The organism is Pseudomonas sp. MS15a(2019) (genome assembly GCF_013277805.1).
In the GTDB taxonomy this organism is placed as follows: Bacteria; Pseudomonadota; Gammaproteobacteria; order Pseudomonadales; family Pseudomonadaceae; genus Chryseomonas; species Chryseomonas benzopyrenica.
The window spans coordinates 224,734-280,663 of sequence record NZ_VBTN01000002.1 but is presented as its reverse complement, the minus strand read 5'-3'; the positions used below and the strand labels follow the sequence as shown (position 1 = coordinate 280,663).

The 55,930-nt window shown below is 66.5% G+C and carries 51 protein-coding genes and 1 riboswitch (2 of these 52 running past the window's edge); of the genes, 23 read left to right on the top strand and 28 right to left on the bottom strand.

All coding sequences use genetic code 11. The features are described from left to right. Positions 1-262, bottom strand: the 5' portion of a protein-coding gene (locus FEZ61_RS03515) for a DUF2796 domain-containing protein (protein WP_173147278.1). Its footprint begins 290 nt before the window's first position; 262 of the gene's 552 nt are visible here — the first part of the coding sequence; it begins with the start codon at positions 260-262; its stop codon lies beyond the left edge, outside the window. A gap of 122 nt (positions 263-384) precedes the next feature. Here FEZ61_RS03515 and FEZ61_RS03510 point away from each other — a divergent pair, with 122 nt between their 5' ends. Continuing rightward, positions 385-741: a hypothetical protein gene (locus FEZ61_RS03510; protein WP_173147276.1), complete on the top strand. Its 357-nt coding sequence runs from the start codon at positions 385-387 to the stop codon at positions 739-741. Positions 742-866: 125 nt separating this feature from the next. Here FEZ61_RS03510 and trxA read toward each other — a convergent pair whose 3' ends face one another. From trxA to FEZ61_RS03490, 4 genes are all read right to left on the bottom strand, one after another. After that, positions 867-1,736: a thioredoxin gene (gene trxA, locus FEZ61_RS03505; protein ID WP_160921979.1), complete on the bottom strand. Its 870-nt coding sequence runs from the start codon at positions 1,734-1,736 to the stop codon at positions 867-869. A 148-nt stretch (positions 1,737-1,884) separates the two neighbouring features. Continuing rightward, entirely contained in the window at positions 1,885-3,618 is a 1,734-nt protein-coding gene (ltrA, locus tag FEZ61_RS03500; RefSeq protein ID WP_145151761.1) for a group II intron reverse transcriptase/maturase, read from the bottom strand. A 1,119-nt stretch (positions 3,619-4,737) separates the two neighbouring features. Then, positions 4,738-5,385, bottom strand: coding sequence for a 50S ribosomal protein L11 methyltransferase (locus tag FEZ61_RS03495; protein ID WP_173147274.1), 648 nt, complete (start codon positions 5,383-5,385; stop codon positions 4,738-4,740). After that, on the bottom strand, positions 5,382-5,846 hold the full coding sequence (locus FEZ61_RS03490; RefSeq protein ID WP_173147272.1) for a YbaY family lipoprotein: 465 nt from the start codon (positions 5,844-5,846) through the stop codon (positions 5,382-5,384). Before FEZ61_RS03490 ends, FEZ61_RS03495 begins: the two co-directional genes overlap by 4 nt. 181 nt (positions 5,847-6,027) lie before the next feature. Here FEZ61_RS03490 and nrdR point away from each other — a divergent pair, with 181 nt between their 5' ends. The 10 genes from nrdR to ribA all read left to right on the top strand — a co-directional run bounded on the left by nrdR (position 6,028) and on the right by ribA (position 13,868). After that, entirely contained in the window at positions 6,028-6,498 is a 471-nt protein-coding gene (gene nrdR / locus FEZ61_RS03485; protein ID WP_007161213.1) for a transcriptional regulator NrdR, read from the top strand. Then, positions 6,495-7,619: a bifunctional diaminohydroxyphosphoribosylaminopyrimidine deaminase/5-amino-6-(5-phosphoribosylamino)uracil reductase RibD gene (gene ribD / locus FEZ61_RS03480; RefSeq protein WP_173147271.1), complete on the top strand. Its 1,125-nt coding sequence runs from the start codon at positions 6,495-6,497 to the stop codon at positions 7,617-7,619. The genes nrdR and ribD overlap by 4 nt, the downstream gene beginning before the upstream one ends. 56 nt (positions 7,620-7,675) lie before the next feature. Next, a riboswitch (FMN riboswitch) is annotated at positions 7,676-7,834 on the top strand. A 142-nt stretch (positions 7,835-7,976) separates the two neighbouring features. Beyond that, the gene (locus FEZ61_RS03475) at positions 7,977-8,639 is read left to right on the top strand and encodes a riboflavin synthase (RefSeq protein ID WP_173147269.1); all 663 of its coding nucleotides are present in this window, start codon (positions 7,977-7,979) and stop codon (positions 8,637-8,639) included. 10 nt (positions 8,640-8,649) lie between these two features. Then, positions 8,650-9,738 (top strand): bifunctional 3,4-dihydroxy-2-butanone-4-phosphate synthase/GTP cyclohydrolase II, encoded by a 1,089-nt coding sequence (gene ribBA, locus FEZ61_RS03470; RefSeq protein WP_160921975.1) that lies wholly within the window; start codon positions 8,650-8,652, stop codon positions 9,736-9,738. A gap of 109 nt (positions 9,739-9,847) precedes the next feature. Beyond that, complete coding sequence (gene ribE, locus FEZ61_RS03465) at positions 9,848-10,324, top strand: 6,7-dimethyl-8-ribityllumazine synthase (protein WP_007161209.1); 477 nt, start codon at positions 9,848-9,850, stop codon at positions 10,322-10,324. An 8-nt stretch (positions 10,325-10,332) separates the two neighbouring features. Beyond that, complete coding sequence (gene nusB / locus FEZ61_RS03460) at positions 10,333-10,812, top strand: transcription antitermination factor NusB (RefSeq protein ID WP_026083666.1); 480 nt, start codon at positions 10,333-10,335, stop codon at positions 10,810-10,812. Positions 10,813-10,826: 14 nt separating this feature from the next. Continuing rightward, positions 10,827-11,783: a thiamine-phosphate kinase gene (gene thiL / locus FEZ61_RS03455; RefSeq protein WP_173147267.1), complete on the top strand. Its 957-nt coding sequence runs from the start codon at positions 10,827-10,829 to the stop codon at positions 11,781-11,783. 23 nt (positions 11,784-11,806) lie between these two features. Further along, positions 11,807-12,316, top strand: a complete 510-nt coding sequence (locus tag FEZ61_RS03450) for a phosphatidylglycerophosphatase A (RefSeq protein WP_017639513.1) — start codon at positions 11,807-11,809, stop codon at positions 12,314-12,316. A 27-nt stretch (positions 12,317-12,343) separates the two neighbouring features. Next, entirely contained in the window at positions 12,344-12,976 is a 633-nt protein-coding gene (locus FEZ61_RS03445; RefSeq protein WP_017639514.1) for a TIGR02281 family clan AA aspartic protease, read from the top strand. A 268-nt stretch (positions 12,977-13,244) separates the two neighbouring features. After that, on the top strand, positions 13,245-13,868 hold the full coding sequence (gene ribA, locus FEZ61_RS03440; protein ID WP_017639515.1) for a GTP cyclohydrolase II: 624 nt from the start codon (positions 13,245-13,247) through the stop codon (positions 13,866-13,868). A 33-nt stretch (positions 13,869-13,901) separates the two neighbouring features. Here the strand turns inward: ribA and dxs are convergent, their stop codons facing one another. From dxs to FEZ61_RS03425, 3 genes are all read right to left on the bottom strand, one after another. Continuing rightward, complete coding sequence (gene dxs / locus FEZ61_RS03435; RefSeq protein WP_173147265.1) at positions 13,902-15,833, bottom strand: 1-deoxy-D-xylulose-5-phosphate synthase; 1,932 nt, start codon at positions 15,831-15,833, stop codon at positions 13,902-13,904. 150 nt (positions 15,834-15,983) lie between these two features. After that, a complete protein-coding gene (locus tag FEZ61_RS03430; protein WP_064308489.1) occupies positions 15,984-16,862 on the bottom strand; it encodes a farnesyl diphosphate synthase in 879 nt (292 codons plus the stop codon). After that, complete coding sequence (locus FEZ61_RS03425; protein ID WP_064308488.1) at positions 16,859-17,101, bottom strand: exodeoxyribonuclease VII small subunit; 243 nt, start codon at positions 17,099-17,101, stop codon at positions 16,859-16,861. Before FEZ61_RS03425 ends, FEZ61_RS03430 begins: the two co-directional genes overlap by 4 nt. Before the next feature lie 263 nt (positions 17,102-17,364). On the opposite strand from FEZ61_RS03425, the gene ilvA reads away from it, so the two are divergent. Continuing rightward, the gene (ilvA, locus tag FEZ61_RS03420; protein ID WP_173147263.1) at positions 17,365-18,906 is read left to right on the top strand and encodes a threonine ammonia-lyase, biosynthetic; all 1,542 of its coding nucleotides are present in this window, start codon (positions 17,365-17,367) and stop codon (positions 18,904-18,906) included. Between the two features lie 311 nt (positions 18,907-19,217). Here the strand turns inward: ilvA and FEZ61_RS03415 are convergent, their stop codons facing one another. From FEZ61_RS03415 to FEZ61_RS03385, 7 genes are all read right to left on the bottom strand, one after another. After that, on the bottom strand, positions 19,218-20,279 hold the full coding sequence (locus FEZ61_RS03415) for a DUF748 domain-containing protein (protein WP_173147261.1): 1,062 nt from the start codon (positions 20,277-20,279) through the stop codon (positions 19,218-19,220). Between the two features lie 334 nt (positions 20,280-20,613). After that, on the bottom strand, positions 20,614-22,803 hold the full coding sequence (locus tag FEZ61_RS03410) for a TonB-dependent receptor (protein ID WP_173147259.1): 2,190 nt from the start codon (positions 22,801-22,803) through the stop codon (positions 20,614-20,616). Positions 22,804-23,046: 243 nt separating this feature from the next. Further along, complete coding sequence (gene ppa / locus FEZ61_RS03405; RefSeq protein WP_007161198.1) at positions 23,047-23,574, bottom strand: inorganic diphosphatase; 528 nt, start codon at positions 23,572-23,574, stop codon at positions 23,047-23,049. Positions 23,575-23,625: 51 nt separating this feature from the next. Then, a complete protein-coding gene (locus FEZ61_RS03400; protein ID WP_173147257.1) occupies positions 23,626-24,462 on the bottom strand; it encodes a M90 family metallopeptidase in 837 nt (278 codons plus the stop codon). Positions 24,463-24,466: 4 nt separating this feature from the next. Further along, positions 24,467-25,114, bottom strand: coding sequence for a DedA family protein (locus tag FEZ61_RS03395; RefSeq protein ID WP_017642870.1), 648 nt, complete (start codon positions 25,112-25,114; stop codon positions 24,467-24,469). 175 nt (positions 25,115-25,289) lie between these two features. Beyond that, complete coding sequence (gene adhP / locus FEZ61_RS03390; protein WP_173147255.1) at positions 25,290-26,321, bottom strand: alcohol dehydrogenase AdhP; 1,032 nt, start codon at positions 26,319-26,321, stop codon at positions 25,290-25,292. Between the two features lie 321 nt (positions 26,322-26,642). Beyond that, positions 26,643-28,163, bottom strand: coding sequence for an aldehyde dehydrogenase family protein (locus tag FEZ61_RS03385; RefSeq protein WP_173147253.1), 1,521 nt, complete (start codon positions 28,161-28,163; stop codon positions 26,643-26,645). Positions 28,164-28,410: 247 nt separating this feature from the next. On the opposite strand from FEZ61_RS03385, the gene FEZ61_RS03380 reads away from it, so the two are divergent. Then, a complete protein-coding gene (locus FEZ61_RS03380; protein ID WP_064307609.1) occupies positions 28,411-30,303 on the top strand; it encodes a sigma-54-dependent Fis family transcriptional regulator in 1,893 nt (630 codons plus the stop codon). Here FEZ61_RS03380 and FEZ61_RS03375 read toward each other — a convergent pair. Then, complete coding sequence (locus FEZ61_RS03375) at positions 30,300-31,466, bottom strand: C4-dicarboxylate ABC transporter (protein WP_173147251.1); 1,167 nt, start codon at positions 31,464-31,466, stop codon at positions 30,300-30,302. The genes FEZ61_RS03380 and FEZ61_RS03375 overlap by 4 nt on opposite strands. A gap of 290 nt (positions 31,467-31,756) precedes the next feature. Here FEZ61_RS03375 and mpl point away from each other — a divergent pair, with 290 nt between their 5' ends. The 3 genes from mpl to FEZ61_RS03360 are packed head-to-tail and all read left to right on the top strand — an operon-like array spanning position 31,757 to position 34,033. Next, positions 31,757-33,112 (top strand): UDP-N-acetylmuramate:L-alanyl-gamma-D-glutamyl-meso-diaminopimelate ligase, encoded by a 1,356-nt coding sequence (gene mpl / locus FEZ61_RS03370; RefSeq protein ID WP_173147249.1) that lies wholly within the window; start codon positions 31,757-31,759, stop codon positions 33,110-33,112. Further along, a complete protein-coding gene (ubiX, locus tag FEZ61_RS03365; protein ID WP_026084064.1) occupies positions 33,112-33,744 on the top strand; it encodes a flavin prenyltransferase UbiX in 633 nt (210 codons plus the stop codon). Before mpl ends, ubiX begins: the two co-directional genes overlap by 1 nt. Beyond that, positions 33,737-34,033: a YceK/YidQ family lipoprotein gene (locus FEZ61_RS03360; RefSeq protein ID WP_173147247.1), complete on the top strand. Its 297-nt coding sequence runs from the start codon at positions 33,737-33,739 to the stop codon at positions 34,031-34,033. Before ubiX ends, FEZ61_RS03360 begins: the two co-directional genes overlap by 8 nt. Here the strand turns inward: FEZ61_RS03360 and FEZ61_RS03355 are convergent. Continuing rightward, the gene (locus FEZ61_RS03355) at positions 34,030-35,433 is read right to left on the bottom strand and encodes a PLP-dependent aminotransferase family protein (protein WP_173147245.1); all 1,404 of its coding nucleotides are present in this window, start codon (positions 35,431-35,433) and stop codon (positions 34,030-34,032) included. The genes FEZ61_RS03360 and FEZ61_RS03355 overlap by 4 nt on opposite strands. A gap of 145 nt (positions 35,434-35,578) precedes the next feature. Between FEZ61_RS03355 and FEZ61_RS24570 the strand changes: the two genes are divergently transcribed. Then, positions 35,579-35,707 carry a hypothetical protein gene (locus tag FEZ61_RS24570; RefSeq protein WP_017642879.1) on the top strand — a complete coding sequence of 43 codons (129 nt, stop codon included), beginning with the start codon at positions 35,579-35,581 and terminating at the stop codon, positions 35,705-35,707. On the opposite strand, the gene FEZ61_RS03350 is transcribed toward FEZ61_RS24570, so the two are convergent. Then, positions 35,695-36,171: a YbaK/EbsC family protein gene (locus FEZ61_RS03350; protein WP_017642880.1), complete on the bottom strand. Its 477-nt coding sequence runs from the start codon at positions 36,169-36,171 to the stop codon at positions 35,695-35,697. The genes FEZ61_RS24570 and FEZ61_RS03350 overlap by 13 nt on opposite strands. A gap of 63 nt (positions 36,172-36,234) precedes the next feature. After that, positions 36,235-37,611 (bottom strand): L-serine ammonia-lyase, encoded by a 1,377-nt coding sequence (locus tag FEZ61_RS03345; protein WP_017642881.1) that lies wholly within the window; start codon positions 37,609-37,611, stop codon positions 36,235-36,237. 126 nt (positions 37,612-37,737) lie between these two features. On the opposite strand from FEZ61_RS03345, the gene FEZ61_RS03340 reads away from it, so the two are divergent. Then, entirely contained in the window at positions 37,738-38,673 is a 936-nt protein-coding gene (locus FEZ61_RS03340) for a LysR substrate-binding domain-containing protein (protein ID WP_017642882.1), read from the top strand. Positions 38,674-38,896: 223 nt separating this feature from the next. Here FEZ61_RS03340 and FEZ61_RS03335 read toward each other — a convergent pair whose 3' ends face one another. The 3 genes from FEZ61_RS03335 to FEZ61_RS03325 form a co-directional block, all read right to left on the bottom strand. Next, positions 38,897-39,538 carry an oxidoreductase gene (locus tag FEZ61_RS03335; protein ID WP_017642883.1) on the bottom strand — a complete coding sequence of 214 codons (642 nt, stop codon included), beginning with the start codon at positions 39,536-39,538 and terminating at the stop codon, positions 38,897-38,899. An 88-nt stretch (positions 39,539-39,626) separates the two neighbouring features. Beyond that, on the bottom strand, positions 39,627-41,165 hold the full coding sequence (locus FEZ61_RS03330) for a C13 family peptidase (RefSeq protein ID WP_173147243.1): 1,539 nt from the start codon (positions 41,163-41,165) through the stop codon (positions 39,627-39,629). A 21-nt stretch (positions 41,166-41,186) separates the two neighbouring features. Then, complete coding sequence (locus FEZ61_RS03325) at positions 41,187-42,683, bottom strand: AhpA/YtjB family protein (RefSeq protein WP_173147241.1); 1,497 nt, start codon at positions 42,681-42,683, stop codon at positions 41,187-41,189. Between the two features lie 189 nt (positions 42,684-42,872). Here FEZ61_RS03325 and serB point away from each other — a divergent pair, with 189 nt between their 5' ends. Beyond that, the gene (serB, locus tag FEZ61_RS03320; protein WP_173147239.1) at positions 42,873-44,027 is read left to right on the top strand and encodes a phosphoserine phosphatase SerB; all 1,155 of its coding nucleotides are present in this window, start codon (positions 42,873-42,875) and stop codon (positions 44,025-44,027) included. Positions 44,028-44,182: 155 nt separating this feature from the next. Here serB and FEZ61_RS03315 read toward each other — a convergent pair whose 3' ends face one another. The 5 genes from FEZ61_RS03315 to FEZ61_RS03295 all read right to left on the bottom strand — a co-directional run bounded on the left by FEZ61_RS03315 (position 44,183) and on the right by FEZ61_RS03295 (position 51,436). After that, positions 44,183-46,258, bottom strand: a complete 2,076-nt coding sequence (locus tag FEZ61_RS03315) for a GGDEF and EAL domain-containing protein (RefSeq protein ID WP_160921952.1) — start codon at positions 46,256-46,258, stop codon at positions 44,183-44,185. A gap of 40 nt (positions 46,259-46,298) precedes the next feature. Next, positions 46,299-48,059 (bottom strand): hypothetical protein, encoded by a 1,761-nt coding sequence (locus FEZ61_RS03310; RefSeq protein WP_064307617.1) that lies wholly within the window; start codon positions 48,057-48,059, stop codon positions 46,299-46,301. A gap of 67 nt (positions 48,060-48,126) precedes the next feature. Then, positions 48,127-49,035, bottom strand: a complete 909-nt coding sequence (gene asd, locus FEZ61_RS03305; protein WP_017642889.1) for an archaetidylserine decarboxylase — start codon at positions 49,033-49,035, stop codon at positions 48,127-48,129. 16 nt (positions 49,036-49,051) lie between these two features. Continuing rightward, complete coding sequence (locus tag FEZ61_RS03300; protein WP_173147237.1) at positions 49,052-49,861, bottom strand: rhodanese-like domain-containing protein; 810 nt, start codon at positions 49,859-49,861, stop codon at positions 49,052-49,054. A gap of 57 nt (positions 49,862-49,918) precedes the next feature. Continuing rightward, a complete protein-coding gene (locus tag FEZ61_RS03295) occupies positions 49,919-51,436 on the bottom strand; it encodes an HDOD domain-containing protein (protein WP_173147235.1) in 1,518 nt (505 codons plus the stop codon). Between the two features lie 117 nt (positions 51,437-51,553). Between FEZ61_RS03295 and motA the strand changes: the two genes are divergently transcribed. The 3 genes from motA (at position 51,554) to FEZ61_RS03280 (ending at position 54,328) form a co-directional block, all read left to right on the top strand. Beyond that, positions 51,554-52,405: a flagellar motor stator protein MotA gene (gene motA / locus FEZ61_RS03290; protein ID WP_017642892.1), complete on the top strand. Its 852-nt coding sequence runs from the start codon at positions 51,554-51,556 to the stop codon at positions 52,403-52,405. Continuing rightward, positions 52,405-53,565 carry a flagellar motor protein MotB gene (locus tag FEZ61_RS03285; RefSeq protein WP_017642893.1) on the top strand — a complete coding sequence of 387 codons (1,161 nt, stop codon included), beginning with the start codon at positions 52,405-52,407 and terminating at the stop codon, positions 53,563-53,565. Before motA ends, FEZ61_RS03285 begins: the two co-directional genes overlap by 1 nt. Positions 53,566-53,728: 163 nt before the next feature. Further along, positions 53,729-54,328: a nitroreductase family protein gene (locus FEZ61_RS03280; protein WP_017642894.1), complete on the top strand. Its 600-nt coding sequence runs from the start codon at positions 53,729-53,731 to the stop codon at positions 54,326-54,328. A gap of 44 nt (positions 54,329-54,372) precedes the next feature. Here FEZ61_RS03280 and rsgA read toward each other — a convergent pair whose 3' ends face one another. Beyond that, complete coding sequence (gene rsgA / locus FEZ61_RS03275; protein ID WP_173147233.1) at positions 54,373-55,395, bottom strand: small ribosomal subunit biogenesis GTPase RsgA; 1,023 nt, start codon at positions 55,393-55,395, stop codon at positions 54,373-54,375. Positions 55,396-55,489: 94 nt separating this feature from the next. On the opposite strand from rsgA, the gene FEZ61_RS03270 reads away from it, so the two are divergent. Continuing rightward, on the top strand, positions 55,490-55,930 hold the 5' portion of the coding sequence (locus tag FEZ61_RS03270; protein WP_173147231.1) for a class I SAM-dependent methyltransferase. It continues 330 nt past the right edge of the window; 441 of the gene's 771 nt are visible here — the first part of the coding sequence; the start codon lies at positions 55,490-55,492; its stop codon lies beyond the right edge, outside the window.

Here is a 55,930-nt window from a genome sequence, read left to right as displayed (position 1 = left end):
GGCTCTGTCGCAGCGCGGCGACGGCAGCCTGTTCCTGCTGATTACGCGCTGCATGTTCGAAGCCCAGCAGATCGGCCGCCGGACTGCGCCACTGCAATTCCAGGCCGGTATCGGTCTGCGCCAGGTCGAGGTGGGATTCACCGTGCACATGGGCACCCAGGGCGCCATGCGCGTGTTCGTCATGGTCGTCGTGGGTGCCATGGGCAAAGGCCGGTTGGGCGAGCGCGGCAGCAAGGCAAAGGGTCAGCAGAGGCAGGCGCATGGTGGGCTTCCAGTGGGCGGAGGGGCGCTATGTTATGTTGTTGCTTTTCCGCGCTGCAACCTTGGTTTGGCGTCGGCCGGTGGCTGTGGGAGCATGGGCCTCTGCACGACGAGGAGAACACCATGGTACGCATTCGCGGAACCATCGGCAGCCAGCCCGTGGATCTCACGGTGGAACTGGACGAGGCCGACTGGCAGCGCCTGGCCGCAGCCCTGTGGCCGACGGCGGCGTCCCTGCCTGCGGCGGCGGTGGCCGCCGCCCCCGGCGGGCCTAAGTCGGGCGGTGACATGCTCTGGGACCAGGTGGTGAAACTGCTCAGCTCCGCCGGGCGGCTCAGCGGACCGGACATCCTCGTGGCCCTGGAAAAGCTGACCGGCAATCTGGGCGTGGCCAAGCAGCTGCTGGTTCGGCTGAGGCACAGCCCCCAGGTGCGCATGGAGCGGGTGGGCGAGGCGCAGTTCTATATCTGGCAGGGGTGAGGCTGGGGCAGGTTGGTGGAAAACGTTGGGCGGTTTTCCACGCTACAGGCCGTCCACAGCATCACGATGGCGCTGGCTGTGGATAAGGCTGCATTAGGCGTGATGCAGCCTGGGCCGACAGGCGCCTAGTACAGCGCCTGGTACAGGCGGCGGCGATAGGTGGCGACCAGCGGGTGGTCGTTGCCCAGCAGATCGAAGACCTGCACCAGGGTCTTGCGCGGCAGGTCGTCGCCATAGCCGCGGTTGCGGCGGAACAGGTCCAGCAGGCCATCCAGAGCCGGTTCATATTGCTGGCGGGCCAGTTGCTGCACGGCCAACTGGTAGGCGGCTTCGTCGTCGCCGGCATCGCGCGCCAAGCGGCTCTTGAGGTCGGCGACCTCGGGCAGGCTGGCGGCCTGGCGCAGGAAGGTCAGCTGGGCACGGGCGCCGGCCAGGGCCTGCTTGTGTTCGTCACCCTTGACCGCGTCCAGCACCGCCTGGGCATCGTCCAGTTCACCGCGCTCGGCCAGGCAGCGGGCATAGAGGATCAGCGCCAGGGCGTCGCTGTTGTCTTCTTCCAGCAGGGCCTTGAGCAGGGCTTCGGCCTCGGCGAAACGCCCCTCGGCGAACAGCGCCTGGGCGGCGTCCAGCGGATCTTCCTCGGCTGGTGGCAGGGCCTGGACATGGGGTTCGAGCAGGGCGCGAATGGCCGACTCCGGCTGGGCGCCGGCGAAGCCGTCCACCGGTTGGCCATCCTTGAACAGCACCACGGTGGGCAGGCTGCGGATGCCGAATCTCATCACCAGTTCCTGCTCGATGTCGCAGTTGACCTTGGCCAGGTGCAGGGCGCCGCCATAGGACTCGGTGATCTTGGCCAGCAGCGGCATCAGCACCTTGCAGGGCGCGCACCACTCGGCCCAGAAGTCCACCAGCACCGGGGTGCTGAAGGAGGCGTCGATGACCTGTTGCTGGAAGGTGTCGAGGGTAGCGTCGAAAATGTAGGGGACCTGGCTCATGGCGGACTCGGCAGAGGCGGGTGGCCCCAGATCATTCCTGATCCGGAGCCCCCTAAGAACCGTGCTTGCGACTTTCACAGCACACGGCTCAAGCTTACGAAAAGTCAGCCCAGAGGCTGACCGGCAACGTTGACTAACGATCCTATCATTACAGACCGCTGTGTCGCAGAGTCACTTGTTTACGCTGGCTGTGAATCAGCGAGTGACAGTTGGGATGGAGAAGTACGCGATTTTTCAGAGTGTCCTTGCCGCCGTCCACCCGTCGAATGACATGGTGGTCGTCCCAGCCCGTTTCCCTGGTAATCGCGTGACCGCACAGAGCGCAGTTCCCTTTCTGGCGCCGGTAAAGGCTTAGGATTTGTTTCCTGAAACGCAGCTTGTGCTGCATCCTTTGGACCCTTAGCTTTTCCCATTTCTGCTCAAGCGCAGCGTCGTACGGGTGGTACCCGCCTGATAGACGCTTTTGGCGCTTGATTACGGTCTTCGCTAGCTCATAAAGCTCACGATACTTTCGCTCTCCCTTCTTGCCTCTATAGGGATGCGCGAACACCTGTTTCCGCCCGCCGATGGAATGGAAGTATTTGTTCCAGCTCCACGTAGCTAGCTTCTTCGGATGTCGGCGCTTCGCCCACCTTCGCAGCAACCAGAAAATCAAGTTATCTAGTTTCTTGAAGGTAGCTTTAGCAACAGCCTGAGAATGGTATTGAGCCCACCCTCGTAGTACCGGGTTCAGACGGCTGATCAACTCTTCCTGAGTTAGAGCCCCACTGGATCTCACTATGTCCCTTACCTTTCGATAGAACGTCGAGATGTTCTTCTTCGAGGGTTTGGTAAACAGCTTGGTCCGTCGGTAAGGCGATTTCGGCACGTATTTCCTGAAATTCCACCCTAGGAAATCAAAGCCCTGAAGGATGTGGGTTATCTGCGTTTTCTCTTGGGACAAGCTCACCCCTCGTATTGACAGGAATTGCTCGACCCAAGGTATGACCTCGTCAGTCAACAGCTCTTTGGTAGCCGCTGTGATGATGAAGTCGTCCGCGTATCGCACCACATGCACTCTGGGCGTATCGGCGTTGGTACCCGCTAGCTTTCTGGCCAGATGGCCTTTGAGCTGCTTCTCCAAACCGTTAAGGGTGGCGTTAGCCAAACACGGCGAAATAATCCCACCTTGTGGCGTCCCGGCCTCCGTAGCCATGAAGTGTCGCCGGTCAATTACCCCGGCCTTCAACCACAGCCGCAGTACCTTTTTGTCCATAGGGACGTTCTGGCACAGCCACTCGTGATTGATGTTGTCGAAGAACCCCTTGATGTCACCTTCCAGAACCCACATAGGTGAGTCGTCTTGCGACATTAACTGAAAGATTTCAACCATCGCATCAGCGGTCGAGCGATCCGGCCGGAAGCCGAAACTTTTCGGGTCGCTGGTGCTTTCGATGACGGGTTCCAAGGCGGACAGGTAGAGCGCTTGCATGGCCCGATCAAACATCGTCGGTATGCCTAGCGGGCGCTTTTCCTTCTTCCCTGGCTTCGGTATCCAAACCCTTTTTAGCGGTTTGGGCCGATAGCCTCGTTTCTCCGATAGACGCTTCGCGGCGTGGAGCTTGGCTGGAGGCGTCCCCCAGGTTTCTCCATCGACGCCCGGAGTCTTGCGACCCCGGTTTTCCGTCACCCGTCTTACAGCCATACAGCGGCCATAAAACGAATGGGTCAGTAACCGTTGTAGGCGTTTAACCCTACGCCAGTCACCGGCCATTGTTGCCTGCGCAATCTTCAACTGCGTTTTCCGAACGGAGATCTGGATCTTGGCCCAATCGAGATCGTGCCAGCCCTTCACGCCGTCAGGAGACGCAGACGAAACCGATGTTGCTGGTTGCGTATTCATACAGTCCTCCTCAGGTCAGTAACCTTCGGGACGGACTTCTCCCCCTAGGGGTTGAAGTCACCCCTAGGGTCGTTTCGCTGGAAATCAGCACTAGATCATGCGCCCGTAAACCAGGTGCACGTCAGCCAGGGTTGCCCCTGTCGATGATGTTTCAACCGATATGCCGCCCATTACAGACAGCCATTCGCTTTTTGCACCCTCCCATTCCCCACACCCAACAGCTTTCCTTGCGGATTGCCTGCCTTCCGATGTTGCTGGTTAGGCGGGTGGTCGGGATTGCCACGTTCCCCGCTGTGCATCGATTCCCCGGTTAGGTTCCATCTTTCCCCCGGCAGTCGTAGTGGTACCGCGTCGCTTCTTTCGACAGCGAGCGCCGATCTGCTTTGCCGATTTTGGCCAGGGCCCATAAATTGCCGTAGGCCCAGTAGTGCTTACGAGGGTTCGAACGATGATTCACATGAGTTAACCATGCGGGTTGGGTCACTAGCCCCTTGCCTCCGTGCAATTCGGAAGCGTCACGCTGCTGTTGCCAGACCTGCGTGTCCCGTGAGGGATAGGACGTTGTCCATCGGGCTTCACACCTCAGGGTTGGCCCCCGACGCATGCCGATGTAGTGAACTGGCAGGTACATGCCAGGCTCGGTACCCCCTGTATTAGCAAGGTTGAGCAATGCACAAGCGGAGCGGTTGCTCCGTGCTTGGACGAGATACCCTAGCGTCTCACGACGTTGGCATGGGCCAAATGAGACCAAGGCATCCCAGAGATGGATTGACCCCTTGCGGGGTCAAATCACCCACAGGGAGTCTTGTTACATTTAGATACAATTTCGTTGGCGGAAATTGCTCTCTGTTACGTCTGATTGATCAATTTATAGCCAAAAATGGCCAAATTTGAGACGTACTTACCCTGGCAAGCAGGGATCGCATTGTCCCCACAAGTGGGTCGAATCAGGCGCGGCAGAGCCGGCTCTCGTGCTTTATTTAGGCTTCAAACCCCTGTAGAACAAGGGTTTCGGCGCCAAGACTAAGCTGGTCGACCAAGCACAACACGAGCATTCGTGTCGCACCGAAAGATGCACTATAGGTGGGGGCGCTGGGCTTGGAAACAAGGAGGCTCGGCTCAGCCCCGGTAGAGCGTCACGCGGCGGAATTCCTCCGGCTCGGCCAGATCCGGCAGCGTGCAGGCCTGGAGGTCGGCGAGGCGGGTGAAGCCGGGATGGGCCAGGTCGCGCACCCGCGAGTCGGCCAGCAGGATCCGTTCTGCGCGAGCCTGCAAGAGGTCCAGTAGCGACAGGTTGGCATGATCGTAGAGCACATCGGCGGCCAGGATGAGATCGAAGCGCTCGGTGCTGGTACAGAAATCGTCCAGCGTCTCGATCTGCACGGCATTGGCCTGGGCATTGGCACGGCAGGCTTTCAATGCCAGCGGATCTAGGTCGCAGCAGACCACTCGTGCCGCGCCAGCCCGGGCGGCGGCGAGTCCGGCGATGCCCGAGCCGCTGCCGAAATCCAACACCTGGCGCCCGGCGACGTGCTCGGGATGGGCGGCGATCCAGCGCGCCAGGGCCAGACCGCTGGCCCAGCAGAAGGCCCAGTAGGGCGGTGCCTCCAGCAGGCGCTGGGTTTCCGCCGGGGAAAAGGCGCGCGCCATGTTGGCTGGATCGATCAGCCATAGCGATAGGTCGCTATTTGGCAATGCCTGCAAGGTGAGGCGGGCGTCGCCCAGCAGGGCCGCCAGGGCGACGGCGAGATCGGCAGGGGGTGTCACGGGGTCTGGTTCAGCACCAGTTCACCGAGATTCTGCGTGGTCGGCCCGCTCACACCGACCGGTGGCAGGTAGCTGGCCAGTTGCCCGGCCTGGATCAGGCGGGCGTGGAATTCCACCTTGAGATCCGGGCGGGTGGGAAAGATCTCGGGATTGAAGGGCAGGCGGAAGGCCAGGGGCGCGCCCTTGCCGGTCACCGTCTCGCTGGCCAGCAGGCGCTGGGGCAGGCCCTTGGCGTTGACCGCCAGCAGGGCGATCTCGACCTGGGCGCCGGCCGGGACCAGGCCCTGAGCATTGCGCAGCACCCCGGAGATCTCGCGCAGATTGGCCGGGGTGGGAGCGCCCGCCACCGGAACCGGCTCGTCGGCCGGGGTGGTGGGCTGCGGCGGCGTGGTTTCGGGTGGGCTGGAGCACGCCACGAGCAGACCGGTGAACAGCAGGGGCAGGAGGACGCGTGGGGTCATGGCAGGATCCGGAGGTCGCCACCGGCGAGGGCGGCACGGGAGGCTGGAAAGGGGTCGTCGAACACAGGGCGCTCTTATAGCCCGGCGGCTCCTGGCTGTCGATTCGTCCGGTACCCGGAGGTTCCCGGCAGGGGGCGATCGGGTACCATGAAGGCTTTCCCTTCCGGCGGTCGACTCCTCCATGCATTGTCCCTTCTGCGGCGCCCACGACACCAAGGTCACGGATTCCCGGCTGGTTGCGGCCGGCGAGCAGGTGCGCCGACGGCGTGAGTGCCTGGCCTGCCAGGAACGCTTCACCACCTTCGAAACCGCCGAACTGGTGCTGCCGCGGCTGATCAAGCAGGACGGCACCCGCCAGCCCTTCGACGAGGACAAGTTGCGCGCCGGCATGCAGCGCGCCCTGGAGAAGCGACCGGTCAGCGTCGAACGCCTGGAAGAGGCCATCGCCCTGATCAAGCACCGGCTGCGCGCCACTGGCGAGCGGGAGATCCGTTCCCGGGTGGTGGGCGAACTGGTGATGGACGAGTTGCGCAAGCTGGACCAGGTGGCCTATATCCGCTTCGCCTCGGTCTATCGGCAATTCCAGGACCTGGCCGAATTCCGCGACGAAATCGAGCGGCTGGCCCAGGATCCGGGCAAGCAGCCGGTATGAGCGCCGCCAACGGGATGAACGACGAATTCTGGATGGCCCGCGCCCTGGCGCTGGCGGCGCTCGGCCGCTACAGCACGGCGCCTAATCCGCGGGTGGGCTGCGTGATCGTCCGTGACGGCCAGGTGGTGGGCGAGGGCTGGCACCGCCAGGCCGGCGGCCCCCATGCCGAGGTGCATGCGCTGCGCCAGGCAGGGGAGGCCGCCCGCGGCGCCACTGCCTATGTGACGCTGGAGCCCTGCAGCCACCATGGCCGCACCCCGCCCTGCGCCGATGCCCTGGTCGCGGCTGGCGTGGCCGAAGTGGTGGCGGCCATGACCGATCCCAATCCGCTGGTGGCTGGCCGTGGCCTGGAGCGGCTCGCCGCCGCTGGCATCGCCGCCCGCGCCGGAGTGCTGGAAGCCGAAGCGCGAGCGCTCAACGCCGGCTTCATCCAGCGCATGCTGACCGGGCGGCCCTTCGTGCGGGTCAAGCTGGCGCTGAGTCTGGATGGCCGCACCGCCATGGCCAATGGCGAAAGCCAGTGGATCACCGGTCCGGCGGCGCGCCAGAGTGTTCAGCGGCTACGGGCCGAAGCAGGAGTGGTGATCACCGGCGCCGATACCGTGCTGGCCGATGGTGCCCGCCTGACCGTGCGCCCGAGCGAATTGGGCCTGAGCGGAGACGAACTGGAACTGGCCACCCTGCGCACGCCGCAGCGGCTGCTGGTGGACGGCCGTGGCCGGGTACCGCTGGAGGCACCCTTCTTTCAGGCCGGCGCGGCACGCGTCGTCGGTATGACGGACGAGGCACCCGCCTATGCGGTGGCCGGTCATGACTACTTGGCGCTACCCGGCGCTCGGGGCCAGGTCGATCTAACGGCCCTGCTGACCCGCCTGGGCGGCGAGCAGGTCAACGACGTCCTGGTGGAGGCCGGGCCACGCCTGGCCGGTGCCTTCGCCCAGGCCGGGCTGGTCGACGAATATCACCTATTCCTGGCACCCAAGTTCCTGGGTTCCAGCGCCCGACCGCTGCTGGACTGGCCGCTGCAGCACCTGGCCCAGGCTCCGCAGCTGGAGATCATCAGCGCCACGCCGGTGGGCGCGGACCTGCACCTGATCGCCCGACCCCGGCGCGATACCTGACGCCCCTGGCCCCCTGGCGGCGAACTGTGTTACAAAACCTGCGCCGCCTGCGGGTGGCGAGTTCTCAGGGCGGGGTGCAATTCCCCACCGGCGGTAACGCCCGATCAATCGGGACGAGCCCGCGAGCGCTTCCTGGTCCTCTGTGGCGGGGGAGGTCAGCAGACCCGGTTGGATCCCGGGGCCGACGGTCATAGTCCGGATGAGAGAGAACGGGATAGCCTCGCCTGGCAGGGGTGCGAGCCCCTCGTCCGTCTGATTTCCCTTCTGTCCGTACGCCCTGTTTTTTCACCGAAACAGGAGTTCGTCGATGTCTAGCTGCACTGTCTTTCTGGCTCTACCTCTCGGAGGCCTGAGCTGATGTTTACCGGAATCATCGAAGCCCTCGGCGAGATCCGCGCCCTCACGCCCAAGGGCGGGGACGTGCGCCTCCATGTCGCCACCGGCAAGCTCGACCTGGCCGACGTCAAGCTCGGCGACAGCATCGCCGTCAACGGAGTCTGCCTCACCGCCGTGGACTTGCCCGGCGACGGCTTCTGGGCCGACGTCAGTCGCGAAACCCTGAGCCTCACCAGCCTGGGCGGCCTCAAGCCCGGCAGCCGGGTCAACCTGGAAAAGGCGCTGATGCCCACCAGTCGCCTCGGCGGCCACCTGGTCAGCGGCCACGTGGACGGCCTCGGCGAAGTGGTCTCCCGCGCCGATAACGCCCGCGCCGTGCAGTTTCGCCTGCGTGCCCCGGCCGAACTGGCTCGTTACATCGCCCTCAAGGGCTCGATCACCGTGGACGGCGTCAGCCTCACGGTGAACGCGGTGGACGGCGCCGAATTCGAGCTGACCATCGTCCCCCATACCCTCGGCGAGACCATCATGGCCGACTACCGCGCCGGGCGGCGGGTGAACCTGGAGGTGGACCTGCTGGCCCGCTACCTGGAGCGCCTGCTGCTGGGCGACAAGGCCGCCGAGTCCAGCAAGGGCGGCGTCACCGAACACTTTCTCGCCGAACACGGCTATCTGCAGCGCTAAGGACGACACCGTGGCACTTTCCAGCATCGAAGACATCATCCAGGACATCCGCGCGGGCAAGATGGTCATCCTCATGGACGACGAGGACCGCGAGAACGAAGGCGACATCATCATCGCCTCCGAATGCGTCACCGCCGAACACATCAACTTCATGGCCCGCCATGCCCGGGGCCTGATCTGCATGCCCATGAGCAAGGGTCTCTGCGAACGCCTCAACCTGCCGATGATGGCCAGCCGCAACGCCTCCGGCTTCGGCACCAAGTTCACCGTCTCCATCGAGGCTGCCGAGGGCATCAGCACCGGCATCTCCGCGGCCGACCGCGCCCGCACCGTGCAGGCCGCCATCGCCAAGGACGCCAAGCCCGGCGACGTGGTCAGTCCCGGCCACATGTTTCCGCTAATGGCCCAGCCCGGCGGTGTGCTGGCCCGTGCCGGCCACACCGAGGCGGCCTGCGACCTGGCGCGCATGGCCGGTTTCGCCGAGAGCGGCGTGATCTGCGAGGTGATGAACGACGACGGCACCATGGCCCGGCGCGACGAGCTCGAAGCCTTCGCCGAGCAGCATGGCCTCAAGGTCGGCACCATTGCCGATCTGATCCACTACCGCCTGCTCCACGAGCACACCGTCAAGCGCATCGACGAGCAGCAGCTGGAGACCGAACTCGGGCCGTTCAAGCTGGTGACCTACCGCGACGAGGTGGAGGGCGACGTCCACCTGGCACTGATCCGTGGCGACCTGGCCAGCCAGGAGCTGCCGCTGGTGCGGGTGCACAACATGGATCCGTTGCGCGACCTGCTGCAGGTGCACCAGCCGGGGCGCTGGAGCCTGCGCAGCGCCATGGAGCGGGTCGCCCGTGAAGGCGCCGGCGTGGTGCTGCTGCTCGGTCACTCGATCGAGGGCGACGACCTGCTGGCGCATCTGCGCGAGCCGCTGCCGGTACCCAAGGCGCTGTCCACCTACAGCACCGTCGGCGCCGGTTCGCAGATCCTGCGTGACCTAGGCATTCGTCAGATGCGCCTGCTCAGCTCGCCGATGAAGTTCAATGCCATATCCGGCTTCGACCTGGAAGTAGTAGACTATCTGCCTCCTGAAGAATGACCCTTCCGCCTGGCGCGCCCCGCCCGGGTGGCATGGCGCGCTTCACCTGGATTTCCACGGACGGCCTGGCACTGCCGGCCGTCCGGCTCTTTGACAACTGGACCCGCACATGAACATCAAGACCTTTGAAGGCACCTTCATCGCTCCCCAGGGCCGCTTCGCCCTGGTGGTCGGTCGTTTCAACAGCTTCGTCGTCGAAAGCCTGCTGCAGGGCGCCATCGACGCCCTGGTGCGTCACGGCATCAAGCCGGACGACCTGACCATCATCCGCGTCCCCGGCGCCTTCGAGATCCCGTTGGCGGTGCAGAAGATCGCCCAGCGCGACGAATTCGACGCCATCATCGCCCTCGGCGCGGTGATCCGTGGCGGCACCCCCCACTTCGAGTACGTGGCCGGCGAGTGCACCAAGGGTCTGGCCCAGGTCTCCATGGAATTCGGCGTACCGGTGTCCTTTGGCGTTCTCACCGTCGACTCCATCGAGCAGGCCATCGAGCGCTCCGGCACCAAGGCCGGCAACAAGGGCGCCGAAGCGGCCCTGTCCGCTCTGGAAATGGTCAGCCTGCTGGCGCAGCTGGAGGCCAAGTGAGCGGCGATCTGACTCCGCCCGCGGCCGGCAAGCCCGCAGGCAAGAAGGCCCCCACCGGCAAATTGGCTGCCCGTCGCGAAGCGCGCAGCCTGTCGGTCCAGGCCCTGTACCAGTGGCACATGGCGGGCCAGGCGATCAACGAGATCGAGGCGCAGTTTCGCGTCGACAACGATTTCGCCAAGGTCGACGGCGCCTACTTCCATGAAGTCCTGCATGGCGTCCCGGCCAACAAGGGTGAGATCGACGGCTTGATCCTGCCCTGTCTGGACCGCCCCATGAACGAGGTGGACCCGGTGGAACTGGCCGTGCTGCGGCTGTCCTGCTACGAGCTGCTCAAGCGCATCGACGTGCCCTATCGCGTGGTGATCAACGAAGGCATCGAGCTGGCCAAGATCTTCGGCGCCACCGATGGCCACAAGTTCGTCAACGGCGTGCTCGACAAGCTGGCGCCCAAGCTGCGCAGCGCCGAGTTGCGCGGCAAGCGCTGATCGCCCACGCTGGCATGGGTGAATTCGAACTCATCCGTCGCTATTTCGCCGCGGCGCCCTGCGCCCGCGGCGGACCCGGCGTGGCCCTGGGGATCGGTGACGACTGCGCGCTGCTGGCACCCGCCCCGGGTGAGCAATTGGCGGTGTCCACCGACACCCTGACCGCCGGGGTGCACTTCCCTGATCCCTGTCCGGATGCCTTCGGCCTCGGCCAGCGCGCCCTGGCGGTGAGCGCCAGCGACCTGGCCGCCATGGGCGCCGCGCCCCTGGGTTTTACCCTGGCGTTGACCCTGCCGTCCGTCGAGCCCGCCTGGCTGGAAGGCCTGGCGGCAGGCCTCGCGCAGATGGCCGAGCAATGCGAGCTGCGCCTGGTCGGAGGCGATACCACCCGCGGGCCGCTGTCCCTCACCCTCACGGTCTTCGGCCGAGTTCCGGCGGGCCAAGCCCTGCTGCGCAGCGGTGCCCGCCCGGGCGATCTGCTGTGCCTGGGCGGCGCCCCCGGTGAAGCCGGCGGGGCCTTGCCCTTCGTCCTCGGCCAGCGCGCGCCGGAGGGCGACGCCTGTCGGCACCTGCTGGCGCGCTACTGGGCACCCCAACCGCAATTCGACCTCGGCCTCTGGCTGCGGGGCAGGGCGACGGCGGCCCAGGACGTCTCCGACGGCCTGGTGGCCGATTGCGGCCACATCGCCGCCGCCTCCGGGGTACGCCTGGTGGTGGAGACGGCGCGGCTGCCGGTGAGTTCGGCCCTGGCCGAACTCTTCCCTGCCGATGAGGTGCTGCGCCTGGCGCTGGGCGCCGGCGACGACTATCTACTGGTCTTCACCCTGCCACCGGAGCAGGCCCCGGCGCTGGCCGTCGCCTGGCCCCAGGCGCAGGTGATCGGGCGGGTCGAGGCGGGCAGCGGCGTTGCTGTCCTCGCCGCCGACGGTCAGCCCATGACCTTGGCGCAGACCGGTTTCCAACACTTCTAGCGTCTTCGAGCGGAGTCCCTTTCGTGAGCGAACACCAAGCCCCCGCCCAGCCGGTCCCCCTGTCGGTCTGGCGCGATCCCTGGCACTTCCTGGCCTTTGGCCTGGGTTCCGGCACCCTGCCCAAGGCGCCCGGCACCTGGGGATCGCTGATCGCCTTGCCCTTCGTGCCGCTCTGGCAGCTGCTCAGTGGTTGGAGCTATCCGCTGCTGCTGGTGCTGCTGACCGTGTTCGGTTGCTGGCTGTGCGGCAAGGTTGCCCGGGAACTGGGGGTGCACGACCATGAGGGCATCGTCTGGGACGAGATGGTCGGCATCTGGATCACCTTCTGGCTGGCACCCCCGGGGTTGATCTGGCTGCTGGTGGGTTTCGTCGCCTTCCGCGTACTAGACATCTGCAAGCCCTGGCCAATCCGCTGGCTGGATGTCAATGTCCGCGGCGGTGTCGGCATCATGGTCGACGATGTACTGGCCGGCGTTCTCGCCTGGCTGGTGGTCCAGGGATTACACATCGGTTGGGGTCATCTCGTCGGCTGACGAGACGCAGGCCCAAGGAGCAGGGCAGTGAAAAGACTGGGCGCGTACGGCCTGTTGTTGGCCGTCGGTTCGCTCGCCTGGGCGCAACCCCAGGTCAGGGTCGTGGGGTTGTTCAATGGCGCGGCTGTGGTCAACGTCAATGGCCAGCGCAAATTGCTGAAAGTCGGCCAGCGCCTGGACGACGTCGAGCTGGTCAGTGCTGATGCCCAGCAGGCGCTGCTGCGCATCGACGGCCGGACCCAGGCCTTCGCCCTCGATCGCGAATACAGCGACGGCTACAGCGCTCCGCAACGCCGCGAATTCAGCGTGCCGCGCAGCAACAACGGCCACTATCAGGTCACCGCCAACGTCAACGGCCGCCCGGTGTCGCTGATGGTGGACACCGGCGCCACCAGCGTCGCCCTGAGTGGCGCCCAGGCCGATCAGCTGGGCATCAGCTATCGCGACGGCACCCCGGGCTGGGTGGAAACCGCCAGCGGTCATGCCCGCGCCTGGCGCACCACGCTCAAGCAGGTGCGCCTGGGTGATGTCGAGGTGGTCGGGGTGGAGGCCATGGTGCTGGAGGGCAACTACCCCAGCCAGGGTCTGCTGGGCATGAGTTTCCTCAATCGCGTGGGCTGGCGCGAGGCCCAGGGCATCTTCTACGTCCAGGCGCGCTGAGAGCCTGTTCAAAATCTGCTGCGCGTTGGCCAGACCGCGTTGAAAATGGCTTCGGAATGCTCATTTACCACTCGTAAACCCGAGCGCGGGTCCGATCCGCTTCCTCAGCCCTTTTCGTGGGGCCGCCTAGGTCTTGTTTGGCTCTAGCTCGCGAGATTTTGAACAGGCTCTGATAGATCGTTACGTGTCGACGTCATAACCCCTGGCGATGACGCCGGGCCCGGGGAAAAGGTTACAATGTACGTCTTTCCCCGCCAGGAGCCCGCAGGTGTCCGTCGTCTTTGTCGCCGCCTCCCAACTGCCCACCCCCTTCGGCCTGTTCACCATGCACGGTTTCCTCGACGAGACCGATGGCAAGGAGCACGTCGCCCTGACCTTCGGTGACGTGGCCGATGGCGAGCCGGTGCTGGGCCGACTGCATTCCGAATGCCTGACCGGCGATGCGCTGTTCAGCCTGAGATGCGACTGCGGTTTCCAGCTGGAAGCGGCGCTGCGCGCCATCGCCGAGGCCGGGCGTGGCGTGCTGCTCTATCTGCGCCAGGAAGGGCGCGGCATCGGCCTGCTCAACAAGATCCGCGCCTATGAGCTGCAGGATGCCGGGGCCGATACCGTCGAAGCCAACGAGCGCCTGGGCTTTGGCGCCGACCAGCGCACCTATGCCCTGTGCAAGCCGATGCTCGAACACCTGGGCGTCACTGCGCTGCGGCTGATGACCAACAATCCGCGCAAGGTGAAGGCGCTCGAGGTGCTGGGCATTCCGGTCGCCGAGCGGGTGCCCCTGCAGGAAGGCCTCAATCCGCACAACCGCCGCTATCTGCTGACCAAGGCCGGTAAGCTCGGCCACATGCTCGGCAATCTGCATCAGAACGAAGACATGGAAAAGGCGCCCTAGGGCGCCTTTTTACTGGCCAGTGGCTGGTTGCGCTCAGGCTTCCTTGCGCAGACCGGCCGGGGTCAGATCCGCCAGCGCCAGGCGCGCCCGTACCGCACGCTCGATGCCGGCTTCATCGAGGCCGCACTCGGCCAGCATGTCGGCCGGCTTGGCGTGTTCGATGTAGCTGTCCGGCAGGCCCAGGTTGAGCACGGGCTGGACCAGGGCATTGGCCTGCAGGAATTCGTTGACCGCACTGCCGGCGCCGCCCATGACGCTGTTTTCCTCGACCGTGACCAGCAGGTCGTGGTCGGCGGCGAACTGGCGGATCAGGGCCTCGTCCAGCGGCTTGACGAATCTCATGTCGGCCACGCTGGCGTCCAGGCGCTCGGCGACCTGCAGGGCTTCGGCCAGTTGCACGCCAAACACCAGGAAGCCGACCTTGGGGCCGCTCTTCAGGCTGGTCTGACGACGCACCACGCCTTTACCGATAGGCAGGGGCTCCAGGCCCGGATCCAGGGCGGCGTTGGGGCCGCTGCCGCGCGGGTAGCGCACCGCGGCCGGGCCCTGGTGGCGATAGCCGGTGGTGAGCAGGCGGCGCAGCTCGTTTTCGTCGCTGGGCGCCATGATCACCATGCCAGGGATGCAACGCAGGTAGGACAGGTCGAAGCTGCCCGCGTGGGTCGGGCCGTCTTCGCCCACCAGGCCAGCGCGGTCGATGGCGAAGAGCACATCCAGATTCTGCACCGCCACGTCGTGGATCAGCTGGTCGTAGCCGCGTTGCAGGAAGGTGGAGTAGATGGCCACCACCGGCTTCATGCCGTCGCAGGCCAGACCGGCGGCCAGGGTCACCGCGTGCTGCTCGGCGATGGCCACGTCGAAGTAGCGTTCGGGATAGCGTTCGGCGAAGCGGATCAGGTCGGAGCCTTCCTTCATCGCCGGGGTGATGCCCACCAGTTTGGCATCGACGGCGGCCATGTCGCACAGCCAGTCCCCAAAGATGTTGGAGTACTTGGGCGCACCCGGGCGCTTGGGCTTGGCGTCCAGCGGCTCCAGCTTGGTGATGGCGTGGTAGCTGATGGGATCGGCCTCGGCGATGGACAGGCCCTTGCCCTTGCGAGTGATCACATGGAGGAATTGCGGACCCTTGGCATCGCGCAGGTTGCGCAGGGTGGTGACCAGGGTCGGCAGGTCATGGCCGTCGATGGGGCCGATGTAGTTCCAGCCCAGCTCCTCGAACAGGGTGCCGGGCACCAGCATGCCCTTGGCGGCCTCTTCGGTACGGCGGGCGATTTCCCAGGCACCGGGCAGCTTGGAGAGGGCCTTCTTGCCGTTTTCGCGCAGGTGCTGGTAGGTACGGCTGGAGAGCAGCCGCGCCAGGTAGTTGGACAGGCCACCGACGTTGCGCGAGATGGACATGTCGTTGTCGTTGAGTACTACCAGCATGTTGGCGCCGGTGTCCGAGGCGTGGTTGAGCGCCTCGAAGGCCATGCCCGCGGTAAGGGCGCCGTCGCCGATCACCGCGACCGACTTGCGCTCGATACCCTGCAACTGGGCGGCGATGGCCATGCCCAGGGCGGCGCCGATGGAGGTGCTGGAGTGACCGACGCCAAAGGTGTCGTACTCGCTCTCGCTGCGCCGTGGGAAGGCGGCCAGGCCGTCCTTGTGGCGCAGGCTGGCCATGCCTTCGCGGCGGCCGGTGAGGATCTTGTGCGGATAGGCCTGGTGGCCGACGTCCCACACCAGCCGGTCTTCCGGGGTGTTGAAGACGTAGTGCAGGGCCACGGTCAATTCGATGACACCCAGGCCGGCGCCGAAGTGACCGCCGGTCTGGCCCACGGTCCACAAGAGAAAGGCGCGCAGTTCGTCGGCGACGGCGTCCAACTCGGCGTCACCGAGCTGGCGCAGTTGCACCGGCGAGTCGATGCGGTCGAGCAGGGGCGTCGCGGGACGCTGGCGGGGAATCTCGTGAAACGTCTTGGGCATCTGGCTGATCACTTTGCGCAGAGAATTAGGCAGTTTACCCGATGCCCGCGTGGCATCCCAACAGCGGGCAGGGCGTCTTGTTATGCCCCTGTGACAACGGACCCGGGGGCAAATGCGGCCCGGGTCACGAGTTTTTCCGCTGAAGCGCGTCTAGCTACGTCGTTCCACGATATAGCGGGCCAGGGCGCGTAGGGGTTCAGCCGGCTCACCCAGGGGCTCGATGGCCGCCAGGGCGGTGTCGCGCAGTTCCAGGGCATAGGCCTTGGCCGCGTCCAGCCCGAGCAGCGCCGGGTAGGTCGGTTTGTCGCGGGCGAGGTCGGCACCCTGGCGTTTGCCCAGGGTCTGGGTATCGCTCTCGATGTCGAGCACGTCGTCCCAGACCTGGAAGGCCAGGCCGATGGCCTCGGCATAGCGGGCCAGGGCGTCGCGCTCGGCGGCACCGGCGGCTTCGCTGGCCAGGGCGCCGAGCTGCACGCTGGCGGCGATCAGGGCGCCGGTCTTGTGCAAATGCATGGTCTCCAGCGCCGGCTGATCGATGCGCCGGCCGACCGATTCCAGATCGATGGCCTGACCGCCGACCATGCCCGCCGGACCGCTGGCGCGGGCCAGCACCGCGACCATCTCCAGCCGCACCGCGGCGTCCTGGGGCGCCGCCAGCAGGGTCTCGAAGGCCAGGGTCTGCAGGCCGTCGCCGGCAAGGATGGCGCAGGCCTCGTCATAGGCCTTGTGGGTGGTGGGCCGGCCGCGGCGCAGGTCGTCGTCGTCCATGGCCGGCAGGTCGTCGTGGACCAGGGAATAGGCGTGGATCAGCTCTACCGCGCAGGCGGCCTGGTCGGCGCGCGCCGGATCGCCACCCAGGGCTTCGCAGGCGGCATAGACCAGCAACGGCCGTACCCGCTTGCCGCCACCCATGACGCTGTAGGCCATGGCGGCATAGAGCCGGGCGAGTTCGGCGCGGGGCGCGCTGAAGAGCGGGGCGAGAGCGGTGTCGACGCGGGTCTGGCAGCGTTGCTGGTAGGCCTCGATCATGCGTCGTCCCCGACCGGGGCGAAGGGGGCGGCGGTGAGTTCGCCGTCCTTTTCCAGCAGGATCTGCACCTTCTGCTCGGCTTGGGCCAGGGCGCCCTGGCATTCGCGGGTCAGGCGGATGCCCTGTTCGAAGGCGCCGAGGGAGTCCTCCAGGGACAGCTCGCCGCTCTCCAGGCGTTCCACCAGGGTCTGCAGTTCGGCCAGGGATTGTTCGAAGTCGGGAGCTTTCTTGCGGGCCATCGGGATTCTCGGCAGAGGCGATCGGGTCGCGGGAAGTGGGCAACAGGTTAGCCATTGTGCCACAGCCATCGGCGCCGCTTGACGCCATGCCCGGCCAGGCCCTAGGGTAGCGGTCATGAAAACGCGCAGCCCTCAACGCCCCAGCATTATTACCGCCATTACCTGATGGCGGGACAGCGTTAGCTGCGCAACCAGACCCGCCCAAGAGGCGGGTTTGTACTTTCTGACTCCTGGGCCCCGACGAAACACCCCAGGAGCCCGCCATGACCGTCCAGGAACCCGCCACCGATCTCTTGCAGCGCTATGCCCGCAAGATCCTCGAAGCCCCCGTCTACGACGTGGCCATCGAGACGCCCCTGCAACCAGCCCGGGCGCTGTCCGAACGGCTGGGCTGCCAGGTGCTGCTCAAGCGCGAAGACCTGCAGCCGGTGTTCTCCTTCAAGATCCGCGGCGCCTATACCAAGCTGGCCAGTCTCTCGACCGAGGAAAAGGCTCGCGGCGTCATCGCCGCCAGCGCCGGTAACCATGCCCAGGGCCTGGCCCTGGCGGCCCGCGAACTGGGCGTGCGGGCGATCATCGTCATGCCGCGGACCACCCCGGAACTCAAGGTCATCGGCGTCCAGTCCCGTGGTGGCGAGGTGGTGTTGCATGGCGATGCCTTTCCCGAGGCCCTGGCCGAGGCCTTGCGCCTGGCCGAGGAGCAGGGCTACACCTTCGTCCCGCCCTATGACGATCCCGACGTCATCGCCGGCCAGGGCACCGTGGCCATGGAGATCCTGCGCCAGCACCCCGGGCGCCTGGACGCCATCTTCGTCCCCGTGGGGGGGGGCGGCCTGATCGCCGGTATCGCCGCCTATGTGAAATACCTGCGCCCCGAGATCAAGGTCATAGGCGTCGAGCCGGACGACTCCAACTGCCTGCAGCAGGCCATGGCGGCTGGCGAGCGAGTGGTCTTGCCGCGAGTCGGGCTGTTCGCCGATGGCGTGGCCGTGGCCCAGATCGGCCACCATACCTTCGAGATCTGCCGGCGCTATGTGGACGAGGTGATCACCGTCAGCAGCGACGAGATCTGCGCGGCGATCAAGGACATCTACGACGACACCCGCTCCATCACCGAACCGGCTGGCGCCCTGGGCGTGGCCGGGATCAAGAAGTACGCCGAGCGCGCGGGCGGTGGCGGCCAGGTGCTGGTGGCCATCGATTCCGGCGCCAACGTCAACTTCGACCGCCTGAGACACGTGGCCGAACGCGCCGAACTGGGCGAGCAGCGCGAAGCCATCATCGCCGTGACCATCCCCGAGCGGCCGGGCAGCTTTCGGGCCTTCTGCGAGGCCCTGGGCCGGCGGCAGATCACCGAATTCAACTATCGCTACCACACCGGCCAGGAAGCCCATATCTTCGTCGGCGTCCAGACCCACCCCCAGCGCGATCCACGTGAGGCCTTGCTGCAGGGGCTGCGCGACCAGGGTTTTCCGGTGCTGGACCTGACCGACAACGAACTGGCCAAGCTGCACATCCGCCACACCGTGGGTGGCCATGCCATGCGGGTCGACCAGGAACAGGTGTTCCGCTTCGAATTCCCCGAGCGACCCGGGGCGCTGTTCGATTTCCTTGAAAAGCTAGGCGGCCGCTGGAACATCAGCATGTTCCACTACCGCAACCACGGCGCGGCGGACGGGCGGGTATTCGCGGCGCTGGAGGCCAGTCACGCCGAGCGGGGCGAGCTGTTGGCGACCCTGGATGCCATCGGCTATCGCTATTGGGACGAGACGGACAATCCGGCGTATCGGTTGTTTATCGGGTAAGGGTGATGGTGTTGGGCTTCGCTGCGCTCAACGCCAACCTACGGGCAGAGTGGATCACGGCGCGGCCTTATCCACCGTTGGCATCACTGACAGTCCCGCCCGTTGGGCTTCGCTGCGCTCAGCGCCAACCTACGGGTAGGGTGGATTATGGTGCGGCCTTATCCACCGCTCGCGTCCGTGTACGTCAGTGGAAAACGCTGCGGGGTCCAACCGCTCCCTCTCCCTCTGGGAGAGGGCTGGGGTGAGGGTGGCCGGACGCCAGAAATCAAGCTGTTGGGCTTCGCTGTGCTCAGCGCCAACCTACGAAAGCGTCAATCCGCGTCATATCTAGCACTGAAGGCCTGGACGAAGGCATTGCGCAGGATATTGAAGAAGGCCTGCAACGGGCTGATGTCCTGGTTCTTCACGCTGCCCGAGAGATCCACCCGGGTGGCGAACTGGTCGCGCGGCTGGTTCTTGAGCAGGGTCTGGGCGGTGCCTACCACGGCTTCCCAGGCGCTCTCCAGGGCGTTCTTGTTGCGATTCTCGACATCCTGTTGCCAGTCGAAGATATCGACGTTCTTCATCAGTGGTTTGACGTAGCCACTGAGCTGGCCGTCCACCGCCTTGGCCTCCACCACCACGTCGCCGCTGCCGGCGCGGAAATCGAACTTGCCGTAGGCACGGGCGAAGTCGTTGAGCTTGGGCAGGTCGATGTCGGTGACTCTCAGGCGGAAATCGAAGTCGGTGAAGTCCTTGAAGGGATCGAAGCGGGCGCTGGCTTCCAGGGGCGCGCTGCCGAGGATGGCGGCCTTGCCTTCGAAGTGGGCGATGCGTTCGCCCTGGGCGTCGGCGGCGTTGGTCAGGTTGTAGAGGCTGGCGTTGACGTCGGTGGCCGCCAGGTTCACCTGGGGCTTGGAGTTGAAGTTGCGAAAGGTCACCCGCCCGTTCACCACCCGCACCTCGTCGAGGGTGATGGAGATCAGCTTGTCCACCTGGTCCTGCCAGTCGGTGCCTTCACCGGTCTGCGACTGCTCCTTGCGCGCACCGCCGTCGACGAAGTTGAGTTCGGGGCGATCAAAGACGAGGCGCCCGACGATGGCATGGTCCTGCCACAGCGAACGCCAGCTCACCGCGATATCGATGCTGGGCGCCTTGAGAAAGGGCACCGGCACCTTGCCGTTGACCTTGACGATCTCCAGCCCCTCGATGCGATAGGCGCCGCGCCACCAGGCCAGGTCCACGTCGGTGATCTGGCCACGATAGTCGCCCATGTCCGCCAGCTTGTCGTTGAGGTAATGGCGGATCAACAGCGGCGCGGCGAGGTGCAGGCACAGCAGCAGGACGACCAAGCCGATGAGGAAGTAAAGAGGCAGACGCAGACGGCGGGACATGATGGCGACTCGGGGCGGACTCTTCCTCGGTCGACCCTGAGTAACGGGCCTGAGTTTCTCGTGAGTTTGCCTGGCGGGCTGACTCAGGACGCCGACATGGGCGAAAGGCTCTGCCTGGGCGGCTTGCATCCGTACCGGTCGTCGCTCCGCTGCGCCTGGTTATGAGCTACTCGAACGGCAGACGCAAAAAAGCCGGCTTGTGGCCGGCTTTCGAGGGCGGGTTGAGCTGATTTTTGGTGAGCCCGGCCCGCCCGGGTTGCCCTTGCCGGGCAGATGAAGGATGCGCTGCTGAGGCGGCGCGTGGCGGCTGGCGGTGGGCCAGAACGCCTGTCGATCAGAAGTCCAGGGTGGCGGACACCTTGAGGGTGCGCGGATCGCCCTGGGTCAGGTAACCGCCAAAGGCGGATTCCCAATAGGCCTTGTTGGCCACGTTCTCGACGTTGGCGCGCAGGGTAACGTCTTTTTGCTCGACTTTGAAGCGATAACGCGCACCAAGGTCGACGCGGGTCCAGGCCGGAATGCTCAGGTTGTTGGCCGCATCGGCGTATTGGCCGCCGGTGCGCAGCAAGCGGCCGTTGAGCGCCACCCCTGCAAGGCCTGGTACATCCCAGTCGGCGCCGAGGTTGTACTGGAAGCGCGGTACGCCGATGGCACGATTGCCGTCGTTGCTGCCGTTCTGGGTGCCCTTGAGCTCGGTGTCCATGAAGGTGGCGCCCGCCAGCAGACGCAGTCCCAGCAGGGGTTCGCCGAAGACGTTCAGCTCGAGGCCACGGTTTTCCTGTTCACCGTCGCGAATGTAGCGATTGCCTTGGGAGTAGCCGTCCGCTGGTTGTTCGATGCGGTAAACACCCAGGGTTGCTCCGAAGGTACCCTGGTCGTACTTGATACCGGCCTCGGTCTGCTTGGAGCGCGCCGGCGAAAACACCTGGCCGGCGTTCAGCAGCGGGGTGCTGCCATTCCGGGTAGGCGCGGTCGGCCCTTGCGCCAGGCCCTCGATGCGGTTGGCGTACAGCGAGAGTTCATCGGTCAGCTTGTAGACGACGCCATAGATCGGGGTGGTGATGGACTCGTCGTACTTTGAGGTCCGCGGGCCGTCGCCATAGGCGTAGCCCTGAACCAGCAGGGACTGGCGGCGAACGCCGACCGTGGTCAGCAGACGGTCGTCGAAGAAGCCCAGGGTATCGGACAGCGCGAGGCTCTGGTTGGTGGTCTTGCCGGTGGTGCCTGGATCGTGCAGATCCCCCCCTATGAATTGACCGAATCGCGGATAGGCGACAGCTACTGGGTGGTCCAGATTGCTCGCGCCCGCAGGGAAGGCGAAGTCGTAGGCGTTCTTCTGCTCCGTCCAGATGCTGGACGCGCCCAGGGCGATCTGGTGGCTGACGGGGCCGGTCTGCAGGCTGCCATTCAGGCCGGTCATGACGGTGCGGGAGTCGTCATCGTGGGGGATCTTCGACCCGCCGATGGTGAGATTGCCCGCCTCATCATTCAGGGTAGCGCTGCCATAGGTCCCGTTCTCGCGAGTGTGCTTGCCGCCCACGGCCAGATACGCGGTCCAGTTGTCACTCAGGTCGTACTCGCCGCGCACCATGCCGAAGGTGTCTTCCAGCTGGGTACGGGTCCAGGGCGCGTTGTAGTTGGTGTCGGACGAGGGCGCATGGGGCAGGTGGGTGAGGCCGCTGCCGAGTAGCAGGCTGTCGCGGCCGCCATTGACCACTTGCTTCTGGTAGCCGAAATCGGTGGAGAGGCGGAAATTGTCACCGCGGTAGTCCAAGCCGGCGACGAACAGCTTGGATCTCTGGCTCTCGTCGTCGATGGCGGTATCGCCTTCACGCTGCATCAGGTTGAGGCGGGCGCCGAAGCGGTTGTCGGCACCGAAGCGCTGGCCGAGGTCGAGGTGCTGACCCAGGCGGCCATCAGAGGTGTAGTCGACGGTGTAGCTGCGGGTCGGTGTGTCCTGGGCGCGCTTGGGCTGCAGGTTGACCGCGCCGCCGATGCCGGAGCCGGTAGGTGTCACGCCATTGATGAAGGCGTTGGGGCCCTTGAATACCTCGACCCGCTCCAGGGCCTCGGTGGCGATGATCTGCCGCGGCATGACGCCATAGAGGTTGTTGAAGGAGATGTCATCGCCGGTCAGCTTGTAGCCACGAATGACGAAATTCTGCGACTGGTTGGCATAGCCGCTGTACTGGCGCACCGAGGCGTCGTTGCTCAGCACCTCGCCGATGGTCTGGGCCTGCTGGTCCTGGATCAGCTTGGCGGTGTAGCTGGTGACGCTGAAGGGCACGCTCATGTTGTCCTGATTGCCCAGCACGCCCAGCTTGCCCCCGGTCGCCACCTGGCCACCGGTGTAGGCGGGCGGCGGAGCGTCCTTGGGCGCCTCGGTGGCAGTCACCGTGGTGGAGTCCAGTTGCACGGTGTCGCCGTTGGTTTGCGCCAGGGCGGGCGCGCCGGTGACGGCGCTCAGGGCGGCGATGGCCAGGACGAGGGGCGAGAACGGGAAGACAAAGCGCGAGCGAGCCATGACGAGCGAATCCTGTATTGACGGCCGGGGGCTCGAAGTCGCTGCCAGGACGACAGGATCACGAGTGGGAAGCGATCCTATTCGGTTATGATAACTGTTATCGTTAATTCGGATGAGCGTCATCTTTGCGCCGACTAACGCTAGCGCGATAACCTTTTCTGCAGCGGCAATGGATGCCGTCGGCCACGTGGCGAGCGGGCACAAAAAAGCCCGGCGAACCGGGCTTTTCGACAGCGGCGTGGATCAGCCCTTGTAGGCGGCCACGGCCTTGGTGATCTCGGCGCGGGCGGCGTCGGCGTCGCCCCAGCCTTCGACCTTGACCCACTTGCCCTTCTCCAGATCCTTGTAGTTCTCGAAGAAGTGCTTGATCTGTTCCAGCAGCAGGGCCGGCAGGTCGGTGTATTCCTTCACGTCCTTGTACAGGACGCTCAGCTTGTCGTGGGGGACGGCGATCAGCTTGGCGTCACCGCCGGCTTCGTCGGTCATGTGCAGCACGCCGACCGGACGGGCGCGGATCACGGCGCCGGGAGCGACCGGGTAGGGAGTCACGACCAGCACGTCCAGGGGGTCGCCATCGTCGGCCAGGGTGTTGGGGATGTAGCCGTAGTTGGCCGGGTAGAACATGGGGGTGGCCATGAAACGGTCGACGAAGAGGGCGTCGCTGTCCTTGTCGATCTCGTATTTGATCGGCGCGTGGTTGGCCGGAATCTCGATGGCGACGTAGATGTCGTTCGGCAGGTCTTTGCCGGCGGGAATCTTGCTGTAGCTCATGAACGGGTCCCTCTGGTCGGTTGGGAAAAGTGGCCGGGAGTATAGGCGCTTTCAGATCGGGGTTCGAGCCTCGGACCCCGGGGGTGTCGGCTGTGGCACGCTCGCCAGGCTGGCGGCGAGACGCTGGCGCGGATCCTGGCGGAACAGCTGCTGCAGCTGCTCGTACACCGCTGGATAGTGCTCGCTGAGCAGGTCGGGGGCGCTGAAGAAGTACTCGCAGGCGACGGCGAAGAATTCCTCGGGGCTTTCCGCCGCATAGGGGTCGAGGACAGTCTGCGCATCCGGATCGGCATCGAGCTGGCGATTGAGGTCGTCGTAGGCGCTCTGCAAGGCGCTGGTCCAGGCGGCCTGGGGCATGTCCTCGTGCAGCGGCGGCTGGCCATTGCACAGGCCACCGGCGAGCAGGTCGATGAGGTGGGCGAATTCGTGGATGACCAGATTGTAGGCCTCCCAGCCGCCACTGGCCTGGATGCCGGGCCAGGCCAGCACCACCTGGCCGCGATCCCAGGCTTCGCCGTCGCGTTCCTCGTCCCACTCGTGTTCCAGGCCACCTTCGTCGCGATGGCGCTGCGGACTGACGAAGGCGTCCGGGTAGACGACGATCTCGCGGACATTGGGATAGAGCGCCGCTTCCGGCAGGTGCAGCAGCGGCAGCAGGGCCTGGGCGGCCAGCAGCAGGCGGTCGCCGTCGTCCAGTTCAAGACCCTGGAGCAGGGTGAGGCGCTTCTCGGCGAGAAACAGCACGCAGTGCTCGCGGAGCCAGGTGTCCTCGGCGGCACTCAGGCCATCGAGGAGCGGCAGGCGCTGACGCAGGCGCGCCCAGAGTTCATCGGCGATGGTGACCCGCTCCAGCAGGCGCCGCTCGCGCCAGGCGCGCCAGAAGCCCAAGGGCTCAGACTCCGCTCTGGACTGCGGCGCGCCGGCTCTTGATCAGGCCGAGGATCATCGGCAGCAGGGAGATGCCGATGATGGCCAGCACCATCAGGGTGAGATTCTGCTTGATGAAGGGCACGTTGCCGAAGAAGTAGCCCAGACTCACCAGACCGCCGACCCAGAGCAGCGAGCCGAGCACGCTGTAGCCGAGAAAGTAGGGGTAGTGCATGCGCCCGACCCCGGCGACGAAGGGGGCGAAGGTACGGATGATGGGCAGGAAGCGCGCCAGGGTGATGGTCTTGCCGCCGTGGTGCTCGTAGAAGGCCTGGGTGCGCAGCAGGTAGTCGCGGCGGAACACCTTGGAGTGGGGATTGCTGAACAGCTTGTCGCCGGCGAAGCGGCCGATCAGGTAATTGGTGCTGTCGCCCGTCACCGCAGCGAACATCAGCAGGCCGGCCAGCAGATAGGGGTCCATGTCGCCCAGAGCGGATAAAGCGCCGGCGATGAACAAAAGGGAGTCGCCAGGCAGGAAGGGCATGACCACCAGACCTGTCTCGCAAAAGATCACGGCGAAGAGGATGACGTAGATCCAGGTGCCGTACTGGGCTACCAACCCGCTGAGATAGACGTCGAGGTGCAGGATCAGATCGATCGGGTTGAATTCCATGGAGCGTGCCTACCGTGGTTGCGAGGGTCCGACGGCGATTATAAAGGCAGCCGGGACCGGGTTTTGTGGCCTGGTCGAGATCGGCGCCGGGAAAAAACGCCAGCCGCTCAGAGGTCACGGTAGGGCAAAGGTTCACTCCCGTGGCGTGGCAGCCACGGGAGTGGGGTGCTGGTTCTCAGCCCAGCGCCATGTCGATCACCACTCGGCCCTCGATGCCGCCTTCATGCATGCGGGCGAAGATGTCGTTGATGTTCTCCAGCGGCTCGGCGCTCACCGTGGCCTTGACCTTGCCTTCGCCGGCGAAGTCCAGCGCCTCCTGCAGGTCCAGGCGAGTGCCGACGATGGAGCCTCGTACCGTGGTGCCGTTGAGCACCATATCGAAGATCGACAGCGGGAAGTCACCCGGCGGCAGGCCGTTGAGGGCGATGGTGCCACCGCGACGGGTCATGCCGATGGCCTGTTCGAAGGCCTTGGGCGAAACCGCCGTGACCAGAGCGCCGTGGGCACCGCCGATCTCCTGCTTCAGGTAGGCCGCCGGATCCTGCTCGCGGGCGTTGACCGTGACCTCGGCGCCCAGCCGGCGGGCGAGGTCGAGCTTCCGGTCGTCCACATCCACCGCCGCCACGTTCAGGCCCATGGCCTGGGCGTACTGCACCGCCATGTGGCCGAGGCCGCCGATGCCGGAGATCACCACCCAGTTGCCCGGGCGGGTGTCGGTCATCTTCAGGCCCTTGTAGACGGTGACCCCGGCGCAGAGGATGGGCGCGATCTCGACGAAGCCGACGTTGTCCGGCAGGCGGCCGACGTAGCCGGCATCGGCCAGGGTGTATTCGGCGAAGCCGCCGTTCACCGAGTAGCCGGTGTTCTGCTGGGATTCACAGAGGGTCTCCCAGCCGCCCAGGCAGTGCTCGCAATGGCCACAGGTGGAATACAGCCAGGGCACCCCGACCCGGTCGCCTTCCTTGACATGGGTGACCCCGGCGCCCACCGCCACCACATGACCGACGCCTTCGTGACCGGGGATGAAGGGCGGATTGGGCTTGACCGGCCAATCGCCCTGGGCGGCATGCAAATCGGTGTGGCAGACGCCACTGGCGGCGATCTTGACCAGTACCTGGCCGGCGCCTGGGGTAGGCACCTCGACTTCGCGGAATTCCAGGGGTTTGCCAAAGGCGGTGACGACAGCGGCTTTCATTGTTTTGGGCATGACGAGTCCCTCATGGATGCATGATGCGTGGATGAAGCCAGACGGGGCCTGCGCCGGGACGCACCTGTCCACCGCGAGTGGCCGTTGCCTCTAGCGTCGGCCACCCACGGGGACGGGTGTTGATCCAGGTCAGGTGGGAGGCGCGTCCCTACTTCCTGCTGAGGCGCGCCATCCAGGCGTCGGCACCGATCACGAACTGCCGCGCTTCGGCCAAACTGCGTTGGAAATAGCCTCGGAATGCTCATTTACGCTGAGTAAACTGCGCTTGCTTGCCTATTTCCGCCTTGTTTGGCTCTAGCGCACCAGCCCGTGATTCGGCACCTAAAAGAAGCCCAGCGGATTGATGTCGTAGCTGACCAGCAGATTCTTGGTCTGCTGGTAGTGGTCGAGCATCATCTTGTGGGTTTCACGGCCGACGCCGGATTTCTTGTAGCCGCCGAAGGCGGCGTGGGCGGGATAGAGGTGGTAGCAGTTGGTCCAGACGCGGCCGGCCTTGATGCCGCGACCCATGCGGTAGGCGCGGTTGATGTCGCGGGTCCAGACGCCGGCGCCGAGGCCGAACTCGGTATCGTTGGCGATGGCCAGGGCCTCGGCTTCGTCCTTGAAGGTGGTGACGCCGATCACCGGGCCGAAGATCTCTTCCTGGAAGACGCGCATCTTGTTGTGGCCCTTGAGCAGGGTCGGCTGGATGTAATAGCCGCTGGCCAGGTCGCCCTGCAGCTTCTCGACGTTGCCGCCGGTGAGGAATTCGGCGCCTTCCTGACGGGCGATCTCCAGGTAGGAGACGATCTTCTCGAATTGCTGCTGGGAAGCCTGGGCGCCGACCATGGTCTCGGTATCCAGCGGATCGCCACGCTTGATCTGGGCGATCTTCTTCATCACCGCTTCCATGAAGGGGGCGTAGATGGATTCCTGCACCAGGGCGCGGGACGGGCAGGTGCAGACCTCGCCCTGGTTGAAGAAGCCCAGCACCAGACCTTCCGCGGCCTTCTCGATGAAGCTCGGCTCGGCCTGCATGATGTCTTCGAAGTAGATGTTGGGCGACTTGCCGCCCAGCTCCACGGTGCTGGGAATGATGTTCTTGGCCGCGCAGGAGAGGATGTGCGAACCCACCGGGGTGGAGCCGGTAAAGGCGATCTTGGCGATGCGGGTGCTGGTGGCCAGGGCCTCGCCGGCCTCCTTGCCATAGCCCTGCACCACGTTGAGCACACCGGGCGGCAGCAGGTCGCCGACGATCTCGGCGAACAGGGTGATGGACAGCGGCGTCTGCTCGGCGGGCTTGAGCACCACGCAGTTGCCGGCGGCCAGCGCCGGGGCCAGCTTCCAGGCGGCCATCAACAGCGGGAAGTTCCAGGGGATGATCTGGCCGACCACGCCCAGTGGCTCGTGGAAGTGATAGCTGGCGGTGTTGTCGTTGATCTCGGCGGCGCTGCCTTCCTGGGCGCGGATGCAGCCGGCGAAGTAGCGGAAGTGGTCGGCGGCCAGGGGCACGTCGGCGTTGAGCGTCTCACGCACCGCCTTGCCGTTGTCCCAGGTTTCGGCGACGGCCAGTTTTTCCAGGTTCTGTTCGATGCGGTCGGCGATCTTGAGCAGGATCAGCGAGCGGTCCTGCACCGAGGTGCGGCCCCAGGCATCGGCGGCGGCGTGGGCGGCGTCCAGGGCGCGTTCGATGTCGGCGGCGTCGGAACGGGGGAATTCACCGATCACCGAGCCGTTCACCGGGGAGGTGTTGGTGAAGTACTGGCCTTTCACCGGGGCGACGAATTCGCCGCCGATGTAGTTGCCGTAGCGGGCCTGCAGGGTCAGCAAGGCGTCTTGGGTGCCGGGAGCTGCGTAGCGCATGGTGGGTCTCCTGTTTGTTCTTGTATGAAGCGGCGCTCCGATCCTGAGCAAGGCGCGGGCCAAGTCGGGCGAACCCGCGTGGATGCGGCCTTGTGGACTTTTCCAGGGAGTGCCGTCACCTGTCACTGTGACAGAGGTGTCACCCCTTGGCGTGACAGCCTGTCACCTGGGGGTGACAGCGTGCGCAGTCCGACCGATTTGGCCTATGCTGGTGGCCGCGCAGACGCCCCCGCGGAGGACAACGACAATGGCCGCCACCCCGTCCGATCGTCATGCCAGCCAGGTGCTCGAACTCGCCCGCGGCGCTGTCCCTGACGGCCCGGCCAGCGATCCGGCCATCGCCCGCTCCTGGCGGCGCTGTCTCGACGAACACCAGCTCGACCCGGCCGCGCGCGTAGCGCCCTGGGTGCTGGAGCGCGCCCGCTTCGACGAGCACCGCCAGCGCCAGCAACGGGTCTTGCAGATCGCCCGCGGCCAGATGAATTCCCTGCACCAGCAACTGGGCGGCGCCGGCCATGCCGTGCTGCTCACCGATGCCCGCGGGCTGATCCTCGATTGCGTGACCGCCGACGCCGAGCGCGAGACCTTCCAGCAGGCCGGACTGTGGCTGGGCGCCGACTGGAGCGAAGCCTGTGAAGGCACCAACGGCATCGGCACCTGCGTGGTGGAGCGCCAGGCGCTGACCATCCATCGCGACGAACACTTTCGCAGTCGCCATACCCAGCTGACCTGCTCGGCCAGTCCGGTCTTCGATCCGGCCGGCGAGCTGCTGGCGGTGCTGGATGTCTCCAGCGCCCGCCAGGAAGCCTCGCGCCAGGGCCAGTTCCACACCATGGCGCTGGTCAATCTCTCGGCCAAGCTGATCGAGAGCTGCTATTTCCTCGACCGTTACGCCGCTGGCTACCTGCTGCGCTTCCATGCCCAGGCGGCCTATGTCGGCCTGCTCAGCGAAGGGCTGCTGGCCTTCGACGACGAGGGCCGCGTCCAGGCCGCCAACGAAACCGCGCTGATGCTGCTCGGCCTGGCGCGTAGTGCGGTGTTGGGGCAGCGGATGGAGGCCCTGTTCGAGCTACGGCTGGACGACCTGTTGGAGCGCGCCCGCCCGCACCCCAGCGCCTGCTGGGCACTGCGTGGTCGCCAGGGGCAGGGCTTCCACGGCCTGGTGCGCGGCCCTCAGGTGCGCCCGGTCACCCCGGTAGCGGTGCCCAAGACGCCCGTGCCCAGCGGTATCTGCCTGGCCGATCCGGCCCTGGCGCGGGATTTCACCCGGGCGCTCAAGGTCCTGGAGCGTGACGTGCCGGTGCTGCTGCATGGCGAGACCGGCACCGGCAAGGAAGCCTTCGCCAGCGCCCTGCACCGCGCCAGCAGCCGCGCCGGTCAGGCCTTCGTCGCGCTCAATTGCGCGGCCATTCCGGAGACGCTGATCGAAAGCGAGCTGTTCGGCTATCGTGGCGGCAGCTTCACCGGGGCGCGCAAGGAAGGTATGGCCGGCAAGCTGCAGCAGGCCGATGGCGGCATCCTCTTTCTCGACGAGATCGGCGACATGCCCCTGGCGCTGCAGACGCGTTTGCTCAGGGTGCTGGAAGAGCGCCAGGTGGTGCCCCTTGGCGGCGGCGCACCTCGCGCCCTGGACCTGCGCCTGGTCAGCGCCAGTCACCGTGATCTGGAAGCCCTGGTGGCCGCCGGCAGTTTTCGCGAAGACCTCTACTATCGCCTGCGCGGCCTGGTGGTGACCCTGCCGGCCCTGCGTGAGCGCAGTGACCGTGGCGAACTGCTCGATCTGCTGCTGGCCGAGGAGGCCCGCGGCGAGGCGATCCGTCTCGATCCGGCAGCCCGTGCCTGTCTGCTCGCCCAGCCCTGGCCTGGCAACGTCCGCCAGTTACGCACCGTGCTGCGCACCCTGGTGGCCCTGAGCGAAGACGGCCAGATCGGTCTGGACGAGCTACCCGCCGACTGCCGTGGCGCCCGGCTGCCGCTGCCGTCCAGCGCGGCGCCGGTCGACAGCGCCCGCGAGGAACTGCGTGCGGTGCTGGACGACTGCCACTGGCAGATGACTCGCGCCGCCAAGCGCCTGGGAGTGAGTCGCAACACCCTCTATCGTTGGCTGCATCAACACGGTCTGCAACGTCCGCAGGACTAACGCGCCGCCTTCTGGCAAAGATGAGCGATGCAAGGCGAGACGAACAGGCTGCCCTGGTAGGCGCCTGCCAGGGTGCGGCTGGCGACCAGGGTCCATAGCAGTGCAAGAAGCACTACCAGCACGGTGCCCAGGCCGGTAAAGAAGGGCGCCGCCAGGGCTTCCCCCAGGCGCAGGGTGGTCAGGGCATAGACACCCAGGGGAAAGGTGAAGCCCCACCAGCCCAGGTTGAAGGGCATGCCTTCACGGGCCTGGCGCTGGGTCACCAGTACGGCCAGCGCCAGCCACCAGAGCCCTAGTCCCCAGAGCAGCACCGCGCCCAACAGGCCCAGGCCTTGGGCGATCTCGCCGATTCCGGCCAGGCCATGGGCGGCAAACACTGTCGGTGCATCGGCGCCCAGTATCAGCAGGCCCAGGGCGCCGGTGGCGATCGGTCCCAACGCCAGCCAGCTCGACGCGGCCATGTTGGCCGGCGGCAGCTTGTGCAGCGCCAGGCGCAACAGCAGGATCACCAGCAGGCTCAAGGCGACCGGCACCGAATAGGCCCAGAGCACATAGCTGGCGACGAGCACCGTGAATTGCTCGCTGGTCGCCAGGTGCGGCACCAGCAGGCCGCCACTGGCGGCTGCCACCTCGGCGGCCACCACGGGCAGCAGCCAGACGGCGGTCATCTGGTCGATGCGGTGCGCCTGGCGGGTAAACATCAGATAGGGAATCAGCACCCCACAGACCAGGGCCATGGCCGCATCCAGCCACCAGAGGCCGAGCGCCAGGGGCAGCACCGCCTCGCCCCAGCGTGGCAGGCCGAATAGCAGCAGGCCGTTGATCAGGGTCGCCAGGCCCATGGGAATGGTGCCCAGGAACATGGAAACCGTGGCGTGGGCGAAGATCTCGCGGGCCTCGTGGTAGAACAGCAGCCAGCGGCCGGCATAGAGCCCGGCGAACAGGCTGAACAGCAGGGCATTGAACAGCCACAGGCCTTCGGCGAGGGCGTGCAGTCCGGGCAGCGGCAGAGGAAAGGCTGCCAGGGCGAGGGCCAGGATACCGGTGCCCATGGTCACGGCGAACCAGTGGGGGGTGAACTGGCGGATGACCTCCAGCGGGCGGTCGAGGTGGCGGAAGGGTTTGCACCCCTGGCGCAGGGCCAGGGCATCGGCAAGAGACATGGCAGGACTCCTGAAACGGGATGACCCTAGCCTAGGCAGGCAGCCTTATCATTGAAAGCGAAGCAATTTGAATAATTAATCCAAGGGGTAGATAAGTCGCTGTTCTCCCGGGCGATACGGCGCCTCACCGTCAGGGCGTGGCGACGTGCCCGATCTGGTTGACGCCCGCACCCCTGGCATCGCCCGGTTTGCTGTCCTTGAACCAGGCATCCGCGACGGCCATCGCTCCGGCCGCGCGGCCCCCCGTGCTAACCTTGCCGCCGTTCAATTTGCAGCGGAGCCCGCCTGTCATGCACATCCACATCCTCGGTATCTGCGGCACCTTCATGGGGTCGCTCGCGGTGCTGGCCAAGGAAGCCGGCCATCGCGTGACCGGCTCCGACGCCAACGTCTATCCGCCCATGAGTACCCAGCTGGAGGCCCAGGGCATCGAACTGACCCAGGGCTACGATCCGGCCCAACTCGATCCGGCCCCGGACCTGGTGGTGATCGGCAACGCCCTGTCGCGCGGCAATCCGGCGGTGGAATACGTGCTGGATAAGGGCCTGCCCTATGTCTCCGGTCCCCAGTGGTTGGCCGAGCACGTCTTGCAGGGCCGCTGGGTGCTGGCGGTCGCCGGGACCCATGGCAAGACCACCACCACCAGCATGCTGGCCTGGGTGCTGGAGCATGCCGGCATGAGCCCGGGCTTTCTCATCGGCGGGGTGCCACAGAATTTCGGCATCTCGGCGCGCCTGGGCGGCACGCCCTTCTTCGTGGTGGAAGCCGATGAATATGACAGCGCCTTCTTCGACAAGAGATCCAAGTTCGTCCACTACCGGCCGCGGACCACCATCCTCAACAACCTGGAATACGATCACGCGGACATCTTCCCGGATCTGGCAGCCATTGAGCGGCAGTTCCATCATCTGGTGCGGACCATTCCCAGCAGTGGCCTGGTCATCCATCCCACCGCCGAAACGGCCCTGGTGCGGGTGCTGGAGATGGGTTGCTGGACCCCGGTGCAGACCACCGGCGCAGGTGGTCAATGGCAGGCTCGCCTGCTGGCCGAGGACGGCTCGCGCTTCGAGGTGCTGTTCGACGGCGAGGTGCAGGGCACGGTGAACTGGGAACTGACCGGCCAGCACAACGTGGCCAATGCCCTGGCCACCCTGGCGGCGGCTCGTCATGTCGGGGTGGTGCCCGCTATGGGAGTCGCCGCCCTGAGCGAGTTCCGTAGCGTGAAGCGGCGCATGGAGAAGGTCGCCGAGGTGCGTGGGGTGACCGTCTACGACGACTTCGCCCACCATCCCACCGCCATCGCCACCACCCTGCAGGGGTTGCGCGCCCGGGTTGGCAGCGAGCGGATCATCGCCGTCATCGAGCCGCGCTCCAATTCCATGAAACTGGGCGCCCACCGCGACGGCCTGCCGGCCAGCGTCACCAGGGCCGACAGTGTGGTCTGGTACGCCCCGCCAAATCTGGGCTGGGACCTGGCCGGAACGGCCGAGGCCTGCGCCGTTCCGGCCGTGGTCTGCGACTCCCTGGAGGCCATCATCGAGCGCGTCAAGGCGGAACTGGACGGCCCCACCCATGTGGTGATCATGAGCAACGGCGGTTTCGGCGGTCTGCACGGCAAGCTGGCCGCGGCCCTGGAGCAGGCATGATGGCCGGCCCGGAACGTATCACCCTGGCACTGACTGGCGCCTCCGGCTCCCAGTACGGCCTGCGCCTGCTGGACTGCCTGGTGCAGGAGGAGCGCGAGGTGCACTTCCTCATCTCCAAGGCTGCACAACTGGTGATGGCCACCGAGACCGACGTGGTGCTGCCACCCAAGCCCCAGGCCATGCAGGCCTTTCTTACCGAATACACCGGCGCGGCCCCCGGCCAGGTACGGGTGTTCGGCCAGAGCGACTGGATGGCACCGCCGGCGTCCGGCTCCAGCGCCCCGGCGGCCATGGTGGTCTGCCCCTGTTCCACCGGCACCCTCTCGGCCATCGCCACCGGCGCCAGCAACAACCTCATCGAACGCGCCGCCGACGTGGCCCTCAAGGAACGCCGTCAGCTGGTGCTGGTGCCGCGTGAGTCACCGTTCTCCAGCATCCATCTGGAGAACATGCTCAAACTGTCCAACCTGGGGGTGACCATCCTGCCGGCCTCGCCGGGCTTCTACCACCAGCCGCAGACCCTCGACGACCTGGTGGACTTCGTGGTGGCACGCATCCTCAACACCCTGGGCATCCCCCAGGACATGCTGCCGCGCTGGGGCGAACATCACCTGTCCGGCAACGATGACTAGAATCGTGCGTCTCGGCCTGCTACTGACGGCCGTCCTGGCCCTTGGCGGCTGCGCTACGGTGCGTACCCTGGACGCCGCCAAGCCCGGCGCGCCGGTGGTCTATGCCGGTACCCGGCTGGATCTCTATGCGCTGCAGGGCGGCTGCTGCGCCCAGGAGCGCTTTGGCGCCGAGGCGCCGGCCTGGCCGGTGCTGGACCTGCCCGCCAGCGCCCTGCTCGATACCCTGCTGTTGCCGCTGTCCCTGCCGGCCGCTATCGGTGGGCGGGGCAGCGTGCGCGGCGGCCTCTAGAACGCCTTCAGCAACTCCCCGAGCCTGGCCATGGCCGCCTCGCTACGCGCGTCCCAGGGATGACCGCAATTGAGCCTGATGCAGTTTCGAAAACCCCGCTGCGCGGAAAAGATCGGTCCCGGCGCCAGGCTGATGCCCTCGGCCAGGGCCTGGCGATAGAGCGCCAGACTGTCCACCCGCTCGGGGAGTTCGAACCAGAGAAAGTAACCGCCCTGGGGCCGGCTGACGTGGGTGTCGGCGGGAAAGTAGCGCCGCGCCGCGGCCAGCATGGCCTGGCGCTGCCGATCGAGACTCAGCCGCAAGCGGCGTAGATGGCGGTCGTAGCCGCCGTGCTGCAGGTAGTCCGCCAGGGCGGCCTGGGCCGGCATCGAGGGGGTGATGGTGGTCATCAGCCGCAGCCGGGCGACGGCACCGGCCTGACGGCCGGCGGCGATCCAGCCGATGCGATAGCCGGGCGCCAGGCACTTGGAAAAGGAGCCGCAGTGCAGCACCAGGCCGTCACGGTCGAAGCGCTTGACCGGGCGGTGCGGTTCGCTGCCGCTGTAGAGCTCGGCATAGACGTCGTCTTCCAGCAGCGGCACCTGATGGCGTTGCAGCAGGCCATAGAGTCGCTGCTGGGCGCGGTCGTCGAGACTGACCCCGGTGGGATTCTGCAGGCCGCTCATGAACCAGCAGGCCTTGATCGGCAGGCGGCTCAGGGCCTCTTCCAGGGCATCCAGATTGAGGCCGCGCTCGGGGTCGACGGGAATCTCCACCGCCTTGAGCTGTAGCCGCTCCAATACCTGCAGGCTGGCGTAGAAGGCCGGGCTTTCCACCGCCACCAAATCGCCGGGACGGGTCAGGCTCTGCAGGCCCAGGTTGAGGGCCTCCAGGGCACCGTGGGTGATCACCAGCTCTTCGCCGACCTCGGGCATGCCGGCCAGGCCGTAGCGCCGGGCGATCTGCCGACGCAATTCGGGATGACCGGGGGTGACGTAGGCGGTGAGGTCCTGGGCGGGCAGGTCGCGCAGGCCGTGGGCCATGCTGCGGGCCAGCCGCGTCAGGGGAAACAGATCGGGACTGGGAAAGGCCGAGCCGAAGGGCACGATGTCCGGGTCCTGCAGCGACTGCAGCACCGAATAGACCAGATCGCTCACCGCCACCTCGGTGCCTTCCAGAGGGGTCAGCAAGGGCGCCGCGTCCCGCGCCCGAGCCGGTTCGCGGACGAAGTAGCCGGATCGCTCGCGCGCCTCGATCAGGCCGCGACTCTCCAGCAGGTAATAGGCCTGGAACACCGTGGAGGGGCTGATGCCGTGGGTCTGACTGGCGTTGCGCACCGACGGCAGGCGCTCGCCGGGGGCGAGGACGCCGCTGTTCATCAGGGTGGCGAGCTGGTCGGCGAATCGTTCGTAGCGCTTCATGCGAGGCCAGGGCAGGGGAGACCGTCACTATAGCGAGGCACCGGCCATCTGATCCGGTTTTTCATATGTCTACCTGCTGCTGTAACGCGAGCGCCTTGGGGCCTAAGCTTTATCCATCCCTTTCTGGCATCTCTCGGAGGCAGCCATGGACGATGGTATCTTCATGATTCTTTTCAGCCTGCTCGCACTCATCCTGCTTGGCGGCGGCTACTACGCCTGCGTCGTCTTGAACAAGGATCGGCGCGACGTCGAAAAGCACGATCAGCTGCGCTGATCGCCCACCTCGCAGACATCCACCCAGCGCGCCTCGCTGAGGGCGGCCAGCCGCTCGGGCGTGAGGCGCACGGCGCTGTGGATGGCGCCCGCGGCGGGTAGTACCTCGTCGAAGGCCTTGAGCGATTCGTCGCAGTAGACCGGCAGCGGGGTGGTCAGTCCGAACGGGCAGACGCCACCTACTGGATGTCCGGTGAGGCCTTCCACGGTAGCGGCATCGAGCAGCTTGGCCTTGCCACCAAAGGCGGCCTTGAGCTTGCGGTTGTCCAGTCGCGCATCGCCGCGGGCCACCAGCAGCAGCTGCTGATCCCCGACTTTCAAGCCCAGGGTCTTGGCGATGCGCCCGGGCTCCACGCCATGGGCGGCTGCCGCCAGGGTGACGGTTGCGGTACTGGTGGTGGCCTCGAGGATCTCGAGGTCGGGCGCGATGCGGGCAAGGTGCTGGCGGACGGAGTCGAGGCTCATGGGCGTTCCTGTGAGGGAAAAGTCCGACTCTCGACAATCCACCGCGCCTGCGTCAAGGCTGACTCAGCACTCCACGAAGGTCACGGCCAGGCCGCCGCGGGAGGTTTCCTTGTACTTGCTGTGCATGTCCGCACCGGTTTCCTTCATGGTGCGGATCACCTGGTCGAGGGAGATGAAGTGCTCGCCGTCACCGCGCAGGGCCATCTGGGCGGCGTTGATCGCCTTGACCGCGGCGATGGCGTTGCGCTCGATGCAGGGGACCTGCACCAGGCCTCCTACCGGGTCGCAGGTCAGCCCGAGGTTGTGCTCCAGACCGATCTCGGCGGCGTTCTCCAGTTGCGCGGGGCTGGCGCCCAGCACCTCGGCCAGGCCCGCGGCGGCCATGGCGCAGGCCGAACCGACCTCGCCCTGGCAACCCACCTCGGCGCCGGAGATGGAGGCGTTCTTCTTGCACAGGATGCCGACCGCGGCGGCGGCGAGCATGAAGCGCACCACGTCGTCGTCGCAGGCGTCGGGGTTGAATTTCATGTAGTACATCAGCACCGCCGGGATGATCCCGGCCGCACCGTTGGTGGGCGCGGTGACCATGCGGCCGCCGGCGGCGTTCTCCTCGTTCACCGCCAGGGCGAAGAGGTTGACCCACTCCATGGCGGAGAGGGTCGAGCCGATGACGTTGGGCTTGCCGATGGCCTGCAGACTCTGGTGCAGACGGGCGGCGCGGCGACGCACCTTGAGGCCGCCGGGCAGGATGCCTTCGTTGGCAAGGCCGTTCTGGACGCATTCGCGCATCACGTCCCAGATGCGCAGCAGGCCGCTGCGGATCTCCTCTTCGGAGCGCCAGCGCTTCTCGTTGGCCAGCATCAGCTCGGCCACGCCCAGGCCGTGGCTGCGGCACAGGTGCAGCAGCTCGGCGCCGCTGGAGAAGTCATAGGGCAGTTCTGTGGTGTCGTTGTCCAGCACGCCGCTGGCGGCCTGGGCGGCGTCGACCACGAAGCCGCCGCCGATGGAGTAGTAGGTCGCCTCGGCCACCTCGCCGGTGGCGCCAAAGGCGGTCAGGGTCATGGCGTTGGGGTGATAGGGCAGACTCTCGTCCAGCAGCAGCATGTCTTCCTGCCAATCGAAGTGGATCGCCTGGCGACCGGCCAGCAGCAGCTGACGTTCATTGCGCAGCGCTTCGATGCGTGGCTCCACGGCGGCAGGATCGACGCGATCCGGCCACTCGCCCATCAGGCCGATCAGGGTGGCGCGGTCGGTACCATGGCCGACGCCGGTGGCCGACAGCGAGCCATAGAGGCGCACCTCGACCCGCTTGACCTGTTCGAGCAGGCCTTCGTTGACCAGCCGCTGGGCGAAGAGGGCGCCGGCCCGCATCGGGCCCACGGTATGGGAACTGGACGGACCCACGCCGATTTTGAACAGGTCGAAGACGCTGATGGCCATGTCGGTAATCCCTGATTGAGCTTGAATGGTCGCCAGACAAGGTGCCGGCGGATGGCTCATAGTGGTGATAAGCCCTCAGCTCGCACAAACGAAAGCTTCTAAGCGATCCTTTAGCGGAACTCATCGATGAGCCGGATCCTCAATGCCCAAACCCAGGCCTGGTTACAGGTCTTCGCCTGCGCCGCTCGGCATCTGTCCTTCACGCGCTGCGCCGAAGAGCTGCACGTGACGCCCGGCGCCATCAGCCAGCAGATGCGCCAGCTGGAAGAGCGGCTGGGTTTCAAGCTGTTCCATCGCGTCGCGCGTGGCCTGGAGCTGACCGCCGAGGGCCAGCGCCTGGCGACCACCCTGAATCAGGCCTACGGGCTGATCGATGCCGAATTGCGCCGTCTCAACGCCGGTCAGTTCGGCGGCGTGGTGCGGCTCCGGTCGATTCCCTCGTTCCTGGGCAAATGGCTGACCCCGCGGCTGCCGCGCCTACAGGCCCGCTTTCCCGATCTGCAATTGCGCCTGGTGGCCGAGGACAGCAGCTGGTCGCTGCGCGAGGGCGAATTCGACCTGGCCATCGACCTGAACGACGGCAGCTATCCGGGCCTGGCCTCGACGCCGCTGATGGAGGAGGAGATCTTTCCAGTCTGCGCCCCCAGTCTGCTGGCGGGACGCCCGCCACTGGAGCGACCGGAGGACCTGGAGTTCTATCCGCTGCTGCATGACATCACCGCCTGGCGCGGCAGCTACGAATACGCCGAATGGGAGTTCTATCTGGCCAGCATCGGCGCCCCGGCGCTGGACGTGCGGCGGGGCCATACCTTCAACCGCAACCACCTGACCATCGAAGCGGCCATCGCCGGCATGGGCGTGGCCATCGCCCGCCGCGCCCTGATCACCGACGAACTGGCTCGTGGTGTGCTGGTGGTGCCGCCCTTCGGTCGTTCCGTGCCGGCGCACAAGAGGTACATGCTGCTCTATGCCCAGGGTGCCCTGGCTGACCCGCGCCTGCGCGCCCTGCACGACTGGCTGGTGCAGGAGGTGGATCAGATGGTGCTGGCGCAGCCGGCTTAGGAGCGGTCCACGACCGCGATAGGATGCACCCAGGCCCGGTAGCGAGGGCTAACGACACAAGCCTGAATGAGTGAGGGGATCGCGGCCATGGGCCGCTCCTACAGGCTATCGTAGGTTGGGTTGAGCGCAGCGAAGCCCAACAGTGTTTGCCTCGGCACCGGCATGTTGGGCTTCGACGATGGAGCCTTCTCAGCCCAACCTACGGTCGATAGCGGCCAAGCCTTCAACGCCCCAGTTTGCGCAACTCGTCCGATTCAACCACTCGCACGCCCTTGCCTTCTTCCAGAGCCAGGCGCCACAGCGCCCGGGCCAGGACGGCGGCTTCGATGCCGTGCCACTTGCCCGGCAGCCACTGCGACAGCGGGGCGGCCAGGCGCTCGCCCAGGCGTTCTTCCTGGCGCTGGCCGATCAGCAGTGACGGCCGTGCCAGGGTCAGTTGCGTCCAGCCCTGGGCGCGCAGGGCCTCTTCCAGCTCGCCCTTGACCTTGTTGTAGAAGATCGAGGACTGCGGATCGGCGCCGATGGCGCTGACCACGATGTAGTGGCGGGCGCCCAGTTCCAGGGCGCGCTGGCCGACTGCCAGGGGCAGGCCGTAGTCCACGGCGCGAAAGGCGGCTTCGGAACCGGCCTGCTTCATGGTGGTGCCCAGGCAGCAGAAGGCCACGTCCAGCGGGCCCTCCAGGGTCGGCAGCAGGCTGTTGAGGTCACCTACCGGGTTGTCCAGCCGGGCGTGTTCCGCCAGCGGACGGCGCGTCGGCGCCAGCACCCGGGGTACCGTCGGCTCGTTGAGGAGGCGGTCGAGCAGGTGTTCGCCGGTCAGGCCAGTGGCGCCGGCGATGAGGGCATGCTGAGGCGTCAGGTACACGGGGCTCTCCTTGTAGCGGCGACCGCTGATGTCAGGTTGGACCTCAGGCGTTCCGGTTGTTCGTCAAGGCCCTGGGCGAAAGCCGCACTCAGCGGCTCGCACGCCAGGCGCGCCACTTCTGCAGCACGGCAGGCGGCGCCCAGAGCTGGGGCTCGGACGGATCGAAGCCTTCGGTCTTCTCGCGCACCGACACGGTGTCGCGAGCGCGCTGGAAGGCCTGCTCGGGATCGTCGGTGTGCTGGAAGGCCTCGGCGAACAGGGCACGGCCGAAGTAGGTGAAGTCGGCTTCGTCGGTGCAGCCGAAAGAGGTGCGATCGGCCTTAGAGGCGGTCATCACCAGGGTATGGTCGTCCTGCAATTGCGGGATGAAGCCGCCGCTGTAGCAGCTGGAGACGATGATCAGCTTGTCGCGGCCGCGCAGGGGCGCGAGCAGGCGGCCCAGCTCCGCGGCCGGCAGGCTGGAGAGGTCCAGGCCCGGTTGGGAGAGCACCAGCTGATGGTCGGCCGAGCCGTGGCTGGTCAGGTAGATGAGGATCAGGTCTTCGGGACCGGTGCGCTGGGCAAGGGCCTGCAGACTCTGGTAGAGATTCTCGCGGGTGGCCAGCGGATGGTCGCTGCGGATGTCCTTGGCGTTGATCAGGTGGACGACATCGCGGGCGCCCCAGGTGGTGGTCAGGAAGTTGGCCACGTAGTTGGCTTCGCGCTGGAATACGCCCTGACCGCCGTCACCGGCCAGCACCAGGCCATAGAGTTCGGTGGCGGAGGTGGAGGCCGGGATCTGCTGCAGCTCCTGGTCGAGCACCTTGCCCTGGTCGAGCAGGGCGCGCTCCAGGGGATCGGCGATGTATTGGCCCTGGTCGTCGCGGATGCGTTTGCCGCCCTCCCAGAGACCACGTTCGATCTGGCCGTCGGCGCCGGTCAGGACGCCCATGCCGGCATAGACGCCATCGGCGAAGTTGCCGCGATAGACGCTGCCGTCGCTGTTGGTGAGCACACCCTGGCCGTCGAACTTCCAGTTGCGGAAGGCGCCGCGATACTGGCTGCTGTCGCTGCCGACGAATTCGCCGTTACCGGTCAGCTCGCCGCCACTGAAGCGCCCGCGCCAGAGATCGCCACCAGCGCTGCGATAGACGCCGGCTCCTTCGAACTGGTCGTCGACGAATTCGCCGTCATAGCGATCGCCACCCGGCTCCTGCCACTGGCCGACGCCATTGAGGTGGCCGTCGTTGAAGGTGCCGATGGTCTGGGTGCCGTCGCTGTCGAGCTTGGAGCCCTGGCCCTGCATGCGGCCGTTGACGAAGCTGCCGTGGTACTCCCAGCCGCTGCTGCTGATCAGATTGCCCTGGCCATGGTAGAGACCGCGGCGAAAGGTGCCCTGGTAGTAGGTACCGTCGGCGAATTGCTGTTCGCCGGGGCCTTCGGCCAGGCCATCCTTGAAGCGACCCTTGAGCCAGTTGCCGTTGGGCCACTCGATGCGGCCGCTGCCGTTGAGCAAGCCGCTGACGATCTCGCCGGTATAGACCCCGCCATCGGGCAGCCTCACGCTGCTCGCGTTGGGCGCTGCCTGGACAGCGCAGGCCGCCAGCAACAGCGCGGCGAGAGCGAGACGGGGCAGGAGGGCGCTCATAGGTGGGGTCGGGCGGGCGCGTCAACGCGCCTCGAGCCGAACCAGGTGACGCTCCAGCGTCGCGGAGTAGGGTTCCAGGAGACGTTCCACGCAACTGGCCCCGGCGGGGCTGGCGATGGTGCGGATACGGGCGCGTTTACGCAGCAGCTCGTCCTCGGCGATGCTCTGCTCGACCAGCAACAGGTTGCGACTGTGGCGACTCAGCGCCTGGGCATTGCGTACGGTGGTGTTTTCCAGCAATTGGGCGAGCTCCAGGCCGGCGAGGCGTTCGCCCTGCGTCAGACCCAACTGCAGCTGCAGGGTTGCACCGCTGCCGACCACTTCCACCTGCAGCGCGTGACCGAGGGCGCGCATGATCTCGCCGCAGCAGAGCGCGCGGGTCAGGTAGTCATCGTCGTCGCTGCGCTCGTGGAAGAGGATCAGGCTGCCGCCGTCCTTGAGTGTGTGGAGTTCGCCGTCATAGAGCTCGGTGGCCTGCTGCAGGCAGTCGCGATAGCGCTCCAGCAGCTGTTCGAGGCGGCTGCGCGGCAGCCGGCTGAGCTGGTCCTGGGCGCCGAGCTGGATGGCCAGCACCGCGGAGGTAACGATGTCGGGCTCGGTGGGCACTACCGGGGCCGGCGTGGGCGGCGGCTCGGTGAAGGAGTCCGGTACCAGATCGGCAAAGGCATCGGCGTCCAGTTCGTTGTCGGCATCCGCCGCAGGCGCCTTGCGGGCAGCCGGTTTGGCAGCGGGAGCCTTGCGTGCGGGCGGCGGCTTGACGCTCAGGCCACCCTGTTCGTCGGCGAAGGGATCGTCGTCCTCGGCCACTTCCGCCTTGGGCGGCTTGGGCGGGACCAGGCGGCTCTGCAGTTGGCGCGCCAGGTCGCCCAGTTCGTCGAGGCGGCCGGCGCCCGGTGCGGGATCGTCGGGATCGCGCAGCCAGACGCGCAGTTCCAGCAGCGGAATCGACAGCTGGCGCCCGAGCCGCAGACTGAGGATCAGGGTCAGGCCCAGCAGGATCAGCCCCAAGAGACCCATGTTCTGCAGGCTGATCATCATCGGCTGCTGGAACTGGTCCATGTCCAGCGCCAGGCGCACCTGGCCGGCGGTAACGTCCTGGAAGCGGATCGGCGTGCTGTAGATGCCCTCGGTGGCGGTCAGCAGGCCCTGGCTCGGGCGGGTGCCGGACTCGGCCAGCACCCGGTTGTCCGGGCTGTAGACCGCGGCATGGGCCACCAGCGGATTGCGCGCCAGGTTGCTGAGCAGCACATTGAGGCTGAGGTTGTCGTTGGCCACCAGCAGTTCGGCGGCGGAGTTGGCCGTCTGGGTCACCAGGCTCTGACCGACGGCGTCGGCCTGCTGCTGCATGGCATGGCGGAACTGCATGCTCATGATGCCGGCATAGATCACCAGAGCGGCCGCCACCAGCAGCAGGCTGTGGGAAACGATGCGCAAGGCCACCGGCACACGACGCTGGCGCAGGGCTCGGTAGATCAGCAGGAAGAAATTATCGGGCTTGACGGTCGCGGGGCGGGTCACAGAAATCGTTTCTTTGGACAAAAAATGTGCGGCCAGTATAACCAGCGGGCCAGGGGCGCGAAAACGGCGAATGCAGGGCTTCGCCCGCAAAAGAGGCCGGCGGTGGACTCCCGCCGCCAGCCGGTGCCCATGGCTCGGCACCGCCGGGGCGAAAGGGTAGACTGCGCGCTTTTCCGCGAGGGGATCGCCATGCAAGACGTTATCGGACTCCAGGCCGTAGGCATCCTGCCCGCCGACTGGTTGGCTGCGCTCACCGGCGCCCTGGCCGCGGCCGGTGCCCGGCTGGAATCGCTGCAGCAGCAGGGTCTGGACAACAGTGCCGCGGTGACCCTGCTGGTCAGCCCGGCCAGTGCCGGCGCCGCGCTGGGGCATGCACTGCAGGCCCTGGGGCTGCAGGTGGCGCCCCTGGCGCAGCTGGCACCGGACAGCGGCGAAGCCCATGTCCTGACGCTGATGGGCCGCAGCCTGGCCGATCTGCCGCTGACCCGGCTGGCCGCGCTGTGCCGCGAGCAGGGCCTGAACATCCACGCCATCCGCGCCCTGAGCGAGCCGGGCGCGACCGCGCGCGCCGCCCTGGAGCTGCGCGTCACCGGCGAGCCGCACGAGCCCCAGGCCCTGCGCGCGGGCCTGCTGGCACTGGCCCAGGAAGGCCAGGCCGACATCGGCTGGCAGCCCGACGACCTGCAGCGGCAGCATCGCCGGCTGGCGGTGTTCGACATGGACAGCACCCTGATCCAGGCCGAGGTCATCGACGAACTGGCCAAGGCCGCCGGTATCGGCGAGCGGGTGGCGGCCATCACCGAGCGGGCCATGCGCGGCGAGATCGACTTCCGCGCCAGCTTCACGGAGCGCATGGCGCTGCTGCAGGGCCTGTCCGAGGAGGTGCTGGAAGACATCGGTGCCGGGCTGCGTCTGACTGAGGGCGCCGAGCGGCTGTTCGCCGAGCTGAAGCGGCTGGGCTACAAAACCGCCATCCTCTCCGGCGGCTTCACCTACTTCGCCCGCCAGGTGCAGGCGCGGCTGGGCATCGACTACGTCTATGCCAACGAACTGGAGATCGTCGACGGCAAGCTGACCGGCCGCGCCGTCGAGCCCATCGTCGATGCCCAGCGCAAGGCCGATCTGCTGCAGGAACTGGCCAGCCGTGAGGGCCTGACGCTGGAGCAGACCATCGCCGTGGGCGATGGTGCCAACGACCTGCCGATGCTGGCCCTGGCCGGTCTGGGCGTGGCCTTTCGCGCCAAACCGCTGGTGCGCCAGTCCGCGCGCCAGTCGGTGAGCGTGCTGGGCCTGGATGGCGTGCTCTATCTGCTGGGCGTGGAAGATCGGCTTACCCAGGGCTGAGCCTCCCAGCGGCCATCGCGGTCCGCCGCTGCGGCCGCTCCTACGCCTACATCAAACACCCGTAGGAGCGGCCCATGGCCGCGATCATGCCGTAGGTTCAGCCGCCGCTGCGGCAGCCCATGGCCGCGATGAACCTGTCCCAGGCTGGGTCGCTGCTACTCGGCATGGAACTCGTAGTCCATCGCCTGGCTGGGCTCCTGCAGGTAGTAGCCCTGGATGAAGTGCACCCCGACCTGCCAGAGCTGAGCCAGCACGCTGGCGCTCTCGACGAAAGGGGCGATGGTCTGGACATTCTGGGCGCTGAGCTCGGCGACGAGGGCCTTGAGGCGCTCCTGGTGGTCCGGTTGCGCCAGGTCCTTGATCAGCTTGCCCGACAGCTTGACGTAATCCGGTACCAGCAGGCGCAGCGCCGCCAGCGGCGGATCACCGGCGGCAAAACCGCTCAGGGTGACCGGATGACCCTGGCGACGTAGCCGCTGCGCCATGGCCAGGGCCTGCTCCGGCTGGGCCAGCAGGTCCTCCTCGCTGAGCTGGAAGATCACCGCCTCGGCGTCCAGCTGCTGCGCCTGCAGGGTTTCCCTCAGCCAGGGCAACAATTCCAGATCGCCCAGGGTCGCGCCCGAGAGGTGCACGAAGATGCGCGTGCCGTGGCCGCGCGCGCGGTGTTCGCCCAGCTGGCGCACCGCCTGGTGGATCACCCAGCGATCGATCTGGCCGCTCAGGCCGCTGTCACGGGCGGTGCGGGCGAATTCGGCCGGTGAGACCTCCTCACCCTGGGGGTTGATCAGCCGCAGCAGGGCTTCGTAGTACTCGTGACTGCCGCCGCGCAAGCCGATCACCGGCTGGAACAGCAGGCGAAAGCCGTTCTGCTGCAAGGCCTGCTTGACCATGGCCACCAGGTTGCCGCGATTGGCGGCGGCGGCCAGCTCTTCCTGGGGGTCGTAGCGTTTGCAGGCGTTGCCGCCCCGTTGGGCGACCTGGCGCGCGGAACGGTGCGCCCGGTCCACCAGGTCGCCGGCGCTCTTGGTATGGCTGTCCAGGCTGACCACACCGATGGAATAGCTGATGGCCAGATTACGTCCGGCCAGGGCCAGCGGCTGGCGCTCCTGACGGCCGAGCAGGCGCTCGAAGGCGCTGTCCAGGCTGGCGTCGGCCGCCTGGGGCAGGAGAACGGTAAAGGCATCGTCGGCGAAGCGCGACAGGGTCACCAGGGTGCCGAAGTGCTCGCTCAGGCGCTCGGCCAGGGCCACCAGCAACTCGTCCATGGCGCCTATGCCCAGCTCGGCCAGCAGGGTCGGATAGCGATCGATGCTCAGGTAGGCGAAGCTGGCCGGCGCGCCGAGCCGGGCGCGCTCCAGGGCGTCTTCGAGCAATTCGAGCATGCGGCTGCGATTGAGCAGCCCAGTCAGGGTATCCTGGAAGCGCACCTCGCGCAGCTGTTCCTCGAGGGCCTCGGCGGCCGGGGCCGCGCGCTCCTCGCGCAGGTGCAACTGCACGCAGGGTTCGTCGAGATAGATGGCTGGCGTCAGGCGCAGGTGCACGCCGAGGGTGCTGCCGTCCTGGCGGACGCACCGGCAATCCAGTTCGAGGGGGCTGGGAGCGTCGCGCAACTGACGGAAGGCCTCGCGCAGCGCCGGCTGGTCGGCGGCGGCGATGAGGTCCATCAGCGGCGTGATTTCCAGGTCTTCCGCGGAGGGATAACCCAGCAGCTCCACATAGGCCGAGTTCACGTGGATATGCAGGCCGTCGTGGACATAGGCCACCGCATCCACGGCATTGGCCAACAGCAGCTGGCAGCGCTGCTCGGCTTCGGCCAGGGCCTGTTCCAGGCGCCGGCGTTCATGACGCTCGGCCAGATTGCCCAGTTCGCGCAGGCTGGCCAGCAGCAGGTGCTCGTCGTTGTCGCTGGCGATGCCGTCGCGGGCGCCCAGGCGCAGGGCTTCGAGCACCGCCGTGGGCTCCTCGGGTGCCACCCGCTGGATAACGGCGAGCTGAGGCGCCCGACGGCGCAAGAGACGCAGGGCGGCCAGGCTGTCGAGCTCAGGAGAAGGTGGGGCGAGGATGGCGAGGTCCCAGGATTGGGACAGGAGTTCGTCGAGATCCGCGGGGTCGGCCAGACGGTGGGCCCGCGTTGCCCGTCCGGCATTGCGGAACAGGCTGACCAGACGTTCCGCCTCGTTCTGCGATGCTTCGAGCAGCAACAGGCGGATCGCACTGTGTTCGGCAGCCATGGTCTACTCGCACCCTGGCGATAACGACAATCCCTCGAAGCTACAGAGACTTCCACAGCGAGTCAAAGTCTTCCTCCAGCCGCGCACTACCACTCGAAGGCCCTCCGTTAGGCTGAGCTCCGGTCTGTTCCAGCAGATGATATTCGAAGACGCTGAAGCTGACCGTCATGCTGCGGCGCCGGTCGAGCATGCCACGCTGTTCGTTACCCTGTTGATTGATCTGCACCTTGCTGCCTTCCTGGAAGGGCAGGCGCGGCGCGATCAGCGTCGGCGCCTGATCGATGGCCTTGATCTCCGGCAGCAGCAGCGCACGCAGGTACTGGCTGTTCTGCTCGGCCTTGCGCAGCAGCTGCAGACCGCAGGGCCGCGCGGTGGGCGCCAGCAGTTCGACGCCCATCTGGGTGCCACTGCCGGGCACCTGGCGTACCCAGCGCACCACCGCCGGGCCCCAGTTGTGATCCTCGGGCAGGCGCACGCCGAGCAGTTCACCGGCCTGTAACTGTTCGGGCACTTCGCCGCTCCAGCTCAGGCAATAGCCACCGGGACTGTGGTTGACCACCTGTACCGCATGGATCGGAAAGGCCGGACTGGCTGCCTCGCCGTCGCCGGGCAACACGTCGTAGTGGATTTCCTCCAAGGCCTCGGTGCTCCAGTCCAGGGCATCGGACGCCCGGGTGTCGGCATCGAAGGCCAGCGACCAGACGTCTTCCTTGGGTTTGGGGGCAAAGGTTTCCGGGGCCGCCGCGGCCGACAGCCGCAGGGTGTCGGCGAACACCTGGCCACCCGCGAGTTGGTAGTGCAGGGCACTCATGCCGATGCAGACCTGTACCTGGCCCTGACCGGGCATGCGCTGGAAGGCACGATCCGCCTCCTGCCCCCAGGCCCCGACCAGGTGTTGCAGCAGATCCAAAGACAGATCGCCGTGCACCGGCAGGCGCGCGCGTGGTCGCTGTTCCGGCGCCAGGGCCAGATAGTCCTCGATGGCCTGCACCAGCTGCTGCGGGGCGAGCCCCAGGAGGCCACTGAGGTTGGCTTCGCGCAGCAATGAGCGATAGCGCGGCGGGGCGTCGATCTGTGGCGCCACCACCATCAGGGTACCGTTCTGCTCGGGGCCTTGCAGGCGGATCAAGCCGGCCCAGTCGTCCAGGTGCAGGGTCAGCTGGGCGATGTGGCTCTGGCGCAGCTGGTTGCAGCGGGCGGCGCCAAACAGCAGGGCGGCGCCATAGGCCTGGGTGATGGTCTGGCTGCCGTCGCCGGGCAGCAGCTCATCGCGAATTTTCTGGTTGTGCAGGCCAGTGGTCACCGCCAGCCGATAGAGTTGATGCAGCTCCAGCCAGAGGTTGTCGTGAACCGGTGTATAGAGCTGGGCGGCGCGGATCAGCGGCCCGAGCAGGGCGCGCAGGGCGCGCTGGATGGCGGTGGCGAGCAGCGTGCTGCGTTCGCCGCGCTCGCTTTCCTCGACCACGATCAGCTTGTAGCCGGCAGCCAGCAGGTTCTGCAGGGCCTGGCAGAGATTGGCGACCTTGCGCGAGCGCTCGTCGAGCACGATGGCTTGATTGAGCACATGACGTTCGAGCAACTGGCAGACCCGCTGCACGTCCGGGCGCAGGGATTCGAGCAGGCGCAGCCGGGCTTCCGGTGTCAGAATCAGCCGATTGAGCTCCAGCAGCCCCTGATAGAGCAGCCGGGCGAATTCGCCCAGCTTGGCTCGCGGCAACTGCTCCAGCCAGCGCTTGAGGCCGGCTGGCGTGGCGTCACAAAACGTCAGGCTGCGCTGATCGGGCGTCGGTACCCGCAACATGAGCTGTGGCCTTTTGCTATCCATTCGCCGCGCGCACTCCTGTTTCGATGGGCAATGAACCGCGCATCTAGGCGAGAGACCCTGGCTCGGAAACGGTGGTCAAGGGGGCCGGCGTGGTCGGAACCCCCAGCAGTTGCCCCATGTTGACGGTGGACAGGGCGCCGAGTTCAGCGGACCAGTTCACCGCGTCCGGACCGAACAGCACGATGGCGGTGGAGCCCAGCTTGAAGCGACCCAGCTCGTCGCCGGTGTGCAGGGTGATGGGCGCACGCGCGGCCTCGTCGTAGGCGAAACGCTTGAGTTCGCGCTTGGGTGGCGTGACCAGGCCGGCCCAGACCGTCTCGATGCTGGCGACGATCATGGCACCGACCAGGATGACCGCCATGGGGCCCACGGCGGTATCGAAGATGCAGACCACCCGCTCGTTGCGGGCGAACAGCTCGGGCACGTTCTCGGCGGTGAGCTGGTTGACCGAGAAGATGCGCCCGGGCACATAGACCATCTCCTTCAGGGTCCCGGTGAGCGGCATGTGCACCCGGTGGTAGTCCTTGGGTGACAGGTAGATGGTGGCGAAATGGCCGCCCATGAAGGGCGCGGCGCGCAGGCCGTCGCCACCCAGCAGCTCCAGCAGGCTGTAGCTGTGGCCCTTGGCCTGGAAGATGCGGCCGTGCTCGATGCGGCCGAGCTGGCTGATGGCACCGTCGCTGGGGCTGACCACCACGCCGGGCTCGGCTGGCAGCGGGCGGGCACCGGGCTTGAGGGCGCGGGTGAAGAAAGCGTTGAAGTTCTCGTAGGCGGTGGGGTCTTCCACCTGGGCCTGGCGCATGTCGACGTCATAGTGACGGACGAACCAGCGGGTCAGCAGATTCTTGAACCAGGGCGCCCGGCACTCGGCGAAGCCACCGATCACCCGCGACAGCAGATGGTGCGGCAGCAGGTGCTGGGCAAGGATGAACAGTCGGTCTTGCAGTTTCATGAGAGGTCCTTGGCAGTCATTCGATGGGGGTTTCGGGGTGGTTGCCCCATTCGCCCCAGGAGCCGGCATAGGCTTTCACGCGCGGATAGCCCAAGGCCTTGGCCGCGAGGTAGGTGAAGCCGGATCGGTGATGGGTCTGGCAGTGGGTGATGATTTCCTTGTCGCGGGTGATGCCCAGGCCCTCCAGTTCGGCGGCCAGGTCTTCGCGAATGCGCAACTGGCGCTCGCGATCCATGCCAGCGGTCCACTCGAAGTTGATCGCGCCGGGGATGTGGCCGCCGCGGGCGGTCAGCACCTTCTCGCCGCGGTATTCATCGGCGCCACGGGCGTCCCAGATGGCCAGGTCTTCGGCGCCCAACCGGCTCTGCAGATAGGCCCGGCTGGCGGTGGGCTCCTCTTGCAGGGTCAGGGCGACCGGTGCGCCCGCCGCAGCGGGTACCTCGGTGCTCAGCGGCAGGCCGGCGGCGATCCAGCCCTGGCGCCCACCGTTGAGGTAGTGATAGTGGCCGTGCCCGATGACATCGAGCAGCCAGATGAAGCGTCCGGCCCAGCCGCCGCCTTCGTCGTCATAGACCACGTAGACGGCCTCGTCGCGCTGGCCCAGTTCACCGAACAGCTGTTCCAGGTCCGCCTGGGCCGGCAGCAGGCCGGGCGCCGGCTTGCTGCCCAGCTGGGTGCGGGCGGGCGTGACATGGCGCGCGCCGGGCAGATGCCCTTCGGCATAGTGGGCGGCGCTGCAGAGATCCACCAGGATGAGTTCGGGCGCATCCAGGCGCGCCGCGAGATCGGCCGGTTCGATCAGCAGGGGCAAGGCGGAAAAGGGCATCGCGGATTTCCCGTCGGTCCGTAGAAGGTGAAGTGTACCGAGGTTGACCGGCCAGCGTCAGGCCGGTCGTGCCCGCGGACGATTGGCGAAGGTGCCAATGGCGCGCTCGATGCAGGTGAAGGTCTTGTCCAGCGCCGCGGTCCGGCGGGGATCCGCTGGCTGTAGTTCGCTGTCCAGGATCGCCAGCAGCACCACCCGTTCGCCAAAGCCCAGACTGCGCAGCCAGAGCCGCTCGTTGCTGAACAGTCGGCGCAGATCGGCGGGCAGGTGCGGCGCGAAGCGCGCTCGGTTGCCGTCATCGATGCGTAACTGGCCGGGGCTGCCGAACAGCTTGGCCAGCAGCGGGTGGCTGGCGATATCCAGTTGCAGGCCGGGGGCGTCGTCCAGGCCGTGGTGCAACTGGACATTGCCCTTCTGGCCGTTGCGATCCGGGGTCAGCAACAGCAGCCGCGGCAGGCCGCAGGCCGCCAGCGCCTGGCGGGCGCAATCGAACAGCTGGGGCAGGGTGGCGAAGGCGCTGGGCGTGTGCAGCAGCTGCTCGCAGAGCCCGCGCCAGCGCTGTGCCTGACTCTCGCTGGCGACCTGTACCCGGGGCACCGGCTTGAGGCGCCGTTCGCCCGGTGGCCAGACCAGGCCTTCCGCCGGATGCCAAAGGCCGGGTCGGGCATGGCGCTGGGCATCCTGCACCGCCAGCTCATGGCTGCGACTCTGCACCCGTGCCAGCGGCAGTTGCAGATAGAGGGCACTGAAACGCTGCCAGCGCAGGGTATGAGAACCATCCCAGGCATGGTGGCTGGCCAGGGCCAGACCGTTGGCCAGCAGGATGGTGTTGCCGGGATGGGTCAGCCAGCGGCGCAGATTGGGAGCTTCGTCGAGGCGCTGCTGCTGTTCGAGGGGATCGTCGCCATGGGCGATGTGCAGCGCCCTGACCAGTTGCCGGCGATCCTGGTCCAGCAGGCGATAGCCTTCGACGATCCACTCGGGCAACTGCCAGTGACGGGCCAGCGCCTGGCACAGGCGGATCGCCGGCACGCCGAGCAGTTCGCGCTCGACTTTGAGCGCCGGTTCGCCTTCGCCCAGCACCCGCCGTTCCCATTCCTCGAAGAGTTCCGGATAACGGGTCGCCAGCGGCCAGAGGGGCGCCAGAAAGAGCAGGGCGGCCAGGCGGATGTCCGGCCACAACCGCGCCAGGGGCACGCCGAACAGGCCCAGCCCCAGGGTCATGGCGTGCTGGCTGACCAGGCACAGCTGCCGCAGCGGACGCGGCAGGCGCTCCTCGGGCAGGGTCGGCTGGCGGGCGATCAGGTACTCCGCCGGCCCGAGACCGACGCGGCCGAGCACGGCTTCCAGACTGGCGGCCGGATCGCCGAGGCTGGCATGGCCGCGATTGGCCTCGCGCAGCAGGGCCAGCGCCAGGGGGGGTGACTCGCAGAGCCGTTCGGCGATCTCATGCAACGCCAGACGGCCATCGGCCAGGGCGCGGCGCAGACGCTCCGCGGTGGCGGTGGCCACCGGTAGGCGTACGCCTTCCAGGTGTTTGACCCAGTCTTCGACGGTGTTCGGGCGGCTGGACATACGACGGTCGCCTTGAAATTTGATGAAAGGCCTTCAGTCCGGGGCGCCGGGTCCGATAAAGGGGACGTGAGGGCAGATCCCCGGCTCAATTTTCCTTAGCACACAGTATTCCCAACCATGGCAAAAATCATCGGCATCATCGTGATATTCGCGGCTGTCCTCGGCGGCTACATTCTCGCGCATGGCAAGATCGCTGCGATCATCCAGCCGCTCGAGGTCCTGATCATCGGCGGTGCCGCCCTGGGGGCCTTTCTGCAGGCCAACCCGGGCAGCACCTTCATGCAGGTGTTCAAGAAGTCGCTGAAGATGTTTGGCAATCGCTTCACCCACGCCTTCTACCTGGACGTGCTCAAGCTGCTCTACGAGATCCTCAACAAGAGCCGGCGCGAGGGCATGATGTCCATCGAGGCGGACGTCGAGGATCCCAAGGCCAGTCCGATCTTCAGCAAGTACCCGAACATCCTCAAGGATGAGCGGATGACCGCCTACGTCGCCGACTACCTGCGGCTGATGTCCTCCGGCAACATGGCCCCCCACGAGCTGGAAGGCCTGTTCGACATGGAGCTGGCCGGCATCAAGGAAGAGCTGGAGCATCCGTCCCACGCGGTATCGCGGGTCGCCGACGGCCTGCCCGGCTTCGGCATCGTCGCCGCGGTACTGGGTATCGTGATCACCATGGGCATGCTCGGCGAGGGCGACCAGGCGGCCATCGGTGGCCACGTGGGCGCCGCGCTGGTAGGTACCTTCCTCGGTATTCTCGCCGCCTACGGCTTCTTCGGTCCGCTGGCGACCTGCCTGGAGCACGACGCCAAGGAAGAGCTCAATGTGCTGGAGGCGATCAAGGCCTGCCTGGTCGCCGCTGCCAGCGGCATGCCGCCCACCGTCGCCGTGGAATTCGGCCGCAAGGTGCTGTTCCCGGCGCACCGGCCGTCCTTCAGTGAGCTCGAGCAGGCGATGCGGGGCAGCTGATGGACAACAACCAGCCGATCATCGTCAAGCGCATCAAGAAAAGCGCCGCCGGCCACCACGGCGGCGCCTGGAAGATCGCCTTCGCCGACTTCGCCACCGCCATGATGGCGTTCTTCCTGGTGCTCTGGCTGATGTCCTCGGCCACCCCAGAGCAGAAGAAGGCCATCGCCGGCTACTTCCAGGATCCGATCGGCTTCACCGAAAGCGCCAGTCCCTATGTCATCGACCTGGGCGGCACGCCGACGCCGGCGCCCGATCGCACCCTGAATCCCGAGATCCAGGCGCAACCGGATTCGACCCAGAACAAGGTCAACCCGGACGTGCAGGAGCGTGCCGATCCCAACGACTCCAACCGCGTCGCGCCCGATCCCACCCAGGCGCCCGATCAGTCCGACAAGCGCCAGCCCAACGACGCGGCCCAGCAGCAGAAGGATGCCAGTCAGGCGAAGATGGATCCGAGCCAGGCGGAAAAGATCGCCGAGCAGGTCGACAAGGAGCGCCTGGAGCTGTTGCTGCAGGAGCTGCAGAACAAGATCGAGCAGAATCCGGAATTGCAGAAGTTCAAGGACCAGATCCTGCTGGAAATCACCCAGGACGGCCTGCGCATCCAGATCGTCGATGCCGAGAACCGGCCGATGTTCGACTCCGGCAGTCCGCGACTGAAATCCTATTTCGAGGACATCCTGCTGGCCATGGCCGACACCATTCGCCAGGTGCCGAACAAGATCAGCATCAGCGGCCATACCGATGCGGCGCGCTACAACGGCAAGGGTGACTTCAGCAACTGGGAGTTGTCCGCCGGTCGCGCCAACGCCGCACGCCGGGCGCTGATCGCCGGTGGCTATCCGGAAGAGCAGGTGGCGCGGATCGTCGGCTATGCCTCCTCGGCCCCCTTCGATCGCGAGCATCCGCTCAATCCGGTCAACCGCCGCATCGATATCATCGTCCTGACCAAGAAGGCCCAGCAGGCCATCGAGGGACGGGCCGGGAGCAGCCAGGCACCGAAGCCGGCGACCGATGGCGCGCCGGCTGCCAGTCGCAGCGGGGTCTCCAGTGGTGGCGTCAGCGCCACCGGCAATCTGGCGCAACCCATCAACAACGCCGCCTTCAAGCAGCAGATCAACGCCTTCGACGCCGGCGTCATCCAGAGCAAGCCCTGAGCGGTCATGGCGATCGATAGGAAAATTCGCTGCTAGCGTTCGGTTTTTTCGTACGTTGACGTGAAGACGGCTGGTTAAGCTGCAGGGGTTTCATGACGGATCGGGCACCTTGCGCCCTGGCGCGCGGTCTCCCGATCTCCGATTCCCTTGCAGGAGCCTTCCGATGAGCAACGCCTTTATCGACACCATCAAGCGCCGCCGCAGCCAGTACGCGCTGGGCAAGAATCTGCCGCTGGCCCAGGACCAGGTCACCGCGCTGATCCAGGAGGCGGTCAAGCTGTCGCCCTCCGCCTTCAATTCGCAGAGCTCGCGCGCGGTGATCCTGTTCGGCGCCGAGAGCGACAAGTTCTGGGGCTTCGTCATGCAGGCGCTGCGGCAGATCGTGCCGGCCGACGCCTTCGCCGCTACCGAGGGCAAGATCAACAGCTTCGCGGCCGGCGCCGGCACCGTGCTGTTCTACGAGGATCGGCATGTCGTTGCCGGCCTGCAGGACAAGTATCCCGCCTATGCCGACAACTTCCCCATCTGGTCGGAGCAGGCCAGCGGCATCGCCCAGTTCTCGGTATGGACGGCCCTGGCCAATGCCGGCATCGGCGCCAGCCTGCAGCACTACAATCCGCTGCCCGACGCCCTGGCCGCCGCCGAGTGGCAACTGCCGGAGACCTGGCACCTGCGCGCCCAGATGCCCTTCGGTTCCAACGAGGGCGACTTCCCGGAGAAGGGCTTCATGGACGATGCCGAGCGCTTCCGCGTCTTTGGCTGATAGTCGTCGATCGATAAAAACGCCGGGCTTGCCCGGCGTTTTCGTTAGTAGCGCGATTCGCCTTCCAGGCTAGCCAGGATATGCCGGTAACTGGCCATCCGCTGCGGATGGATATCGCCGCGTTCCAGGGCCGCGAGCAGGGCGCAACCGGGCTCGCGCTCGTGCTTGCAGTCGCGGAAGCGGCAGTGGCCGAGGTAGTCGCCGAATTCCTTGAAGCCGGCTTCGACGTCGTCGCGGCTGACGTGACTGAGGCCGAATTCGCGAATACCGGGTGAGTCGATCAGGTCGCCGCCATTGGGAAAGTGGAAGAGCCTGGCGGTGGTAGTGGTGTGGGTGCCCTTGTTGGTCAGCTCCGACAGCGGCCCGACGCGCGTATCGACGCCCGGTAGCAGGGCGTTCACCAGCGACGACTTGCCCACGCCGGACTGACCGACGAAGACACTGACGTGTTCGTCCAAAGCGCTCTTGAGCTGGTCCATGCTCAGGCCGTTGTGGGCCGACACCTCCAGCAGCGGATAGTCCAGCTCGCGGTAGATGCCCAGCAGTTCGTCCAGCGCCGGACCGTTGTGCTCGTCGATCAGGTCGGCCTTGTTGAGCAGCAGAAGCGGCTGAATGCCGGCATGCTCGGCCGCCACGAGGTAGCGGTCGATGAGGTTGGCATGGGGCGTGGGCAGCGGGGCAAAGACGATCACCAGGCGGTCGACGTTGGCCGCCACCGGCTTGAGCTGACCGCGCATGTCCGGCCGGCAGATCTCCGAATGGCGCGGCAATTGGGCGACGATGACGCCATTGCCCTGGATGCCGGAGCGAAACACCACCTGGTCGCCCGTGACCAGGGTCGGCAGGTTGGCGCGCAGATGGCAGCGCTGCAGCCGACCTTCGCCATCTTCGACCTCCACCTGAACGCCGAAGTGGGCGATCACCTGGCCCTGTTGTTCGGGGCCCAGGTCGCCACCTTCCAGTTCGTCGACCAGCTTGGATTCGCGCTTTTCCGCGCGAGCAGCGCGTTCAGTCTGGATTTTTTCGATCCGCCAGCTCTGGCGACGGGTCAGGTGGCGTTTGGCCATGGGAAGTCCGCGGGTTTCAGGGTCGAGGAGTCTAGCATTGGCCGCCTCTCGCGGATTACCTAAACTTGGCGCACCTCGTCGCTCTGGAGCCCCCATGCTGGCCCATCTCGCCTCGCGCTATCCCCTGTTGCTGGCCGTGCTGGTGCAACTGGCCGCCCTGGTGCTGGCGGTCGTCGGACTGCGGCTGTGGGCTGGCTTCACCGGGCAGCGCCCGTCGTTGCTGCTGCTGGTGTGCCTGCAGGCCGTGCTCGCGGCGCTGCTGGGCGAACGCCTGGGCCTGGCGCGCTGGTGGGTCTTCATCAATCTGCTGTTCGCTCCGGCGCTCTACCTGGTCAGTGGTCGCGGCCTGTCGGCGGGTATCGCCGCGCTCGGCTTCCTGCTGCTCCTGCTGCTGAACTGGAACAGCCTGCGCGAGCGGGTGCCGCTCTATCTCACCGGGCGCCAAACCCGCGAGCGGCTGGCCGAACTGCTCGCCGAGCGCGAGCCGACCTTTCGCTTCGTCGACTTGGGCTGCGGCCTGGGCGATACCCTGGTC

What these genes read in the sequence shown, in the direction of transcription:
- FEZ61_RS03510 (WP_173147276.1), top strand. Translation starts at nt 385, where the DNA reads ATGGTACGCATTCGCGGAACCATCGGCAGCCAGCCCGTGGATCTCACG.
- trxA (WP_160921979.1), bottom strand. Translation starts at nt 1,736, where the DNA reads ATGAGCCAGGTCCCCTACATTTTCGACGCTACCCTCGACACCTTCCAG.
- ltrA (WP_145151761.1), bottom strand. Translation starts at nt 3,618, where the DNA reads ATGAATACGCAACCAGCAACATCGGTTTCGTCTGCGTCTCCTGACGGC.
- FEZ61_RS03490 (WP_173147272.1), bottom strand. Translation starts at nt 5,846, where the DNA reads ATGACCCCACGCGTCCTCCTGCCCCTGCTGTTCACCGGTCTGCTCGTG.
- nrdR (WP_007161213.1), top strand. Translation starts at nt 6,028, where the DNA reads ATGCATTGTCCCTTCTGCGGCGCCCACGACACCAAGGTCACGGATTCC.
- ribD (WP_173147271.1), top strand. Translation starts at nt 6,495, where the DNA reads ATGAGCGCCGCCAACGGGATGAACGACGAATTCTGGATGGCCCGCGCC.
- FEZ61_RS03475 (WP_173147269.1), top strand. Translation starts at nt 7,977, where the DNA reads ATGTTTACCGGAATCATCGAAGCCCTCGGCGAGATCCGCGCCCTCACG.
- ribE (WP_007161209.1), top strand. Translation starts at nt 9,848, where the DNA reads ATGAACATCAAGACCTTTGAAGGCACCTTCATCGCTCCCCAGGGCCGC.
- thiL (WP_173147267.1), top strand. Translation starts at nt 10,827, where the DNA reads ATGGGTGAATTCGAACTCATCCGTCGCTATTTCGCCGCGGCGCCCTGC.
- dxs (WP_173147265.1), bottom strand. Translation starts at nt 15,833, where the DNA reads ATGCCCAAGACGTTTCACGAGATTCCCCGCCAGCGTCCCGCGACGCCC.
- FEZ61_RS03430 (WP_064308489.1), bottom strand. Translation starts at nt 16,862, where the DNA reads ATGATCGAGGCCTACCAGCAACGCTGCCAGACCCGCGTCGACACCGCT.
- FEZ61_RS03425 (WP_064308488.1), bottom strand. Translation starts at nt 17,101, where the DNA reads ATGGCCCGCAAGAAAGCTCCCGACTTCGAACAATCCCTGGCCGAACTG.
- ilvA (WP_173147263.1), top strand. Translation starts at nt 17,365, where the DNA reads ATGACCGTCCAGGAACCCGCCACCGATCTCTTGCAGCGCTATGCCCGC.
- FEZ61_RS03415 (WP_173147261.1), bottom strand. Translation starts at nt 20,279, where the DNA reads ATGTCCCGCCGTCTGCGTCTGCCTCTTTACTTCCTCATCGGCTTGGTC.
- FEZ61_RS03410 (WP_173147259.1), bottom strand. Translation starts at nt 22,803, where the DNA reads ATGGCTCGCTCGCGCTTTGTCTTCCCGTTCTCGCCCCTCGTCCTGGCC.
- ppa (WP_007161198.1), bottom strand. Translation starts at nt 23,574, where the DNA reads ATGAGCTACAGCAAGATTCCCGCCGGCAAAGACCTGCCGAACGACATC.
- FEZ61_RS03395 (WP_017642870.1), bottom strand. Translation starts at nt 25,114, where the DNA reads ATGGAATTCAACCCGATCGATCTGATCCTGCACCTCGACGTCTATCTC.
- adhP (WP_173147255.1), bottom strand. Translation starts at nt 26,321, where the DNA reads ATGCCCAAAACAATGAAAGCCGCTGTCGTCACCGCCTTTGGCAAACCC.
- FEZ61_RS03385 (WP_173147253.1), bottom strand. Translation starts at nt 28,163, where the DNA reads ATGCGCTACGCAGCTCCCGGCACCCAAGACGCCTTGCTGACCCTGCAG.
- FEZ61_RS03380 (WP_064307609.1), top strand. Translation starts at nt 28,411, where the DNA reads ATGGCCGCCACCCCGTCCGATCGTCATGCCAGCCAGGTGCTCGAACTC.
- FEZ61_RS03375 (WP_173147251.1), bottom strand. Translation starts at nt 31,466, where the DNA reads ATGTCTCTTGCCGATGCCCTGGCCCTGCGCCAGGGGTGCAAACCCTTC.
- mpl (WP_173147249.1), top strand. Translation starts at nt 31,757, where the DNA reads ATGCACATCCACATCCTCGGTATCTGCGGCACCTTCATGGGGTCGCTC.
- ubiX (WP_026084064.1), top strand. Translation starts at nt 33,112, where the DNA reads ATGGCCGGCCCGGAACGTATCACCCTGGCACTGACTGGCGCCTCCGGC.
- FEZ61_RS03360 (WP_173147247.1), top strand. Translation starts at nt 33,737, where the DNA reads ATGACTAGAATCGTGCGTCTCGGCCTGCTACTGACGGCCGTCCTGGCC.
- FEZ61_RS03355 (WP_173147245.1), bottom strand. Translation starts at nt 35,433, where the DNA reads ATGAAGCGCTACGAACGATTCGCCGACCAGCTCGCCACCCTGATGAAC.
- FEZ61_RS24570 (WP_017642879.1), top strand. Translation starts at nt 35,579, where the DNA reads ATGGACGATGGTATCTTCATGATTCTTTTCAGCCTGCTCGCACTCATC.
- FEZ61_RS03350 (WP_017642880.1), bottom strand. Translation starts at nt 36,171, where the DNA reads ATGAGCCTCGACTCCGTCCGCCAGCACCTTGCCCGCATCGCGCCCGAC.
- FEZ61_RS03345 (WP_017642881.1), bottom strand. Translation starts at nt 37,611, where the DNA reads ATGGCCATCAGCGTCTTCGACCTGTTCAAAATCGGCGTGGGTCCGTCC.
- FEZ61_RS03340 (WP_017642882.1), top strand. Translation starts at nt 37,738, where the DNA reads ATGAGCCGGATCCTCAATGCCCAAACCCAGGCCTGGTTACAGGTCTTC.
- FEZ61_RS03330 (WP_173147243.1), bottom strand. Translation starts at nt 41,165, where the DNA reads ATGAGCGCCCTCCTGCCCCGTCTCGCTCTCGCCGCGCTGTTGCTGGCG.
- serB (WP_173147239.1), top strand. Translation starts at nt 42,873, where the DNA reads ATGCAAGACGTTATCGGACTCCAGGCCGTAGGCATCCTGCCCGCCGAC.
- FEZ61_RS03315 (WP_160921952.1), bottom strand. Translation starts at nt 46,258, where the DNA reads ATGGCTGCCGAACACAGTGCGATCCGCCTGTTGCTGCTCGAAGCATCG.
- FEZ61_RS03310 (WP_064307617.1), bottom strand. Translation starts at nt 48,059, where the DNA reads ATGTTGCGGGTACCGACGCCCGATCAGCGCAGCCTGACGTTTTGTGAC.
- asd (WP_017642889.1), bottom strand. Translation starts at nt 49,035, where the DNA reads ATGAAACTGCAAGACCGACTGTTCATCCTTGCCCAGCACCTGCTGCCG.
- FEZ61_RS03300 (WP_173147237.1), bottom strand. Translation starts at nt 49,861, where the DNA reads ATGCCCTTTTCCGCCTTGCCCCTGCTGATCGAACCGGCCGATCTCGCG.
- FEZ61_RS03295 (WP_173147235.1), bottom strand. Translation starts at nt 51,436, where the DNA reads ATGTCCAGCCGCCCGAACACCGTCGAAGACTGGGTCAAACACCTGGAA.
- motA (WP_017642892.1), top strand. Translation starts at nt 51,554, where the DNA reads ATGGCAAAAATCATCGGCATCATCGTGATATTCGCGGCTGTCCTCGGC.
- FEZ61_RS03285 (WP_017642893.1), top strand. Translation starts at nt 52,405, where the DNA reads ATGGACAACAACCAGCCGATCATCGTCAAGCGCATCAAGAAAAGCGCC.
- FEZ61_RS03280 (WP_017642894.1), top strand. Translation starts at nt 53,729, where the DNA reads ATGAGCAACGCCTTTATCGACACCATCAAGCGCCGCCGCAGCCAGTAC.
- rsgA (WP_173147233.1), bottom strand. Translation starts at nt 55,395, where the DNA reads ATGGCCAAACGCCACCTGACCCGTCGCCAGAGCTGGCGGATCGAAAAA.